Source organism: Dethiosulfatarculus sandiegensis, assembly GCF_000931935.2.
GTDB lineage: Bacteria > Desulfobacterota > Desulfarculia > Desulfarculales > Desulfarculaceae > Dethiosulfatarculus > Dethiosulfatarculus sandiegensis.
Genome location: NZ_AZAC01000078.1, coordinates 115,343 through 173,013, shown reverse-complemented (window position 1 = coordinate 173,013; position 57,671 = coordinate 115,343). Strand labels below are relative to the sequence as shown.

At 52.7% G+C, this 57,671-nt stretch carries 47 protein-coding genes and 1 pseudogene (2 of these 48 running past the window's edge); 26 read left to right on the top strand and 22 right to left on the bottom strand.

The genetic code is table 11. From position 1 onward, the window contains the following. The 4 genes from tkt to X474_RS24520 all read right to left on the bottom strand — a co-directional run. Positions 1 to 1,942 carry the 5' portion of a transketolase gene (gene tkt / locus X474_RS24535; RefSeq protein WP_044352721.1) on the bottom strand. It extends 53 nt beyond the left edge of the window, so 1,942 of the gene's 1,995 nt are visible here — the first part of the coding sequence; it begins with the start codon at positions 1,940 to 1,942; its stop codon lies off the left edge, out of view. 367 nt (positions 1,943 to 2,309) lie between these two features. Then, a complete protein-coding gene (locus X474_RS24530; protein ID WP_044352720.1) occupies positions 2,310 to 3,353 on the bottom strand; it encodes a glycosyltransferase family 2 protein in 1,044 nt (347 codons plus the stop codon). A gap of 116 nt (positions 3,354 to 3,469) precedes the next feature. Next, positions 3,470 to 4,522 (bottom strand): lysylphosphatidylglycerol synthase transmembrane domain-containing protein, encoded by a 1,053-nt coding sequence (locus X474_RS24525; RefSeq protein WP_044352718.1) that lies wholly within the window; start codon positions 4,520 to 4,522, stop codon positions 3,470 to 3,472. Further along, complete coding sequence (locus X474_RS24520; protein WP_044352716.1) at positions 4,519 to 8,010, bottom strand: glycosyltransferase family 39 protein; 3,492 nt, start codon at positions 8,008 to 8,010, stop codon at positions 4,519 to 4,521. The genes X474_RS24525 and X474_RS24520 overlap by 4 nt, the downstream gene beginning before the upstream one ends. Positions 8,011 to 8,313: 303 nt before the next feature. Here X474_RS24520 and X474_RS24515 point away from each other — a divergent pair, with 303 nt between their 5' ends. The 10 genes and pseudogenes from X474_RS24515 (at position 8,314) to X474_RS24465 (ending at position 19,676) form a co-directional block, all read left to right on the top strand. Continuing rightward, positions 8,314 to 9,687: a hypothetical protein gene (locus tag X474_RS24515; protein WP_044352714.1), complete on the top strand. Its 1,374-nt coding sequence runs from the start codon at positions 8,314 to 8,316 to the stop codon at positions 9,685 to 9,687. 320 nt (positions 9,688 to 10,007) lie between these two features. After that, positions 10,008 to 10,184 carry a hypothetical protein gene (locus tag X474_RS24510; protein ID WP_156360924.1) on the top strand — a complete coding sequence of 59 codons (177 nt, stop codon included), beginning with the start codon at positions 10,008 to 10,010 and terminating at the stop codon, positions 10,182 to 10,184. Between the two features lie 12 nt (positions 10,185 to 10,196). Continuing rightward, positions 10,197 to 10,811 (top strand): annotated as a pseudogene (locus X474_RS24505) (peptide-methionine (S)-S-oxide reductase MsrA); the annotation flags it as partial. 862 nt (positions 10,812 to 11,673) lie between these two features. Then, positions 11,674 to 12,402 carry a FadR/GntR family transcriptional regulator gene (locus tag X474_RS24495; protein WP_082464625.1) on the top strand — a complete coding sequence of 243 codons (729 nt, stop codon included), beginning with the start codon at positions 11,674 to 11,676 and terminating at the stop codon, positions 12,400 to 12,402. Positions 12,403 to 12,772: 370 nt separating this feature from the next. Then, positions 12,773 to 13,711 (top strand): alpha/beta hydrolase, encoded by a 939-nt coding sequence (locus X474_RS24490; protein WP_052515606.1) that lies wholly within the window; start codon positions 12,773 to 12,775, stop codon positions 13,709 to 13,711. A gap of 31 nt (positions 13,712 to 13,742) precedes the next feature. Beyond that, complete coding sequence (locus X474_RS24485) at positions 13,743 to 14,228, top strand: TRAP transporter small permease subunit (protein ID WP_044352711.1); 486 nt, start codon at positions 13,743 to 13,745, stop codon at positions 14,226 to 14,228. A gap of 9 nt (positions 14,229 to 14,237) precedes the next feature. Next, entirely contained in the window at positions 14,238 to 15,572 is a 1,335-nt protein-coding gene (locus X474_RS24480) for a TRAP transporter large permease (protein WP_044352710.1), read from the top strand. Positions 15,573 to 15,635: 63 nt separating this feature from the next. Next, on the top strand, positions 15,636 to 16,802 hold the full coding sequence (locus X474_RS24475) for a TRAP transporter substrate-binding protein (protein WP_044352708.1): 1,167 nt from the start codon (positions 15,636 to 15,638) through the stop codon (positions 16,800 to 16,802). Positions 16,803 to 17,211: 409 nt separating this feature from the next. Then, on the top strand, positions 17,212 to 18,315 hold the full coding sequence (locus X474_RS24470) for a hypothetical protein (RefSeq protein ID WP_044352707.1): 1,104 nt from the start codon (positions 17,212 to 17,214) through the stop codon (positions 18,313 to 18,315). Next, positions 18,312 to 19,676 carry a KAP family P-loop NTPase fold protein gene (locus tag X474_RS24465; protein WP_044352705.1) on the top strand — a complete coding sequence of 455 codons (1,365 nt, stop codon included), beginning with the start codon at positions 18,312 to 18,314 and terminating at the stop codon, positions 19,674 to 19,676. Before X474_RS24470 ends, X474_RS24465 begins: the two co-directional genes overlap by 4 nt. A gap of 4 nt (positions 19,677 to 19,680) precedes the next feature. Here the strand turns inward: X474_RS24465 and X474_RS24460 are convergent, their stop codons facing one another. From X474_RS24460 to X474_RS24425, 8 genes are all read right to left on the bottom strand, one after another. After that, positions 19,681 to 20,442, bottom strand: coding sequence for a ZIP family transporter (locus X474_RS24460; protein ID WP_044352704.1), 762 nt, complete (start codon positions 20,440 to 20,442; stop codon positions 19,681 to 19,683). A 69-nt stretch (positions 20,443 to 20,511) separates the two neighbouring features. Beyond that, a complete protein-coding gene (locus X474_RS24455; RefSeq protein WP_044352703.1) occupies positions 20,512 to 21,222 on the bottom strand; it encodes a glycosyltransferase in 711 nt (236 codons plus the stop codon). Beyond that, on the bottom strand, positions 21,209 to 22,234 hold the full coding sequence (locus X474_RS24450; protein ID WP_044352701.1) for an NAD-dependent epimerase/dehydratase family protein: 1,026 nt from the start codon (positions 22,232 to 22,234) through the stop codon (positions 21,209 to 21,211). Before X474_RS24450 ends, X474_RS24455 begins: the two co-directional genes overlap by 14 nt. Positions 22,235 to 22,244: 10 nt before the next feature. Further along, positions 22,245 to 23,579: a lipopolysaccharide biosynthesis protein RfbH gene (gene rfbH, locus X474_RS24445; RefSeq protein WP_044352699.1), complete on the bottom strand. Its 1,335-nt coding sequence runs from the start codon at positions 23,577 to 23,579 to the stop codon at positions 22,245 to 22,247. An 11-nt stretch (positions 23,580 to 23,590) separates the two neighbouring features. Next, a complete protein-coding gene (locus tag X474_RS24440) occupies positions 23,591 to 24,466 on the bottom strand; it encodes an NAD-dependent epimerase/dehydratase family protein (protein ID WP_044352698.1) in 876 nt (291 codons plus the stop codon). Then, the gene (gene rfbG / locus X474_RS24435) at positions 24,466 to 25,554 is read right to left on the bottom strand and encodes a CDP-glucose 4,6-dehydratase (RefSeq protein ID WP_156360923.1); all 1,089 of its coding nucleotides are present in this window, start codon (positions 25,552 to 25,554) and stop codon (positions 24,466 to 24,468) included. Before rfbG ends, X474_RS24440 begins: the two co-directional genes overlap by 1 nt. Further along, complete coding sequence (gene rfbF / locus X474_RS24430) at positions 25,554 to 26,324, bottom strand: glucose-1-phosphate cytidylyltransferase (RefSeq protein WP_044352696.1); 771 nt, start codon at positions 26,322 to 26,324, stop codon at positions 25,554 to 25,556. Before rfbF ends, rfbG begins: the two co-directional genes overlap by 1 nt. Before the next feature lie 259 nt (positions 26,325 to 26,583). Then, on the bottom strand, positions 26,584 to 26,763 hold the full coding sequence (locus X474_RS24425; protein WP_044352695.1) for a hypothetical protein: 180 nt from the start codon (positions 26,761 to 26,763) through the stop codon (positions 26,584 to 26,586). Between the two features lie 194 nt (positions 26,764 to 26,957). Between X474_RS24425 and X474_RS24420 the strand changes: the two genes are divergently transcribed. Further along, positions 26,958 to 28,316 (top strand): DUF1015 domain-containing protein, encoded by a 1,359-nt coding sequence (locus tag X474_RS24420; RefSeq protein ID WP_044352693.1) that lies wholly within the window; start codon positions 26,958 to 26,960, stop codon positions 28,314 to 28,316. A 7-nt stretch (positions 28,317 to 28,323) separates the two neighbouring features. Continuing rightward, positions 28,324 to 29,055, top strand: a complete 732-nt coding sequence (locus tag X474_RS24415) for a tRNA1(Val) (adenine(37)-N6)-methyltransferase (protein ID WP_044352691.1) — start codon at positions 28,324 to 28,326, stop codon at positions 29,053 to 29,055. On the opposite strand, the gene X474_RS24410 is transcribed toward X474_RS24415, so the two are convergent. Further along, positions 29,033 to 29,491, bottom strand: coding sequence for a DciA family protein (locus X474_RS24410; RefSeq protein ID WP_197282265.1), 459 nt, complete (start codon positions 29,489 to 29,491; stop codon positions 29,033 to 29,035). The two genes, X474_RS24415 and X474_RS24410, sit on opposite strands and share 23 nt — an antisense overlap. 187 nt (positions 29,492 to 29,678) lie before the next feature. Between X474_RS24410 and X474_RS24405 the strand changes: the two genes are divergently transcribed. Both X474_RS24405 and trmB read left to right on the top strand, forming a co-directional pair. Further along, positions 29,679 to 30,365, top strand: coding sequence for a hypothetical protein (locus X474_RS24405; protein WP_044352689.1), 687 nt, complete (start codon positions 29,679 to 29,681; stop codon positions 30,363 to 30,365). Positions 30,366 to 30,533: 168 nt separating this feature from the next. Continuing rightward, positions 30,534 to 31,472, top strand: a complete 939-nt coding sequence (gene trmB / locus X474_RS24400; protein ID WP_052515604.1) for a tRNA (guanosine(46)-N7)-methyltransferase TrmB — start codon at positions 30,534 to 30,536, stop codon at positions 31,470 to 31,472. 14 nt (positions 31,473 to 31,486) lie between these two features. Here trmB and X474_RS24395 read toward each other — a convergent pair whose 3' ends face one another. From X474_RS24395 to X474_RS24385, 3 genes are all read right to left on the bottom strand, one after another. Next, on the bottom strand, positions 31,487 to 32,392 hold the full coding sequence (locus tag X474_RS24395; RefSeq protein ID WP_044352688.1) for a TIGR01777 family oxidoreductase: 906 nt from the start codon (positions 32,390 to 32,392) through the stop codon (positions 31,487 to 31,489). Positions 32,393 to 32,478: 86 nt separating this feature from the next. Next, positions 32,479 to 34,488 carry an FAD-dependent oxidoreductase gene (locus tag X474_RS24390; RefSeq protein WP_044352830.1) on the bottom strand — a complete coding sequence of 670 codons (2,010 nt, stop codon included), beginning with the start codon at positions 34,486 to 34,488 and terminating at the stop codon, positions 32,479 to 32,481. Positions 34,489 to 34,544: 56 nt separating this feature from the next. Further along, positions 34,545 to 35,981, bottom strand: a complete 1,437-nt coding sequence (locus X474_RS24385; protein WP_197282263.1) for an SPOR domain-containing protein — start codon at positions 35,979 to 35,981, stop codon at positions 34,545 to 34,547. Between the two features lie 762 nt (positions 35,982 to 36,743). Here X474_RS24385 and X474_RS24380 point away from each other — a divergent pair. The 4 genes from X474_RS24380 to X474_RS24365 all read left to right on the top strand — a co-directional run bounded on the left by X474_RS24380 (position 36,744) and on the right by X474_RS24365 (position 42,623). Then, the gene (locus X474_RS24380; RefSeq protein ID WP_052515602.1) at positions 36,744 to 37,958 is read left to right on the top strand and encodes an aryl-sulfate sulfotransferase; all 1,215 of its coding nucleotides are present in this window, start codon (positions 36,744 to 36,746) and stop codon (positions 37,956 to 37,958) included. A 43-nt stretch (positions 37,959 to 38,001) separates the two neighbouring features. After that, a complete protein-coding gene (locus X474_RS24375) occupies positions 38,002 to 39,054 on the top strand; it encodes a TRAP transporter substrate-binding protein (RefSeq protein WP_044352685.1) in 1,053 nt (350 codons plus the stop codon). Positions 39,055 to 39,114: 60 nt separating this feature from the next. Beyond that, a complete protein-coding gene (locus X474_RS24370) occupies positions 39,115 to 41,100 on the top strand; it encodes a TRAP transporter large permease (protein WP_156360922.1) in 1,986 nt (661 codons plus the stop codon). A gap of 71 nt (positions 41,101 to 41,171) precedes the next feature. Beyond that, a complete protein-coding gene (locus X474_RS24365; protein WP_197282262.1) occupies positions 41,172 to 42,623 on the top strand; it encodes a sigma-54 interaction domain-containing protein in 1,452 nt (483 codons plus the stop codon). 336 nt (positions 42,624 to 42,959) lie between these two features. Here X474_RS24365 and X474_RS24355 read toward each other — a convergent pair whose 3' ends face one another. The 4 genes from X474_RS24355 to X474_RS24340 all read right to left on the bottom strand — a co-directional run bounded on the left by X474_RS24355 (position 42,960) and on the right by X474_RS24340 (position 48,926). Then, positions 42,960 to 44,234, bottom strand: coding sequence for an MFS transporter (locus X474_RS24355; RefSeq protein WP_044352682.1), 1,275 nt, complete (start codon positions 44,232 to 44,234; stop codon positions 42,960 to 42,962). 136 nt (positions 44,235 to 44,370) lie between these two features. Further along, positions 44,371 to 45,324, bottom strand: coding sequence for a PA14 domain-containing protein (locus X474_RS24350; RefSeq protein ID WP_044352681.1), 954 nt, complete (start codon positions 45,322 to 45,324; stop codon positions 44,371 to 44,373). Beyond that, positions 45,321 to 47,546: a glycosyltransferase family 39 protein gene (locus X474_RS24345; RefSeq protein ID WP_044352679.1), complete on the bottom strand. Its 2,226-nt coding sequence runs from the start codon at positions 47,544 to 47,546 to the stop codon at positions 45,321 to 45,323. Before X474_RS24345 ends, X474_RS24350 begins: the two co-directional genes overlap by 4 nt. 285 nt (positions 47,547 to 47,831) lie before the next feature. After that, entirely contained in the window at positions 47,832 to 48,926 is a 1,095-nt protein-coding gene (locus tag X474_RS24340) for a radical SAM/SPASM domain-containing protein (RefSeq protein ID WP_044352678.1), read from the bottom strand. A gap of 249 nt (positions 48,927 to 49,175) precedes the next feature. Here X474_RS24340 and X474_RS24335 point away from each other — a divergent pair, with 249 nt between their 5' ends. Continuing rightward, positions 49,176 to 49,547: a hypothetical protein gene (locus X474_RS24335; RefSeq protein ID WP_044352677.1), complete on the top strand. Its 372-nt coding sequence runs from the start codon at positions 49,176 to 49,178 to the stop codon at positions 49,545 to 49,547. Positions 49,548 to 49,606: 59 nt separating this feature from the next. Here X474_RS24335 and truD read toward each other — a convergent pair whose 3' ends face one another. Then, positions 49,607 to 50,656, bottom strand: a complete 1,050-nt coding sequence (gene truD / locus X474_RS24330; protein ID WP_082464621.1) for a tRNA pseudouridine(13) synthase TruD — start codon at positions 50,654 to 50,656, stop codon at positions 49,607 to 49,609. A 19-nt stretch (positions 50,657 to 50,675) separates the two neighbouring features. Next, positions 50,676 to 51,416 (bottom strand): DNA/RNA nuclease SfsA, encoded by a 741-nt coding sequence (gene sfsA / locus X474_RS24325; RefSeq protein WP_052515599.1) that lies wholly within the window; start codon positions 51,414 to 51,416, stop codon positions 50,676 to 50,678. Between the two features lie 230 nt (positions 51,417 to 51,646). Here sfsA and X474_RS24315 point away from each other — a divergent pair, with 230 nt between their 5' ends. The 7 genes from X474_RS24315 to X474_RS24290 form a co-directional block, all read left to right on the top strand. Next, positions 51,647 to 52,204 (top strand): TetR/AcrR family transcriptional regulator, encoded by a 558-nt coding sequence (locus X474_RS24315; RefSeq protein ID WP_197282261.1) that lies wholly within the window; start codon positions 51,647 to 51,649, stop codon positions 52,202 to 52,204. Between the two features lie 54 nt (positions 52,205 to 52,258). Next, on the top strand, positions 52,259 to 52,426 hold the full coding sequence (locus X474_RS26390; RefSeq protein ID WP_156360921.1) for a hypothetical protein: 168 nt from the start codon (positions 52,259 to 52,261) through the stop codon (positions 52,424 to 52,426). Between the two features lie 313 nt (positions 52,427 to 52,739). Then, entirely contained in the window at positions 52,740 to 55,043 is a 2,304-nt protein-coding gene (locus X474_RS24310; RefSeq protein ID WP_044352676.1) for a xanthine dehydrogenase family protein molybdopterin-binding subunit, read from the top strand. Beyond that, a complete protein-coding gene (locus X474_RS24305) occupies positions 55,040 to 55,516 on the top strand; it encodes a (2Fe-2S)-binding protein (protein ID WP_044352674.1) in 477 nt (158 codons plus the stop codon). The genes X474_RS24310 and X474_RS24305 overlap by 4 nt, the downstream gene beginning before the upstream one ends. Then, complete coding sequence (locus X474_RS24300) at positions 55,513 to 56,361, top strand: FAD binding domain-containing protein (protein ID WP_044352673.1); 849 nt, start codon at positions 55,513 to 55,515, stop codon at positions 56,359 to 56,361. Before X474_RS24305 ends, X474_RS24300 begins: the two co-directional genes overlap by 4 nt. Before the next feature lie 58 nt (positions 56,362 to 56,419). Next, positions 56,420 to 57,589: an MFS transporter gene (locus tag X474_RS24295; protein ID WP_044352671.1), complete on the top strand. Its 1,170-nt coding sequence runs from the start codon at positions 56,420 to 56,422 to the stop codon at positions 57,587 to 57,589. After that, positions 57,589 to 57,671, top strand: the start of a protein-coding gene (locus X474_RS24290; RefSeq protein WP_044352670.1) for an SGNH/GDSL hydrolase family protein. Its footprint extends 1,015 nt past the window's final position; the window shows 83 of its 1,098 coding nt (coding positions 1-83); its start codon is at positions 57,589 to 57,591; its stop codon lies off the right edge, out of view. Before X474_RS24295 ends, X474_RS24290 begins: the two co-directional genes overlap by 1 nt.

Here is a 57,671-nt window from a genome sequence, read left to right as displayed (position 1 = left end):
GCTCTTTAAAGACAACCGAGCCCGGTGCAGAAGCGCCAAAGCGGTCCACACCGATTATGCGGCCTTCCCGGCCTACATAGCGTTCCCAGCCCAGAGTGACGCCGGCCTCAATGGCCACCTTTGCCTTGACCTGGGGCAGCAGGACCTGATCTTGGTATTCTTGGCTCTGCTCGCTGAATACCTCCCAACAGGGCATGGAGACCACCCGGCAGGCCTTGCCCCGGCTCTCCAGCTCTTTTGCCGCTTCCAGGGCAAGATGCACTTCAGAACCAGAGGCCATGAGGACGATTTCAGGCGTTTCCAGACTGTCTTTCAATACATAAGCGCCTTTTGCCAGATTTTCAGCCCCGGTGTCGAGCACCGGAAGTTTCTGGCGGGTCAGGCACATAGCCACCGGGCCCTCTTTTTCCAAGGCCAGTTTCCAGGCGGCCGCGGTCTCATTGGCATCGGCAGGTCTCACCACAGAGAGGCCGGGCATGAGGCGCAAGGACATAAGGTGCTCCACCGGCTGGTGGGTGGGGCCGTCCTCGCCCACGCCAAGGCTGTCATGGGTGAAGATAAAGGTGGAGTTGGTCTGCATCAGGGCGGCTAAGCGTAGTGAGGGGCGCATAAAGTCGCTGAACACAAAGAAGGTGCCCGCATAAGGCAATACGCCTTTGTGCAGGGCCATGCCGTTTATAATTGCGCCCATGGCGTGTTCACGCACGCCAAAGTGGATATTCCTGCCGCATTCAGCCTCTTTGCCCCGCATATCGCCGGAACCGGCGATCATGGTCTTGTTGGAAGGGGCCAGGTCGGCGGAACCTCCAACCAGGTTCGGCAGCACCGGCGCTAAAGAGTTTATAACCTTGCCGCTGGAAGCGCGGGTGGCCATGGGGCCGTCATCTGCGGTAAAGACAGGCAATGCTTTTTGCCAACCGGTCGGCATTTCACCAGCTAGTTCACTGATCAGGGTCTCGGCCGCCTGGGGATCGACTGCTTTGAAATCCGCCAGTTTCTGGTTCCATTGCTCTTCCCAGAGCTGACCGTTTTTCAGGGCTAGCCGCATCTGTTCCAGGGCGTCTTCGGGAATATAAAAAGGCTGGTCAGTGGGCCAGCCAAAGTATTCCTTGGTTGCGGGCATGGCGTCTTTGCCCAGGGGCTCTCCATGGGAGGAGGCGCTGTCCACCTTGGGGCTGCCATAGCCTATGTGGGTGTTGACCATCACCAGGGAGGGGCGGTCCTTGTCCGAACGGGCCAGACACACCGCCGCCTCAATGGCCTCCAGGTCGTTTCCGTCGGCCACCTTGAGCACCTGCCAGCCATAGGCCTTGAAGCGGCCTTCCACATCTTCGGTAAAGGCCAGGTCTGTGCCGCCTTCAATGGAGATATGGTTGTCGTCATAAAGGTAGATCAGTTTGCCCAGGCCCAGGGTCCCGGCCAGGGAGGCCGCTTCCGAGGCTACGCCTTCCATGAGGTCTCCGTCCGAGACTATGGCGTAGGTGTAATGTTCCATCAAGTCACTACCGGCGGCCTGATGACGAGCCTCTAAGAACCTTTGGGCCAAGGCCATGCCCACACCCATGGCAAACCCCTGTCCCAGGGGTCCGGTGGTGGCTTCCACGCCAGGGGCCAGGCCGTATTCAGGATGGCCTGCGGTCTTGCTGCCCCACTGACGGAAATTTTTAAGCTCATCAAGGCTAAGGTCATAGCCTGTGAGATGCAGCATGGCATACAAAAGCGCGGAACCGTGTCCGGCCGAAAGAATAAAGCGGTCCCGGCCGGACCAATCGGGATTGGCCGGGTTGTGACGCATGAACTTGCTGAAAAGGACATAGGCCATGCCCGCGGCGCCTAAAGGCATGCCGGGGTGGCCCGAGTTCGCCTTTTCGACCATGTCCACAGCCAGCATGCGAATTGTGTTAACGCAAAGCTGATCCAGTTTTTTGCCGGATTCGGGCATGACGATTTCTCCGATTATGATTCATGACAAAAATATATCCCCCGGAATAAGCACCATCATATTGGGCGAGGCGTTCCGGGGAGGCTTGTTTGCTCAATTTTTATAGGAACCTTGATCAATTGTTAGTATCAGGGTGATGTTTGCTTTTGACAAGAGGCAATTGGGGTGCTTTGTTTCAACTTAACGACAATGGGGATTAATAATTTTCTTATTGAGCCCAGTTGGTTGCTCGGCCTTTTAAGGGGTCAAATTACCAAGCTTTTTTAATTTTGGCAAACCAGGGCTCGACCAAATGGTGAAAAAAATGGTCCGCTTTTAGTAATTTTTGTGTATTAATAGTAAAATTAAACAGTTGGGTGACGGATAATTATCTCCACCAAGTCTTGAAAATGCTTCTGGCGAAACCCAGGCCATAGTGTAGGGTTTTGCCTTTTTTGCTTTTTCCGCTGGCTCGCACCTTGACCGTGACCGGAGCCTCTTTAATGCGCAGACCATGACGCACTGACTGGATAATCACCTCGGGCGTATGATACTGATTTTGGCGCAGTTTGAGCAGGGCCAGGCTTTCCACCCCAATGGCTCGCATGCCGTTGCTGCAGTCGGTTAACTTGACCGGGGTGAGCAGCCTGATGAGCCAGTTGAAAATGTGGATGCCCAGGAGCCTTACGCGGCTGTCTTTTTGATATTGCCCCAACAACCTGGAGCCGATGACAAAATCAGCCTGGTCCTTGACTATGGGTTCCACCAGGCCTTGAATTTCCGAAGGTAGATGCTGGCCGTCCGCATCCATGGTTACCACGATTTTCGCCTGGTAGCGTTTGGCAGCCTCAAACCCAACCCGCAAGGCGGCTCCGCCTCCCCGGTTAATCGGCAGCTTGATAAAGGGATATCCCGCTTCTTTGACTAGTTCGGTTGTGTTGTCCGAACTGCCGTCATCCACCACTAATGTGGTTACCGCCAGGCCGCAAACTTCTTTGGGCATTTGCTCCAGTACAGATCCTATGTTTTTGGATTCGTTGTATGAAGGGATTATCACTGTAACCGGTGCAAAGGATTTGACCTCTGGGTTTTTTATTTCAAAACCGGTTAAGGCCAGTGTGCAGACCAGGGACTCAAAGTCATCGGCCTGCCTGGTCCAGCGGTTGCGGGAATGAAATAAAAAGGCCCATAAAAGGATATTTGAAAAAATCGCCAGGGCTATGAGCCGGCTGAACTGGTCTTTTTCCAAAGCGAGAATATCCCGTAAAATTCCGGCCAATCCAGGCTCAAGGGAGATGGCTATCAGACCCAGGGAGCCGAGCATTCCAAAGAAAATGTCCGCACCACGGGTGTGACCCCGGTAGTTCATATAAAGCAAACTCCCGAAAGAGAGTATCCCCACTGTCAGGCCGATCAACTGCAAGCTTGTCATCGTCTTATCCAGATATGATTCCCCTGGGCCGTAAAAAGGTCCGCCTTCGGATGTTAATCTAGCATATGGAAAGAGGTTTATACAACTAAAACACAGAGTTGCCAGTTGCATTTTCGTCAGGCGGAAGTAACCTTTCCTCTTGGCTTGAGGCCAAAGGAGGGCAGCAAAAGACTGCCAATTATTACCGGCAGATATACTCCCGCCATCCGATCCAGGAGCATGGTCATGAGCCCCGCCTCAAAGGAGACTCCCAGGGAATTTAAAAAAAGCACACCCGCACCTTCGGCCAGCCCGATTCCGGAAAGGCTGATCGGAAGTACGCTCACCGAATAGGCCAGAGAAGGCAATACTATATACACCCACCAGGGCAATTCAACCGGTTGCAGACTCAGCAAAAGCCAAATCTGCAATGCCTGGGGCAAGAGGTTTTTCAATATCAGACCCAGGGCGCACAGCAAAAACCTCTTCCTGTCCCGAGCCAGGGCCTTGGCGCCGGTTTGCGCCTTTTGCATGATATCCAAGATTTTTAGGCTAAGTTTTTTAACCGGGCCGATGCGGGCAAGCCGGAAAAGAGCCAGGGTCTTTTCCATTAGCCGGGAAGTCAGGACTTGGCTGTTTTTACTTAAGGCAGCCAGGACAACCAGAATACAAAAAGCCCAATAGGAAGCTATGGAGGTCCAGATCAGCGCCTCTAATTCCAGGGGCAACACAGGCGACAAAAGCAAAAGCCCGATCAGGCCCACCAGGGCGAACCGCAGGCATTCCGGCAGAAGTTCAAGCAGCATCACCCCGCCTGCCTGGGCCAAGCCCGGGCGGGGTGTCAGACTTTCTCTCAACAAAAGGGGCCTTCCCGCCAGCACCCCAAGCCGGGCGGGCAGCATATAACCCATGGCCAGGGTGCCCAGGTTCAGTTTAAGGGCCTTTTCCCAAGAGATTTTTCCCATGGGCTTCAGGATTTGGCTGGTGAGCCAGGCATAGGCCATTTGCATGAAAGCACTGATCCCTAAAATGGCCAAACCCATCCAAAGGGGCAGGTTTTTGACCTGCTCGAAGAGAGCCTTCAGATCCAGTTTAAAGAGCACCAGCCCCAAAAGGCCCAGACCCAAAAACAGACGCAGCAAAAAGCCCCAGCTGATGCCGTTGGTTTTATCGGAAGTGGGCAGGTTCATGGGGCGACTTCCAGTGAACCTGCCACAAAGTAATCTTTACCTTGGCCCGCGCCTTCCATGATCTCAAGCCTTTTCTCAGGCACCAGCTTGATGCGTCTTTCTTCGGCGCCTTGGCGCATAAGCCCCACCCTGACCTGATAAGTTCCCTGGGGGGCGTTTTTCGGCATAAGCAGGGGGTGCTTATCAACCACCACCTGACCCTTGGCTAGCCGGTTAAAGGCCCGCATTTTAAGGGGCAGGTGATGGTCAAACACATAGAACCCCTTTGGGCCCTTTACATGCACCACCATGCAGTAGTTGGCGGGCGGGGTTTCTTCGGCCTTCCACACCAGGGTGAGGTTGGTTGTTTCACCGGGTTTGATTTTTTTTCGGCTTAATTTTGTTTTGATCAGGGAAAGGCCCTCTTCAAACCGGGATGTCTTTAGTGCGGGGTTGATGCGTTGCCACTCTCTTTTAAGGCTGGTCAATGTCTGATTGGGCCTGAATTTGCTTGCTATGTTAATGGCCCATTTCAGTTTTTTCATGCGTGAGGCCAAAAGGGGTCTGGCCTGTTCCAGTCTGGCCAGGGCTTTTTGATTCTGCCCCAAAGCCACTAGCGCCTCAACCTGTGGTTCAAGTGCGGGAAGGAAGCCGGGGTTTATTTCCGCCAGTCGGTTCAACAATTCAGCCGCTTCGGCGGTTTTCCCCTGCTTCAGCCAGGTTGCGCCCCGGGCCAGCAAAACCCAGCGGGCGGAACGCATGAATGCATCCCTGGGGCTTGCTTCCATGCTTATTTGTTTGAGGGTGACCTGCAAATGGGCGGGCACTGTGAGCCTCACCTCCCAACGGGTTCCGAATTCCCTTGGCTCCAGGTTGAGGCTGTATTCCCCTTTGCCCCTGGCGCCCCTCATTTGTCCGGGGTCGGTTATCAGCTGAGCTTTTTCGGTAAAAATTCCTTTTTGATTATGCCTTATCAGCTCCAGAGTGATCTTATCGTCCGTCAAATCTGTCTGGGATTGATGCCAGGCAAGGGTGAGTTTGGCTTTAAGCGGTAAAGCCGGGAAAACGTCAGCCAGCCACACCTTGAGTACATGCTTGTTTTTTTCTTTGTTCAGCTGGGAAGAGGCAGTGTAACCTTCTCCTTTAAAATGGATTTTATCCGGCTCATCCAGGACATAGGGGCTGATACGGTATTGTCTGGTGAGGCCGTTCAACAAAAGGGAGGGGTAATGGCCGGTCCAGGCGGTTAGGTTTTTCAGCCACTCGGAGCCCCGGTCTGGTGAAAATGCCAATTTTTCTATCTGCATGAGGTCTTTGTCAAGTCGTCCCAATATTTCAGCGGCCTGGTCCACCTTGCCCATGGCAAAAAGAGCGCTTGCCTTAAGGGCCTCCGGGAAGACGGTTTTTTTATGCCTTTGGGCTGCTTTGGTCAAAATGGCCTCGGCTTTGGCATAGCTCCCCATTTCCAAGGCCTTGAGCCCCAGGAAAAGGGGATCTGAGACAAGGTTCATCATCACGGGCTGAACCATGCCGAGTTGGATTGCAAAGGGATACACCCTTTCCATCTGAGGTGGCCAGCACATGGGATTTATGAATTCTCGCCTTACCTGGCCGGGATGGAGGAGAAAGCTTGCTCCTGTTAAGGGCCCCTGGTCAAAATGGACCTCAACCGGATGCTCACCCAGATGGGTAAGCTCGACCAGGACTTCTTCCAATGGCTCCGAAGGCCTCAGCACCCTTTCGGCCTTTTTAGTTTGGCCGGTTATGACTAAAGAGTTGTTCTGGCTGTAGTCGGGGTTATTGGTCTCGGCAAAAAGGTATTTGTCATTGGTTAGTTGTGACGGATGTCCAATGGGAAAGGGATGGGTTATCTGTTTGGGCGGCAAAGTGGAATAGACCCGTATAAGAGGGCTTACAAAAATGGGAAAGGGCCTTTTGCCGGGCAGTTTGCGCCAGTCATCCGGAGTCTTTAGATCAAATTCCTTGATCAACTCCATGTCGCGGGGGATCATCTTGGCCACCTCACCCCTTGGCGTGTAGGTGTTGCCGGTGAACCAGTGGAAATGAGCCGCTTCGCCCAAAGATGAGTAAACTGCGTAGTTCTTTTGGCTTATGTATTGGCCGGGTTTTAAGTTTCGTATGTTTCCCAGGTTGCCCCGTTTGCGGGTAAGATCTTCCGGGCCGTATCTGCCCACAAAGACTGTTGCATCCAAGGGCAGGGTGTGGTTGATCCATTGGGTGGCCTGCACCCTGGTGTCGTCCTGCCAATAAATGTAACTCACCTCGGCCGCCTTGAGGCCTGAGACCAGGGCCAGGGCTCCGCCGGTCAGGCAAATCGCCATTGCCCTTAAACCCGGCCTGGGCAGCCATTTTTGAGCCAGATAATAAAGGCACCAGCCTGCCAGGCAGGCCAGGGGCGGGACCAGGGAGGTGTGATCCCTTTCTCCCAACCGGTTGGCTATTAAAAGATAGGCCAGATAGAAAATCATCGGGTAGGAGCCTAACACCAGTATGGTTTTCTTCTTTTTCCAGACGGCCAGGGCCAGACCGATAAGGGCCAGGGCAATCATGACCAGGCCAATGGCCTGATCCATGGTTCCCAAAGACCAGCCCAGACGGTCGGCCAGGGGGCTGTCCAGCCAGGAATCATATTCGGAAAACCTTGGTTTCGTATATTTGGTGAACAAATACAGGTACCTGTTAATGATATCCGTGCCGTTCACCAAAAAGCCGGGGTAGCCCATGATAAGGCCAAGGATGCTTCCGCTTAAGAAACAGGCTGGTTGGCCCAGGCCCCACCTGGTCCAGCCGGGCCGGTTTTCCCTGGCGGCAAAAAAGTGGGCCAGGAGGAATGTAGGCAAAATAATCAGTGCGTTTGATTTGGTGGTTACAGCCAGGCCAAAGGTCAGACCAGCCAGGATGTATTGGCCAAGGCTTGCCCCTTTACAGATTTTTACGGCGCACCAAAGCGCCAGGGTAATGATCAGGGGGAGGGAGGCATCGACTGTAAGGTAATGGCTTTGCCCCACCAAAAGGGGGGAAAAGGCGATCAGGGCAGCTACAACCAGGGCCGTGGGCTTTGAATCGCTTACCGATTTGGCCAGGCCATATCCTGCCAGCACGTTTACCGAGCTCAAAATGCCGGAGAAGACCCTGCCGAATAAAAGTACGTTTAGCTGGACTCCCAGGGCATCCGGAGGCCCAAGTAGTTTGAGGAAAAAGGTGTAGCACCAGTTGGTGGCTGAATAACACAAAGCGGCGAGCCCAAAAAAGGCCTGGTGCCAAATTTCTTCATGGGGAAAAAACCAATGTCCTTTGTCCAGGTAGTGAATTATATAAGCGGTCCACTCGTCCGGGTGAAAACGTTCCCAGTTGACCCCCCACCAGCGCAGGCCAAGCCCGGCCATCATTAAAAGGAGAAGTAATGGAAAAGCCGGATCAATGGGCTTTTTAAAGGCCGCTTTCAGCTTGGTTTTCACTTCTCCCAGAGCCAGAGGTAAAGAGCTCATGGTTCTGTCCTCCCCTTAGAACGAATCAATAACTCACGGTTAACCGCTGTAACAGTCTTTGGGCCCGTTCAGCTTCTTTAAGATTTTGAATAATAGTCATATCAGAATGCTCACCGGATTTGCGCATTGCAAATCGTGCCCTGTTTACGGGAAATAATTACCGCTTTGGATTTGAACCTACGAGGAAGTTCTTTATAACATATTGAAGCAAAAGCCGAAAATAGAAATTATATAAATGGCAAGGTATTTGCTTGTTAATAACTCGAATTGTCGGCGAAGTAAGAATTTTCCCAGGAGAGACTAGTGTTTACCCCCTTAAGTAATGATTTGACCTCTAACGTTTACTCTTCCACCACTAAAACCGGGCGGAGGAGCAGCGGTCTTTCCTTTCAGGATTATTTGCGGGCCAAGACCATGACCTCAGACTCCCCCTTGCTACAGAGGGGCAGCCTTAAGAATATGAGCGGTTCCAGTTACCTGGGCGCTTCTCCTTATGGCTATGTCAAGAGTCCTTTTTTGAGTGATCACTATAACTCCCCTCTGCTTTCGCAGGGAAGTTCCTACAGCTCCAGGACCCGCCAGTCTGATGAGGCCGGCGGAACCGGTCAGGTGAGCAGGGTGAATTCCGCCCAACCCGGTGAGTATGATTACAATGTGGTTAAAGTTGGCGAGGTGGACCGCGCGCCCATGGCCATGTTTGAGCACAACGGCGAGCTGATAATCAGCGCCATCACCAGAAACGGCATAGATGAGACTCCAATATGGTCCTACAGCCAGGATCAAGGGGTGGAAAAACGCTCCCAGCTTCCCGAGCAGGCGGAAAGCGGTCATTACGGCTTCAGTTTTGGCGACGGATTCCACCTGGTGCCCGAATCCAACGGCGGCATGATCGACTATACTGCCGATTCTCCGGACGGACCCTGGGTCAAGCACGATTACAGCCATCTGAATCCCCATTCTTATAAGCAACTGAACTGGGGTTATGCCTACAAGAGCCCTGAAACCGGCGAGCAGTTCATGGGATTCGGTAACCGTGACCATCCCGGTGTGGTGATCAAATACAATGAACAGGCCGGAGACTGGGAGACCTTTGCCGCGCCCGAGGATATGCGCTTCCCCACTGGAATGGGCGTTATATCAGAGGGAGAAAACAAGGGAACCACCCTCATCTCAAGCGCCACTTACGGCCGGAGCATGATCCATAAAGTAAACCCGGACGGGTCCACTGAAAAGGTGGCTGATTTCGATGATTGGGGGCTTTTGCGCTTGGACCCCAACGAAGAGGTCGCCTATATGACCGTGGGCAATGGCCGGGTTTATTGGGCTGATTTTGATAATCTGAACCAATGGAAAGAATGTAAATATGAGAAGCCTTCCGGATCGGTCGACCATGTGGAGACCGGTTTGGGCGAACCGGGCATTCACCCGGACACTGGCTGCATGATCTTTAACGCCCTGGATATGGAAAAGGGCAATACCGCGTTTTACGAGGCCCAGAGGCAAGGCGATGACATTGTCCTAAAGCAGGTTCTGTTCCTGGAGGGAGTGGGGCAATGGGCCGGGAAGACAGCCACTGCCGGTGGGGATATGTATTTTGGCTCAGGCGTGACCACCGGTAAAAGAGCTGATGCCACCCATGGCGCAATTTATCGCCTCACAGCAAGCAAGACCGCCTGAGTAAGCGTGATTTGGATCAGGGGGGTGGGGGGGGAAATCCCATAAGGCCCCCTAAACCAGGGGACGCAAAGGCTTTTGCCTTAAAGGCAAAGGCCTTTGTTCATTTAGAGCGCCTTAACCGTATATCTCGTTAAGGTATGTCCTGATTTGCACTCTAATTTCAAACCTGTCCGAACAACATCCTTTTTGAATAAGCCTTTCAAATTAAACACTACTCTCCAACTTGTTCTTTTTGATAACAGGACTTATTATTTTTAAGAGGGAGAGTGGAGACAGCAACTCTGATGAGAGTTTTTTTTGTAAAGGCAGGCCCTTTTTTGATGGCGACTTTGCTTGCGGTCTTAATTGGCCCGGCTGTTTTTTCCAACAGTCCGGAGAAGGTTGCCGTACAGGGAGACAAGATTATGCCCGCCAAGCTGGATAGAATGAAACACCCCGCCCCACTGGATCAAATGGCGTCCAAGGAATTCGAAACCGCCACCTTTGCCTTGGGTTGATTCTGGGGGCCGGACTCCCGGTTCGGGAGTATGCAGGGCGTGATCAGAACCAGGGTGGGATACACTGGTGGTGAAAAAGAAGACCCCACCTATTACAGCCTGGGCGATCACATGGAGGCTATCCAAATAGACTATGATCCCGAAAAGATAAGCTATGAGGATCTGCTTAAGGTCTTTTGGCAGGAACACAATCCCAGATCCCGCCCTTGGAAAAGGCAATATGCCTCTGCGGTTTTTTATCATGACCAAAAGCAGATGCATAAGGCCCGGGACTTTATGGCCCGACGCGCCGCCGAAGACCCGGCCGGGATATACACCGAGCTGTTGCCCTTGGAAACCTTTTACCGGGCCGAGGATTATCACCAAAAATATGTCCTGCGCCAGATAAGGGACATCATGGAACTTTATCCATTGGAATACCTTAACAGCAAGGCATTTACAGATTCAACTGTCCATGCCCGCTTAAATGGTTATCTGGCTGGCCAGGGCAAGGCTGAAGACCTTGAGCGTGAGCTTCCCTTGATGGCTTTTCCCGAAGACCTCACCGGAAAGTTAAAACGGCACGTTGTGCCAAAGCTGACTCAAAAGCAGGGTGCACAGGCCGCCTGCCCGCTACCGGGCAGTTAGGTGTATAAATATTAAGACAGGTTGCTTTGCCGACCAAACCGCCTGTGCTAAGGGTTTGCCTGTGCATGGTCAAGACAGGCCGCTATTTTATTTGCTGGTCAGTGTGGTGTTGCCGGAAGATTATGAACCGGGCTCCTTGGCCGAACTGGACCGTCTGGGATCCAGGTTTTTAAAGGACTCAGAGATAAATATAAGAACCTGGTGCTGGAGGTTGTTTTTACCTCCCGTGAGGAGTGGTCCCTGGGTTTGGATTCCCTGGTTCTTCTTCCCCAAAACTCAGGTTGATGCGTGAGTTTTTTATAATTTGGGGGGTGGATTTAATAAGGCCTGTAAAATACTAAAATCCTACGGTAATTGTTTGGCCTTTAAAAACCGAAATGTCAAGCGGTTTGAAATACCGCTTCAGCTTACCGGTAACAGCCCGCACCAGTCTTTTTGAGCACAGTCTGAATGCAGGTCATGAACATACACCCAAGAGCTTCGCACTTTGGGTATCTCGAATGGACCCCCATAAAAATGTAGTTTTGCCAAGTGCCCTCTGGCAAAGTCAATGAGGGCTTACTCTGCAAGCTAAAGGGGTTTAAAAGTCCATTGAGGTCTGCCTGTCAGGTTAAATGGTTTTTACTGATATTTTTTAAATTTTGTAAGATAGTATGACTATGTTTGTCTGTTGGGTTTATCGGTTGCGTTTTAGCTGAAAAAGTGCAATATCTGCGGATAACTCAATGCAGGGAGGAAAGCACATTTGTGGTGTAATTGCAGCTGTTGTCTGATATAAAGAACTAATGATTATATGTTTTACCAGATTGTTAAAGAAAGAAATCTGAAATGTTTCTTAACGTGTAAATATTTGGAATGATAAATGGAATCGGTCGAACATACTACTGCTTCAGATAAAGTGTATCAGATTATATATGGTTGGATAGCATCGGGAAAATACAAACCCGGCGATACTTTGCCTTCGCAGGATGAGCTGGCCAAACAATTCAAGGTTAGCCGGGTCACCTTGCGCGAAGCGCTGTTCAGGCTTTCGGCCTTGGGCTTTGTCAGCCTTAAACAGGGGGTGGGTACGGAAATTTTGCCGGTTGACGCCAGTAACTTCATGTCCAGCCTGCCCGGCAGGTTTTTAAAAGACCCCATAATACTGTCGGAATTTTTAGAAGCGAGGCTTATCACGGAAAAGTCTTCCATCCGTTTGGCCGTGAAAAAAGCTACGGATGAGGATTTACAAAGAATAGAAGAAGCCCTGAATATGCAAAAACAGGCCATGGATAACCTTGACTTTGAAGAATTTGTTAAAAATGACCTGGCTTTTCATCAACAATTGGTAAGGGCTGCTCACAATAGTGTGCTTTTTAAGATCCTTCAGACAATTTGGGATCTTCTGGATAAATTTACCCGCAGAGCCATTTCCGTACCCGGGAATATGGAAAAAGGATTTGCGTTCCATTCCTCTATTTTGCAGGCCATCAAGGAACGAGATGCCAATAAGGCGGCCCGGATCATGCACGAGCATATTAAAATGGCCGCTGAAACCACATTGGAGTTTCGGGATAAAGAAGTAGACTTGCAAGTTATATTTAGTGATTAAGGTATGTTGCCGCCTGGGATCTCCCCTGGCGGCTTTGTGTTTCCGCCCCGTCATAATCTGATTGCCCCTTCTTATATTCTTAAAAAACCACCATGGCGCAACCGACACCTCCAGAAAACAACATAAACTCAGTGGCTTATTTGTTTTTTGCCCGATTATTCTCGTTTAGGGGGTAACCAGCAAATTTAACGTCATTTTCTCTTCTTGATTGTTTTTGCACTTTTTACCGCACTATTTTTCTTTTTATTCTTGACACCATCTAATGATTAGCTTATCTAATCATCAGATGACTTAATGTTTAGATTATTCCACACATAATCCAAGCCTTTTTGTCGGAGTTGTGTCATATGGAAAGGAACGCAGGCCAGCCATGTCAGACGATGTCTTTCTTCCTCAAATAGAAAATTTAATCAATACCGCCAAGCAGGGCGGAGGAGCCCCCCTGGAAAACCTCGCGCCAAACGAGGCCCGGGAGCTGCGACAGGCTTTTTTTAAGGAACTACTTGGTAATACAAAAGAAATCTCCTATACCAACGATTTTTACATCCCTGTTGACGGCCGGGAAGTTTTTTGCCGCCATTACAGACACCGGGAGGATGAAAACCGCGGTTGCCTGGTTTACTACCACGGAGGCGGCTGGTTGGTGGGAAGTGTGGAAAGCCATGACAACCTTTGCCGGAAGTTATGCCTGAAGGCGGGTTGTGACATAATTTCGGTTGATTATTCGTTGTCACCGGAAAATAAGTTTCCCCGGGCGGTACATGACTGTTTTGAAGCCTTGAAGTGGGTTGCCGCGAATTCCGGAACCTTAGGTTTTGATCCCCAAAAAATAGCGGTCGCAGGCGACAGCTCGGGCGGCAACCTGGCGGCTTCGGTCTGTTTAATGTCAAGAGACAGAAGCGGGCCTGAGATCCAACTTCAGATACTGGTTTATCCGGTAACCAATTTGAAAAACCTTGCCACTGCCTCTTACCTGAAATATAACGACGATCTTTTACTGACCAAAAGCGCCATGGCCTATTTTATCGACCAGTATCTGGAAAATCCGGACCAGGCCGAGGATCCTTATGCCTCACCCCTTTTGGCCAAAGACCACCAAAACCTGCCTCCTGCTTTAATTCTTTTGGCTGAACACGACGTTCTCACCAGTGATGGTGAACTTTATGGCCAAGTTCTTGAGCAGGCGGGAAATGCTGTGAATACGGTTATTTTGCCAGGGACTATTCATTTGTTTTTTGGCATGGAAATACTTTCTGACATGGAAAACGGCCTCGAACTTGCCGCAAAAGCCCTTAGGGAAGCCCTTTAGGAATACACCAAACAGGAGTTTGCTTAAGACTATGGATAAATTCATCCGTCTGATAGACCAGTTGAACAGATTGGTTAGCAAATCATTTTGCTATTTGATTTATGCCCTTATAGGTGTGGTTATTTATGAGGTGGTGGCCCGGAAGGTCTTCGCCTCTCCAACCACCTGGGCCTTTGACATGACAGGCTACCTGGGCAGCGCCTTTTTTATCTCCGGCCTGGGTTATTGCATGCTGCATAACGCCCACGTCAAGATCGATGTAATCGCCAATATGCTCCCCAAAAACATAAGAGACGTCTTAAACATCCTCACAATGCTGGTTTTTTTCTTCCCCTTTGTGTTGGGCGTTTTTTACGCAGGGTTTGATTACGCCGCCAAATCCTGGATCACCGGGGAGTTGGGAACCTCATCCTGGAAACCACCCGTTTATATACCCAAAACTCTGATTCCATTCGGTTTTGGTTTACTCTTGCTTCAGGGTGTTTCCAATTTCATCAAGCTGTTCAAAAAGAAGTGAGGCCCGGTCATGCAACCTGAATTCATAGCTGCTTTTATGTTCGCCGCCCTTTTCCTGGGCATCTTTTCAGGTCATCCCCTGGGGTTTGTCTTGGGTGGAGTTGGAGTCCTGTTCCAATTCATCTTCAGCACCTTGGTGGATGGCATGGCCTTATCGGCTTCCATGGGACTGTTCGCCACTACAACCTGGCGGGTTATGAACGATTTTGTCCTTATGGCCGTTCCGCTGTTTATTTTTATGGCGCAGCTTCTAAATGCCTCCGGGGTGGCTGAAGGACTCTTCGACGCAGTCCATATGGTCTTGGGCCCTGTGCGGGGCGGCCTGGGGCTGGCGGTTATTTTGGTCTGCACTGTTTTCGCCGCCTCGGCCGGAGTTGTGGGGGCAACGGAAGTGGCGGTGGGCATGATGGCCATCCCCGCTCTTCTCAAGAGGAAATACGATATTCCCCTGACTGCGGGCGCTATCTGCGCCGGCGGAACCTTGGGAATCATCATCCCCCCCAGCATTATGCTGGTTTTCTATGCTTCTTTGGCCAACCTTTCGGCCGGTCAGCTTTTTGTGGCCGCATTTTCTCCGGGATTGCTCCTGGCCTTTGCCTATATGGCCTATATAGCCATCAGATGCTATATCACGCCTGAATTAGGCCCGCCCATGCCTGTAGAGGAACGTAATCATTCTCTTAACGAGATAATCGTGACTTTAAGCAAGAATCTTTTACCCCCCGTATTTTTAGTCTTGATGGTTTTGGGAAGCATTATTGCGGGTGTGGCTACTCCCACTGAAGCGGCGGGCTTGGGATGCTTGGGATCTTTCATCCTGGCTGTAGTTTATAAAAAGGTCAATTTGGAACTGATAAAAAGCGCGGCCATCAACACCCTTAAAACAACTTCCATGATTTATTGCCTGGCCATCGGCGGGGCCTGTTTCCAATCCACTTTCCTGATGCTTGAATGCGGTGACGCAATCACCGGATTTTTGACCTGCATTGAAAACCCCTATCTGGTGCTGGTTCTGATGATGGGAACGGTTTTCTTGTTGGGCATGTTCATAGATTGGGTGGGTATTCTTCTGATAACAGTTCCCATATTTGCGCCGGTGGTTGAGGAACTGGGTTTTGATCCTGTCTGGTTTGCCATTTTGGTTGCTATTAACCTCCAGATGGCTTTCTTAACGCCTCCTTTTGGCTATTCCATGTTTTACCTCAAGGGAATATCACCGGATGAAATTACCATGCCTCTGATTTATAAAGGCGTGGTTCCGTTTATCTGCCTGCAATGGGCAGTGCTTATAACTTGCATGGTATTCCCGGACGTTATCATGTGGCTGCCTAGAATGATCTTCTGATTTTTTCAGAATAAACCGTAACTTCTTATGCTTTAAACTGGCTGTTATCCTAAGGAGAAAGAGATGGTAAAGAAGATGAAGAAGTATTTGATTCTAGCAATAGCGATCTGCTTTGCATTGGGACTGGCGCAAAATGGTTTGGCAGCTTCGAAGGAGTATAAACTGGTTGCCAAAGATGCCAGACATAAGGAATACAAAAAGACAAAGTGGACCACCAGCGATAAAAAATTCAAATGGAAAATGAGCGATATGTGGGGTGGGTTTTTCACCCACAAAGCAGTCCAGCACTTTTGCGACAGCGTGAAGGCCGCTTCCGGCGGACGGCTTACCATCAAGGCCTTTACAACCGGTGAAGTTTGCGGTGCGGGCGAGCTGTTCGACACCGTTTCCAACGGAACCCTTGACGCCGGTCATGGCTGGATTGGCGCCTGGAGGGGTAAAGACGAGGCCTTCACCGCCTTTGCCTCTGTTCCTTTTGGCATGGATTCATATAGCTACTCCATCTGGTATTATGGAGGAGATGGAGCCAAGCTTCTGGATGAACTGTTTGCGAAATTCGGCATGAAAGCCTTTTTCGCGGGCAACGCCGGACAGGAGCTCGGCATGTTTACCAAAAAGCCGGTGACAAACATGCTTGACTTTGCGGGTCTTAAGGTTCGCACCGTCGGCTGGTGGCAGGATATCCTCACCCAAAAGGGAATCTCCGTTACTCCGCTGCCCGGCTCAGAGGTCTATCTGGCCCTGGAGCGCGGCGTGATCGACGCGGCCGAGTTTTCTTCTCCTGCCTTCACTTATCCCATGGGTTTCCATGAAATTGCCAAAAACGTTCTTTTGCCCGGTATGCACCAACCCTCTGCCCAGCATGTCATTTTCATCAACAAAAAAAGTTGGGACAAACTGCCTGATGACTTAAAGGCGGTGGTGCAGATTTGCGCCCGTGAAACCCAGGCCTGGAGCACGGCCTGGCATGAATACGCCAACGCCCAGGCCCTGCAGGAGCTGAAAAAAGAAGGCGTTAAGTTCAATTACATGGATAAAGAAACATTGAACGAAATGCGTAAACTCACTAAGACTTACATTGACAGTCTTAAGGATAAGAACGCCTTCTTAAAGAAAGTCATTGACTCTCAGGAAGACTTCCTGAAATATTACGCTCCTTGGCGTGATGCCCAAAAGGGTGTGGCCCCCTGGCCTTACGAGGAGTATGTCTCCGGTAAGCACTTCCAATAAAACCCGACCTTATGCCTAAAGGAGCCCGGCCATTATTTCGGCCGGGCTCCTTATTTTTTAAGGATTGTAGATAAAAATAGGAAAATTTAATCTGTCTTAATGAAATGAACTAAAGGTTACTTTATTGAAATATGCACTTTGTTCCATAGCCGGGAGAATGATTTTTTAGAAGTGGATTCTTGACAACCTGGTCAAAGAATCGCAGGCTCATTATTCTATAATTTTTTTCATTTTCAAACCATTGCCGGTCAGTGTGTTAAGCCCTCCATTTCTTTTTACGCAAGCTATCTTCCTTGTTCTGTCCTTAAGAAATAATATAGAATACCTGTAGTCTTTAGGGTAATGGCACTCAAATCTAAAACTTTGAGACACTAAACCAAAGCCGGGGCGCACTGGAGAGGAGATAAGCATGCCTGAGCGTAGCCAGCAGTTGTGGCGGGTCTTAAAGGTGGCTGTGGGCATGGAATACACCAATCCGTCCAGGGCGCTTAAGATTGTCGATATGGTGATGAACCAGGTTGATTCCTATTATGGCTCGCCCTCCACCTGGCATGACATGTCTGTACTGGCAGGCAGGGTGGGGCATCGCCAGGGCAGACTTGCGCTGGTGCAAGCGGGAATAAGGCAGTGGCCCCTGGATGTAAGGCTTTTGTGTGAAGAAGCCCGCATGCTTGTTTCTTTTGAAGAAGGGTGTGACCATGAACTGGGCCGGGAAAAATGGCAACGTCTTTTGGCCATGGAGCAGAGCCTAACCGGTTTTGAGTGGCGGTTTTGGGTTTATGGTGCTGAATACAAAGCTACTTTTTTGGGGCGAACCAGAGAGGGACTCAAGATGCTGGACCAGGGGGTGCTGAAGGTCAAGCGTAAGTATTTAATGAATGTTTTTCGGGCCTACAGAACTATTTTATTGGACAGCATCCCCGGCAGAGAACTAAAGACCAAGGCTGAGATGCGAAATTATCAAAAATGGGCTGGCCGGGTTTTAGAGGAGCGCTTCAAGGTGGGGCTGGATTTGGGGGTGGAATACGGCTATGTTCTGGCCCTTGATTTGGCCAAGCTGTACCAGAAAAAGGCGGCCTCGGCCGATGAAAAGGAACAGGAAAAGCTGAATAAGGCGCTTTATTTTCTGGACTTGGCTGAGTCTCTCTTTAGCGGTAACCGTAATTATCAGATTTGGGAGATCTATGTGACCAAGGCCCGGGTGCTTATGGCTTTGCGGCGCTACGGTGATGCGCTCAAGATATTTAAGAGCCTGCCCTCATCTGAAAGATTCCGTCCCTCCAACGCCAACATGTTGCGTTTGGCAGCGCTTATGACTGGCGAAGATTTCGGCGATAAGAAGAAATATGAAGAATTTTCCGACGAACCGGCCTGGCCCGAAGCGGGTGAAGGCCTTTTCGATAACAACGGGGCAGGGCTCCTGCAATTGGCCAGGGGCTCAAAAGACATGGAAAATATATTGCTTAAGGTGGCCGCTGAACTGGTTTCCGCTGAAAAGGGTGGAGAATCATGATCTATTCCCATCCAATCACAGACCATGAAAACGCCCGTGACGCCCTGGGGAGGGAGCGTCTGGCCCAGTCCATCGCTTCGCAGGTGCGCAAGGAAAAACCATCTGTGATCGGGGTTTATGGCAGTTGGGGGGCTGGCAAGTCCCATCTTTTAAGCCAGGTGCTGAATAAAATTTTTCAAGATAACCAACAGGCGGAAAACAAACTGGTTGCCTGTGTCTTTGAGGCTTGGCGCTATGAGATGGAGGGTGATCTGGCCGCAGGCATGATCAAGTCCCTGGCCAACATAGAAAAGGATCTTGTCGGCTACAACCCCAGGTTAAGGGGGGCATATTATAAAAAAGCCGGTTTGGCGCTCTTGGGTTTTATCTCTAAATTGGCCCCCTATGCCGGACCGGGCGGCAAACTGGTGGCAGATGGGGCGGAGCTTTTACAGAGTATTTTGGGTATGGCTGAAAAGGCCTCCCAAAAGCCTGATATTGGCGATCTGCTCCCAAATGTGGACAAGATAAAGAAACAGATGTCCGAGCTGGTTTTGGCGATCATACGTGCGGCCAAGGATGCCGATTCCGCCCATGAATACAGGCTGGTTATTTTTATAGACGATCTGGACCGCTGCTCGCCCGAAAATATGGTGCGCATGTTTGAGTGGCTCAAGGTGCATCTTCTGGTGGACAAGGTCACCTATGTAATGGCCCTGGACAATCATGCCGCGGCCAGGGCCATTGTTGGGCAATACAAAAAATACCTGAGCCAAGATGAGGACCTGGCCTATGGCCTGCGTTACCTGGAGAAGCTGGTGGACCTGGAGTATGACCTTTCGGCTCCCAAGGGAGTTGAGGCCATGGCCCTGGACCAGCTTGGCCGGGAGTTGTGCCAAAAATGGGAATACCAGCGGGTCAGCCAATATCTTACCGGCCCTCAGGGTACAGGCGGAGATTTTCCAGGGTGCAAGGGGGTGGATGAACTCTTGGGCATGCACTCGGTGAGCGCTCCCAGAACCATGCTCAAGATTGTAAAAAAACTCAGTCTATGCCTGGATGTTCTGGCCTCTGAACCGGCCAGGGAGCTGCGCCAGTCCCTGCCCGCTTCTTTTCCTTTTTGGCTGGTTTTCTTAATTGCCGTTTATTACCGCCTGGAGCCTGAGGTTCTGCGTGAGTTTATCCGCAAAAGGGGTGTTTTAATAGAGCTCATCGCCGGTGGGGCAAAGGCCCCTGGACCTGAGGCATGGGGTAGCGGACCCATGTACGAATTTTGCGTGTTTGCCCAGAGATTCGGCAAGTTCACCGGCCAAAGTGTCAAGACGCCCACCAGAGAGCAACTCGCCAGGTTAACCAGGATAATGCGGGAAAATGTGATCTGAAAGGCTAGAGCCAAAGGGCCACCAGGGCCATGATTCCCAGGCCCACCGCTGTGAGCAAAAAGGCCGGTCCCCTCTTGGGGGCGTTCATGAACTCGTCTGCCAGCACATCGCTTAGGGCGATATAGAAAAAGGTGCCTGCGGCCAGGGCGTCGAAGATCATCTCGAAAATCCTGGCCGATCCCTGATTCAGGGCAAGGCCGCCCAAAATCCCGGCAGTCACTCCCAGGGGGGTGGAAACAGAGAATAAAACCAGCATGCCCCAGGTCTTGGGTCTGGGCAGCCTGGCCCGGACCAGGGCCACAGTCAGGGCAAAGGCGGCTGAGCCCTTGTGGGCCAGGATGGCCAAAAGCAGGGCCAGGGAACTGACCGCCCCGCTCTCCACCCCCAGGGCGGCTCCGGCCACAAAGGAGTGGATGGAAAGGACCAGCATAAGCGTATAGGCGCTCATGCCCTTGGCTGTTTCCTGTTTGTCCTGGTTTACCACCACCTTTTCCAAAAGCAGCACCAAAAGAACACTGCATCCGGCCAAAAGAGCGGGCAGGGGATAGCCCAGATCCGGGTTGATTTCCCGCATGGCCTCAAAGGAGTCGGGCAGAAGGTGAATCAGGCCCGCCCCCAGAAAAACACCTGCTCCCAGACAGGCCCCCAGGTTGAAAAAGGCCTGGGATGACTTTTGGCCGTGGGCCTTCAAGGCGGTCCACCCCCCGGCTATACCGGTCAAGAAGATCAGGGCTATGGCAGCTAACTTGATCTCCAGGGGCAGCATGATCTCACCTCGCGGCTGGGGGATGGGGCTTTTAAGGAGCCGGTGTTGGCCTAACCGGCCCCTGTTTTATCAGCGACTGAAGCGGAGCTTTAACAGGGAAAATACATATGTGATCATGAATACGATCAGGTTTCGTTTGGTTTGGCCAAAGATCCGCTCCTTGAAAACACTGGGAACTTCTATGATCTCAAAGGACCTGTCCTGTCGTATTGCCTTGTAGAGGATCTCCTCCACCACGTCGAAATTGTTGCTCTTCAGGGTGAGACCGCGCAGGATTTTTCCCGGATACAGCTTGAAGCTGTTGCTCACATCCTTGCATTTGATACGCAGCACAAAGGAGTAGACCAGGTTGACAATTGCGGACATGAATATCAGGAGCTTGGGGTTTTCGGTCTGGCCGCCTTCCACGTAGCGGGAGGCCACGATAACTTTTTTGGGGCCGCGCAGGGAAAAGAGTTGGGGAATGACCTCTGTCTGGTGGGAGCCGTCGGCATCCATAAAGAGGATGTACCTGCCTTTGGTGTGACTTATGCCGGTGCGCACCGCATCGCCGAAATGGTTGCCGTCGGTGCGGTTTAAATAAACCACTCCCGGGTGGTTTTGGCATACCTCCCTGGTCTGGTCCATGGGCTCCATGGTATCCACCACAAGCACCTCCCAGGAGACGTCCAGGGAGTTCAGTACCTCGGTCAGTTCGGGTAGAATTTGTCGCAGGTTGTCGGCCTCCTGATAGGCCGGAAGCACCATGCTTAGCTCTATTTCCGGTTCATTTGCTTGCATCACTTATCCACTCAATCATGTCTTTTAGTCCCTCTTCCTTACCCACTTTAGGCTCCCAGCCAAGCAGGTCGCGGGCCTTTTTAACATCGGCCACAAATACTTTCTGGTCGCTTTTTCTGGCTGCCAGGCGGCGGTAATCAAGTATTACCCCCAACTCCTTTTCCAGAAAAGTAAACAGCTCCAGTAAAGAAAGGCTGTTTTTCATGCCTCCGCCTATATTAAAGACCTGGCCTTTGGCTTGTTCAATTTTTTCAACCGCACTGAAGTAAAGATCCACCATATCATCTGCGTGCAGAACATCCCGCACCTGTTTGCCGTCGCCTGAGATGGTGAAAGGCTCTACCTCGGGATTTTTCTTCTTGGCCACAGCCTGTTCACAGAACCAGCCGATCCAGCCCTGGCCAAAGGTGGCGTACTGGCGCGGGCCATACATGGAGGAATGGCGGAAAACCACGGTGTTTAAGTCAAACATGCGGTGATAATCCAGAAGATACTGTTCTGCCGCCCCCTTGGAACAGCCGTAGGGCGAGCGAAAATCCAAGGGGAGGTCTTCTTTGAAACCATCTTCATAGGCCGGAGTAATCCAGCGGGTTTCTGTTGCCCGGTATTTCAGCCGTTCCAGATCTCCATAAACCTTGTTGGTGGAAGAGTAACAGCATATTGCGCCGGGTGAATGCCTTCTAAGGGCCTCCAGAAGGTTGATGGTGCCAAGGGTGTTTATCTCAAAGTCCAGCCTGGGAGCTTCCAGGGAGGTGAGCATGGCCACTTGTCCGGCCACATGAAAAACAACCTCCGGCCTGTGGGTCGCTATTGCCCTTTCCACATCTTCTGTGTTCCTTATGTCGCCGTGCACGTAGTTGAAATCGCCGAGGCTTTTGAGCCAGGTCAGGTTAAGTTCCGAACCGGCCCTGAACAGGTTGTCGAAAACCGTCAGCTCATATCCCTTTTCCAGGGCTGCGCGGGCCAGGTTGGACCCCAAAAAGCCGCATCCGCCGGTAATAAATATCTTCATTAAAATCCCCTTATGTGTTTGAGCCCACAAAGTCGCGGATGGACTGGGCCATGTAATCAAGCATTTTGGGGGTCATGCCCGGATAAACCCCGATCCAGAAACTGTCGTTCATGATTTTGTCCGTGTTGGCAAGGGCCACGGGCGTGCGATAGTCCCTGTCCAATTCCAAATTCTCAAAAAGCGGCTGGCGAACAATGTTCCCGCAGAAAAGGTTTCTGGTCTGGATCAGTCGGGATTCCAAGAACTCCACCAGGGCCTGTTTGGCAAAGGGGGCTTCATCCCGCACTGTGAGCAGAAAACCAAACCAGGAAGGAATGCTTTTAGAAGTGGGTTCGGGTAGATGAAAATAATCGCCCAGGTCTTGCAGGGCCTTTTTCAAGTGGTCGAAATTCTCTCTTCTCTTTTGCACAAAACCGGGAAGTTTTTCCAGTTGGGCGCAGCCTATGGCCGCTTGCATATCGCTCATCTTGAGGTTCAGGCCAAAGTGGCTGTAAACATATTTGTGATCATAGCCAAAGGGCAGGGTGCCGAACTGTTGGCTGAAACGTTTGCCGCAGGAGTTGTCCTGCCCGCTCTGGCAAAAACAGTCCCTTCCCCAGTCCCTGATGGAGAGCAATGCTTTTTTCAGCAACGGATCGCTGGTAAAGACGGCCCCTCCCTCGCCGGTGGTCATGTGGTGGGCCGGATAAAAGCTGGCCGTGCTCATGATCCCGAAACTGCCGGTCAGTCTACCGTCATATAGGGAGCCCATGGCGTCGCAGTTGTCTTCAATCAACCACAGCCCGTGTTTTTTGCAGAATTCGCTCACCTGTTCAAGGTCAAAGGGATTGCCCAGGGTGTGAGCCAGGAAAACCGCCTTGGTTTTGGGAGAAAGCGCCTTTTCCAACTGATCGGCCAAGGCGTTGGCCGTTTTTAGGCTCACATCCACGAAAACCGGAACCGCCCCGAACTGCACCACCGGCGCCACGGTGGTGGGAAAGCCGCAGGCAGTGGTGATGACTTCATCACCCCGTTTAACGGCTTTTTCCTTTAAAAGGGGGCTGGTAAGGGCGAAAAAGGCCAAGAGGTTGGCTGAAGATCCCGAGTTGACCAAAAAACAGTGTTTAGCACCGATATATTGGGCCAGTTCTTTTTCCAACTGCTTGGAATAACGGCCATAGGTGAGCCAGAACTCCAATGAGGAATCCAGCAGATTTTCCATTTCCCGGTGATCAAAGACCCTGCCCCCGTAGTTGATTCTGTCTTGGCCGGGCCTGAAGCCGGAGCGGTCGTCTTTGTGGGCCAGTTCGTAGTATTCGCGGGTCTTGGCGAGAATTTCTTTTTTCAGTTCATCCAGCTTGGACATGAGTCTCCTGGTTATTTGGGGGCGTTTTGCGCACGCAGATGCTCTATGGTGAGGCAAAGCCCCTGTTCCAGACTGGTCCGGGGCTGCCACCCCAGCCGGTTAAGCGCCGTGGTGTCTGCCACAGAGCACATGTTCTCCTGGTCCCGGTAGGCAAGGGCGCCTAAATTAAGCCTGGTTTTACTTTTGCTCAGGATCTTGGCGGTTTTTAAAAACTGCTTCAAGGTGGTTTTACACCCGGTGCCCACCTGGAACTCGTTTATTCCCTTGGCAAGGGTCGGCAGGGCTTCCGTTACTTTGGAGAGCGCATCCACCGCATCGTCAATAAAAATAAAATCACGCACCTGTTCCCCTGGAGTGAAGTCCATTTCCGGTTTGTTTGCCATAAAGGCGTCCAGGCTTGTGGTGATCAGGTTTTGGTTGTGGTCACCAGGCCCATAGAGCATCTCAAGTTTTAAATTGGCTATGGTCAGTTGTGATTCAAAGAGATTAAGCCAATCCAGAAACTGTTTTTTGGAAAGGGAATAGGGATTGACCATGCGGTTTAAGGTGGTGTCGGTGTTGATAAAGGCCTTGACTTTGTGATTGAGCGCCTGTTCCAGAAGCAGCATGGGGAAGATGAGGTTGGCCTCAAGCACGCGGGTGGGTGCGGCATTTCCCCGGCCATAGTCGGTGGCTGTGTGGATCACCGCCTCCACCGGCTGCTCAAAGGGGGATTTGTTTCCCAGCTCTTCCTTGTCGAACCAAGTGAGGCCGGGATGGTTAAGGCCCCAGGCGGGGATGGGGGTCTGTTTTCTTTTTACCAGGGCCAGTTCGTGAGACCGGGCCAGCCTTTGGGCCAGTTTGCCGCCCAAGAAGCCGGTGGCGCCGGTGATCACAAACCGGCTCATCACATAACCCAGGGCAGCTTCTGTTCCCTGGCTGCCTCTACATAGGTTTTAAGCTGTTCGGCTGAGATGACCTTGCCCTCTTCCAGATAGGATTGGTACCATCTGCAGGTTTGGCTGATGGCCTGGGCCTGGGTCCAGACGCTCTGCCAGCCCAAAAGATGATGGGCCTTGGTGCAGTCCAGCTTCAGGAAGGTCACCTCATGGGGGGCGTTGGGATCTTGGTCCACCTTGAATTTAACCGCCTGCCACAGCTCGTTCATGCGTTGAACCAGGCTCAGCACGGTTATGGCCTCCGGGTTGGTGGGGCCGAAATTCCAGGCTTCGGCGGTTTTTCGCTCACCGGTGAGGAGCCGCCACCCCAGCATGAGGTAGCCGCTCAAAGGGTCCAGCACATGCTGCCAGGGCCGGATGGCCCGGGGGCTTCTAATGTGGGTGGTTTCATTTTTACTCACCGCCCGGATCACATCCGGTATGAGCCTGTCTCCGCCCCAGTCGCCGCCGCCTATGACATTGCCCGAGCGGGCGCTGGCCAAAAGGGCTCGGCTCGCTCCCTCGCCATGGAAAAACGAACGCTGGTAGCTTTGGGTCACCAGTTCGGCGCAGCCCTTGGAGCAGGAATAGGGGTCATGGCCGCCCATGGGATCGTTTTCCCGGTAGCCCCAGACCCATTCCTTGTTGTCATAGCATTTATCGCTGGTTACGTTGACTACGGCCTTGACCGAAGCGGTGTTGCGGACCGCTTCCAATAGGTTAACCGTGCCCATGACATTGGTGTCAAAGGTCTCGGCCGGATTCCGGTAGGATCTGCGGACCAAAGGCTGGGCCGCCAAATGAAACACCATCTCCGGTTTTGCCTGGTCAAAGACCTTTTGTAAATCTTCCTCATGACGCAGATCCCCTATCACATGGTTCATTTCGAGCTTTAACAGGTCGAAATGATAGGGGTCTGAGGGCGGGTCCAGGGAAAAGCCGGTAAGCTCGGCTCCCAGGGCCTTGAGCCACAAACAGAGCCAGGAGCCCTTGAAACCGGTGTGCCCGGTTACCAGCACCTTTGTCCCCTGATATACGCCCTGAAACAGATTTTTCATTACCAGATCTTCCATTGGGCCTGGCCCTGGTTCCACATATCGCACAGATCGTTTTTATCCCTTAATGTGTCCATGCACTTCCAGAAGCCTTTGTGCTTAAAGGAATAGAGCTCACCGTCTCTGGCCAGGTTTTCCAAAGGCGCGGCCTCAAATGAGGTTGCGTCGCCTTCAATGTAATCAAACACCTTGGGTTCGCAGACAAAGAATCCGCCGTTTACCCAGGCTCCATCGCCTTCCGGTTTTTCCTGAAAATCGGTGATCCGGTGGTCGTCTTCAATGGTGAGTGCGCCGAAACGGCCGGTGGGTTGGACCGAGGTGAGGGTCATAGCCCCGTTATGACTTTTGTGGTGGGCCAAAAGCGCGTTTAAATCAATATTGCTGACCCCGTCACCATAGGTGAGCATAAAGGTTTCGTCTTCAAGATAGGGCTTGGCCTTTTTGATGCGCCCGCCGGTCATGGTGGAGAGACCTGTGTCCACCAGGGTTATGCGCCAGGGCTCGGCCTCGGTTTTATGCACTTCCAGGCTGTTGCTGACCAGGTCGATGGTTATATCGCTTTGGTGCAGAAAATAATTGGAGAAATATTCCTTGATGTAATAGCCCTTGTAGCCCAGCAGGATCAGGAAGTCGTTGAAACCCTGGGCCGAATATATCTTCATGATATGCCATAAAATAGGACGTGTGCCGATCTGCACCATGGGTTTAGGTTTGATATCGGTTTCTTCACCGAGTCTGCTTCCCATGCCGCCGGCCAGAATTACCACTTTCATTTTTATATGCTTGCCTTTTCGCCCTTTTGAAGAGAGGCGGAAATGAATACTCTTAATATGATGAGACAAGGTATCAAACACCCGGAGGAATCAATACCACAATTGCCTTTCAATGCCAAGTTTCACGAGTCCGGACAGTTGGTTAAATAAGATAATTTCTTTTTAGCACAAAGGAAGGCTTGTGATGGGGCTGCTTATGGGGCAGGGGGGAAGGAGATCCCCCCTTTTTTTGTCTGCTTGAGTTATTTGGTATGTAATCTCAGGTCTCTATGGTGCACTTGCTGAAATCGATTTTTTCACCGCATTTGGGGCAAGTGTGCTCCCGGTCGAACTCGTCTGAAAAAATTTCTTTTTCGGTTTTGCAATTGGGGCACTTGCAGACAAAGGCTTTTAGATTTTTATTGGCCTCGAATCCCGGACAGTGCTTGGGCGTGCTCATGACCTGCTCCTTATTGAGGATAAATCTGTTCTGAATCTCTTAATAGTAGTATTGAATTTTATCCCCTCCGGTTGCAAGGGATATCCCCGACTGTTTAGCAAGGGATCTGTGGCTCCTTGCAATATCTTTAGGGTTGGTGTACCAATGACCACGTTATTCATCCTGTTTTTATGAGCTTTATATTGGAGGAGAATATGGCCGTCGTTGCGCCTTTTCGCGCTCTGCGCTACGACTCTCGTAATATCGCCGGCATGGCTGAAGTGGTTGCTCCGCCCTACGACGTAGTTAACGATGAACAGCAACAGGCCCTTTACGACGCTGAACCCCACAACATTATCCGCCTGGAACTGAACAAGTCCCGTGACAACGACCTGCCGGGTCAGGACGGATACACCCGGGCCGCCTCCCACCTTTTGAACTGGGTGGAAGAGGGGGTTTTGGCCAGGGACCAGAAACCGGCCTTTTATATTAATGAAACCACCTACAGGGGGGTCAACGGCGAGACTCTGGTGAGGAAGGGCTTTATGACCCTACTGCGCCTGGAAGACTTTGCCAACGGCGTGGTTCTGCCCCACGAACGCACCTTCACCGGTCACAAGGAAGACCGGTTGAGGTTGTTGAAGGCCACCTCCACCAATATCTCTCCCATCTTCGCCCTTTATCCGGATGAGGAAAACCAGGTCCACACCACCCTGGAGAACGCCAGGGTGAAAGAATCTTTGGCCGATTTCACCGATTCCGCCGGGTTGAAGCAGAGCCTTTACAGGGTGGAGGAGACAGAAGCCCTTAAACAGGTGCAGAAACTAATGGCCGACAAGGTGATCTTTATCGCAGACGGTCACCACCGCTATGAGACGGCCCTTAACTACCGCAACTACATGAGGGAACAGAATCCCAAGGCGCCGGGACACGCTTCTTTCAACTATGTGATGGTGTATCTCTGCTCCATGAGCGATCCCGGGCTCACGGTTTTCCCCTGTCACCGGGTTTTGACTCATCTGCACGGTTTTGCGGCCAGGGATTTCCTGCTCCACGCCCAAAGGTATTTCGACTACCGGGAGATGGACTTGAGCGGCGATTCGGCCAAGGATAAACAGGCTGTTACGGAAGCTTTGGCCCGCACCGGTGAAAAGGGCAGGGGCTTTGGCATGGTCAGCGCGGAGAGCGACAAGGCCTATATCCTGGAGCTTAAGCCAGGTGCGGTTGATGATCCGGCCTGGAAGGAACTGCCCAGGGAGCTCAGGGACCTGGATGTAGTGGTGCTTACCGAGGTTATCCTGGACAGGGTGCTTGGCCTGGATGCAAACGCCCGCGACAAGGAACACACCATTGAATATGTGGCCGATATGGCCCAGGTATTGGACCAGACCCGTTCAGGTAAATCCAGGGTGGGCTTTTTGGTGAATCCCACCAGGGTGGAGCAGGTTCAGGCAGTGGCCAAATCCGGTTTGGTTATGCCGAGGAAAACCACCTTCTTCTATCCAAAGGTGATAACCGGGCTCACTATGAACTGTGTTGACGCAAGCGAGACCATTCCCACTTTGCGGGAGTGATCCGGCTGTGGAGAAAAAGGAAATGGCGGGAGAAGTTATCAGCCACATTTTAGGCAGACATCTTCTCCTGCAACCCAGCCAGGGGTATCACTTTTCCATAGACAGTGTGCTCCTGGCTGATTTTGCCCCCCTGGTCAAAGGCCCGGTGGCGGACCTCGGCGCAGGCAGCGGCATCCTCTGCGTGCTGCTTGCGGCCAAGGGGGTTGAAGGCCCCTACACCGCTCTGGAGCTGGACTCCGTGGCCGCCTATTGTTGCCGGGAAAACCTGGCCCGCACAGGGGCCGAGGCCAGGGTGTTTCAGCAGGACCTGACCCAAAAAAATCCGGAAGTTCCGGGAAACAGCTATTCCCTTGTGATCTCCAATCCGCCCTTCACCCCCAAGGGTGCGGGCAGGGTTCCGCCGGACCCGGCCAGGGCCAGGGCCAGGCATGAACTCAATCTGGAGCCCAAAGACCTGTGGCGGGCTGCGGCCAGGCTCCTGAAACCCAAAGGCAGGTTTGTTTTTTGTTGGCCGGCCGCAAGGCTGGTGCAGGCCTTTGGCGATCTGCCCCGGGCAGGCCTAATGCCCAAGCGCCTGCGTCTAAGTCATGGCAGGGAGGGTAAACCGGCCAGTCTGGCCATGGTGGAAGCGGTGAAAGGCGGCAAAGAAGAGCTGACAGTGGAGCCGCCCTTGATTGTTTATGCCGAGGGCCAGGAGCAGAGCAAAGAAGTGCAGGCTATTTACCGGCGGCTTTCCTAGCCTTGAGCTCGGCGCGCATGGCGTTTTTAATGACCCGGGCCAACTCAGGGTCCGATACCTCGGCCACCCTTTCTTCCAGCTCTTCTTCTTCTTCCGAACTGAGTTCGGGCAGGGGAGGTTCAGGAGGCGGGTTAAAGGGGGTGAGCGCCTTTACAAAGCGCAGCTTGGTAAAAGGAAAACCCTCCTGGGCCAGTTTTTCCAGAAAGGCCGGGGCCATCATGGTCAGTTCCTGACGCCAGACCGATCCCCTCACCGCCACCACCAGCTCACCATCGGGCCTTAGCTGGACGGGAAAGGCCCTTTCGGCCACAGCGTCACCGGCCACCTGGCGCCATACCTTCAACAGCCCGGCTTTGGGGAGGCCTGCGGAGACGTGTCCGGGCATGGAACCGGATAAAAAGTCTCTAAGGGTGTTTATGTTTTTTATTTTGCGCATAACCGGCCTTTTAAATTTTTCCCGAATCATAACATCTTTTTGCCCCTTGGTCAGGGCTCGGGAGCCGGTTAATGTTTTGCCCTTTTGGCTCGGTTAAGAACTTAACTTTTTTACCGTGGGGCTCCATAATGGCATAAAGGTCCGGAAGAGGCGGTTTGTTTTCGGGAGCATCAATAGGAGGGGAGAATTGAACATTAGGGAGATAATTCGGGAAGCCCAGGCCCTGGCGGCAGCCTTTGCGGAAAAAGGCAAAAAAGAGATTCGTTTGCCTGTTTTTTCCTATGCGGATTGGTTGGGCGTATACAAAAGAGAGGATGACCAGAAGGCTGCAGAAGCCTATAGGGAGCTTACCCGCAAGAACTGGTATCTGATTGAGTTTCTAAAGGCCAAGGGCATGATTCCTCAACCGGTCAGGGTTGAGGCCCTGGAATTCAGCGCCTGGGCCAAGGGCTCCGGGCACAAGACGGGAAATCCCCATGATCTGGCCCATGCTGTGGGTGACTATGTCAACAAAGAAGATGCCCAGATCTCTCCCTGCACCCACATGGAGTTTCCCTTGGGGCTTCCGGAGGGCATGCCCTGCCTGGCCACCATAACCGTGTTTGGCGAACGTCCGGAAGAGCCGGAGGTGATGAGTGTTGTGCTGCACCGGTCAGACGGCAGTGTACTGAAGAGCCTTGAGATCCTGGCCAATGATTACAGCCCCCAGCAGGCCTGGCAGATGGCCATGACCTTTTTGGATGATCATCAGCCCTTGGGGGTGCTTCATGACAAGACCATTCGCAAGCCCCAGTTCTGTTCAGACTGCAATTCGCTTCTGGTGCATGTAGCCGCCAGGGAAGATATAGAGGCGGTAATGAACGGCCAGACTTAAAGGCGCAAGTTATTAGACAACCTTCGTCTCCAGCCCTTCTGCTTGAGTTTTCCTTGTTTTGGGTCACAATTTGGACTTTCGCCCGAAACACCTGACCCCGCCGCCCTGGGCGGAACCGGGGTCAGGTCGCGGGTTTGTTTAGGATTTTGTTTTTTTGGAGCCGCGCTTTTGAAGACATATGTTTCCTTGAAACCCCTTATCCCCTGGCGTCAGGCCAAAGGACCCTTGGATTGGGATCTGCTTTATGGCCGCAAAGCCCCCCTGGAAGTGGAGATAGGCTTTGGCAATGGTGAGCGTCTGGTGCGTCAGGCCCAAAGAAAGCCTGAATTCAACTACCTGGGGATTGATATATCCTGGCCTTCGGTGCGAAGGGCCTTGCGCAAGGTGGGGGTTTTGGGGCTTAAAAACGTGCTGATTGTCCAGGCTGGAGCCGAACCGGCCTTGAAAAGGCTGTTTGAACCGGAATCCATCACTAAAATCACAGCCCTTTTCCCCAGGCCCTGGCCTGCCAGGCAGCACGAAAAATACCGTCTTTTCAGTACGTCATGCCTTGAGGTGGTAAATAACCGGCTGGCCTCAAAGGGTGAGGTTGAGATAGTCACTGATTTTAAGCCCTACGCCGACTGGGTTGAAAAACAGGTCCCGGGAAAAAGATTTGACTTGGCCTGCCAGGTTATCCCGGCCGGACAGCAGACCAAATATGAGCGCAAATGGCTCAATGAAGGGTGCATGGATTTTTACCGCCTGTTTTTAACCAAGACCGGGCATGCCCCTTCACCGGTTTGGGAGGATTTTGACTTGAAACTGCATCTTTTGGATGATTTTGATCCGGACGGCTTTCCCTTGGGAGAATATAACGGCAAGTTCTTTGTCTCTTTTAAGGAGATGTTCTTTGATCCTGCCAAGCAAAAAGCCCTTTTGCGCACCATAAGCGTGGAGGATGACCTCAGACAATCCTATTGGCTTGAGTTTTCGCGTAAGGATGGTAAATGGCGGCTGCGCCTGACTCCTGGATGCGGAGTGTTGCCTGTGGCTTCGGTGCAGTGGTCCCTGGACCTGGCCCGGGACCTGGCCCTGGGCTCACCTGCGGCAGATAAAAAATCCTGATTAGAGACAGCCGGTCAGATCACGGTTTTCAAGGCTTCAGCCACTTCCGGATAAAGAAACTCAAAACCCGCATCCAAAAGCAGCCTGGGCATCACCCGTTGGCCGTTTAAAAGAACCTGGGCAAACTCACCCATGGCCAGTTTGGCTGCCAAAGCCGGTACAGGGGTGATGGCCGGACGGTGCAACGCCTGTCCCAGAGCCTTGGCAAAGGACCGATTGGTAACCGGATTCGGCGAAGTTAAGTTTACCGAGTCTTTTATATGCCTGTTTTTGGCCACAAACAAAAGGCCCCGCACCAGGTCTTCCAAATGAATCCAGCTGAACCATTGCTTGCCCGAGCCCAGGGGGCCGCCCAGTCCCTTTTTGAATATGGGCAGCATTTGCTTTAAAGCCCCGCCTTGTGGCCCCAAAACCACTCCGAACCTGGTGGCCACCACCCTGGCTCCGCATGACTCGGCTTCTTTTGCCTCTTTTTCCCAGTCCACGCAAACCCGGGCCAGAAAGTCGTCACCTGGGGGGTCTTCTTCCGAGAGCAGACGGTCGTCAGAAAAACCGTAAAAACCTACTGCGGAAGCGGATATCAGAACCGTTTCAGAGGGATTGGGGCCGGATTCTATGGCCTGAACCAGGTTTCGGGTGGTCAAAACCCTGCTTTGGTGGATCTGTTCTTTATAATCGGAGTTCCAGCGCCCGAAAATAGAAGCTCCGGCCAGGTTAATTATCAGTTTGTGCCTGGCGGCTTCCTGTTGCCAAGGGCCTGGTTCGGTTGGGTCTCCCAGACATTGACCCAGGCTTTTGGGCATCTCTTCCGTTTTTTTGCCGGAACGGGAGAGAACTGTCACCTGGTATTCAGACTCCACCAGGGCTTGGCACAAGGCCTGACCCACAAATCCGCTGCCACCGGTTACAAAGACTTCCACTTTTCTCCCCTTTAGCCCTTTTCTGTCGGGTTTTGGCGAATCTTTTCACCCCCGGGCGGCTTTGAGCCTGCCCGGAGAAGGTGGTGTTAAATATCCTGGCCCAGTCTGTTTCCGTCCTTTATGGCGTTGAGCACTGTCCGGGGTTCTTTGGAATCGCCTGCCAGGTGAACCTTTATGCCTTTTTCCCTGAGAGGTTCAAAGAGTTCCAGGCATGGCTCCACGCCCACAGCTATGACCACCGTGGCCGCGGGCAACACCTGGTTGCCCTTTTCCGATTCAACCAGCACACCCTCCGGCAAGATTTCGTTCACCCGGGTTTTGGTGTGCACCTCTATTTTGAATTTTTTCAATAAACCCAGATGTATCCACTTGGTGGATCGGCCCATGCCCCGGCCGATCTTGGGAAGCATCTCAACCAGGCACACCTTGTAGCTGCCCTGGCTCATCAGGGCGGCTAAGGCTTCGGGTCTTTCCGCCTCAAAAAGGGTCAGAAAATGGAGTTGCTCCGGGGTGAGAGCGCCTTGCCTGGCCAGGAAAAGGGCGGTTTCCAGACCCACTGCGCCGCCGCCCACCACCACTACGGGCCCCTTGGCCTTGGCTTTTCCCTTGAGCAGGTCCCAGGCACTCACCACATGATCCCGGTCACTGCCCGGTATGTTCAGGTTAAGGTTTGCCCCCCCGGTGGTCAAGACAACATGATCCGGTTTAAGCTCCGTGATTTTTTTAAGGTCTGCTTCCTGCCCCAGCCTTATATCCACGCCCATCTCCTCCAGGTTGGCCAGATGCCAGTCGCCGATCTCTCCAAAACCGTCTTTTTGAAGGGGTTTGTGGTACCACTTGGTCTGTCCGCCAAGGCAAGCGGCTTTTTCAAAGAGCACAACCTGGTGCCCCCTTTGGGCCAGGGTCAGGGCCGCTTCAGAGCCTGCCGGGCCGCCGCCGACCACCACCACCTTTTGGGGCTTGTCAGTGGGTCCTGCCATGGGTTCGTATTCATGACCCGCCCTGGGGTTAACCATGCATCCCACCGGCTTCAGGGAAAGCACCGAATCAAAACAGCCTTGGTTGCAGTTGGTGCACCGGCGGATCAGATCATCTCTGCCTTTCTGGGCCTTGATAGGAAACATGGGGTCTGCGATGAGGGGGCGGGACATGCAGATCAGATCAGCATCCCCCCTGGCCAGGATTTCCTCGGCCTCGGCCGGGGTGTGTATGCGGTTGCTGGCGCAGACCGGGATATCAACGGCCTGTTTTACACCCCTGGCCAGATAGGCGAAGCCCCCCGGCGGAACCTCGGAAGTGAGCTGGGGCACCTTGGTCTCGTGCCAGCCGCCGGTGACATTTATCAGATCCACTCCCTTTTCCCGGCAGGCCGCGGCAAAGGCCTGGCATTCTTTGTTTCCGTGGGAGGCGGGTACAAAGTCGTGACCGGCCAGGCGGATGCCCACGCAAAAATCAGGCCCCACCGCCTGCCTTACCTTTTCCACGGTTTCCAGGCCAAAGCGCATGCGGTTTGGCAAAGACCCGCCATATTCGTCTTCGCGCTGGTTGATGCGCGGCGAAAGGAACTGACAGATCAGATAGCCTGCCGAACCCAGGATTTCAACCATGTCAAAACCAGCCTTTTGCGCCCTGGCCGCGGCTTGGGCAAACTGCTCCTGCACCTGGGGAATTTCTTCTTTATTCAATCCCCTGGCCTGTTCCCTGGTAAAGGCCGAGGTGTGGTCGCTTGAGCTTATGGCCTGGTCCGGGATCAGCATTCGGAAAGAATAGGCGCCTGCGTGGTAAAGCTGGGCCCCAATAAGGCCTCCCTGCTCGTGTACAGCCTGAGCCAGCCTGGTCAGGCCCGGTATATCCTTGTCATCCATGATGGAGACCATCATGGGGCCGCCTGCCACCTCGCTGACAACACAGCCGCCCACAATCACCAAGCCGGCTCCGCCCCTGGCCCTGGCTGCGTAAAATGCAGCCAACTGGTCCGAGACCTGACCGCCGGGAGTGTAGTTCAGGTGGGTGGCCGGCATGACGATTCGGTTTTTGAGCCTGAGTTTGTTTAGGGAGAGGCTTGTGAATAAAAGCGGGTAGTTATTTGTTTCCATCTTCACTTTGCCGGAGCTCCTTTCCAAGCGGAAGGTGACTTGCATATGACGGCGGCTTAGGCCGGGGAATGGGGCCTCCATCCCCTGGGGCGGGAAAAGATGCGAAAACTTTTAGTGCGGTGGTCCTTTTTAAAGCGTCTGCCCATTTTCCTGGCCTTATCAAGGCTGGGATAAGGCCCCAGCACCACAGTGATCCAGGTTGAACCATCCTTGGCCGTAAAGGTGTCGAGCCAGGCCCCCACCTTGAGCCTTCTCCATTTGCGGACATCTCTTTGGGCCAGATCCAGCCTGCGGAAGGAAGAGACCTGTAGAAAATAGTCTCTTTTCCCCTTTGCCGAAGTGGGCTTTTTATCTTTGGAAGGCTTTTTAACTTTTTGGGTTACAGGCTTTTCCGGCTTGGGGACGCTTGCCTTGGTTTTTTTCTCGGGTTTAACGGGACTGGCCTTGACCTTTGCTCTGGGTTTTTGAGCCAAAGTCTTACTTAAAGAAGGTTTTTCGTCATGGGTCAGACCCTTTAAGGAATCCGGCCCCAGGGCCATGAGGCTGTTTAATATCCTTTGCTGGTTGGTGGAATCAGCGGGGTTTAGCCTTGCCGCCTGGTGCAGGCTCAAAAGAGCTGCGCCGTGGTCTCCCTGCTTTTGTTGTACCAGACCGAGAGTTGACCAGAACCTGGCCCGATTGGGGTTTCTTTCCACTGCCCTCATGGCCAGATCTTCGGCCCGGTCCAGGTTTTGGTTGGCCAGGGCCAGGGCCCAGGCCAGGTTGGAGGTGATCAGGACATTTTGGGGCGAAATGTCTAAGGCCCTTTCAAATATAGGCACTGCCTTTTCAGGTTCGCCCAGATATACCAGGGTGGTGGCCAGATCCTGGAGAATGCCCGCATCCCGGGGCGCATAACGCACCGCCTTTTCCAGGGCCTTGAGCGCACCTTCCTGATCTCCCCTTGCTGCTTTGGACATGCCCATGATCTGCCACATGGGCGCGCTGTCCGGGTGAAGGGCCAAGTCCTTTGTAAACATGGCTTCCGCGGCCAGATATTTACCCTGATCATAGAGCATGCGCCCTTGGCGGCGATAAATATCAGTGGTGCGCATTATAAAGGCTGTTCCCTGGTCCCAGGTAAAGGGGCTGCTGACCTCTCCTATCCCAAGGCCTTGGGCGATTTTTAGCAGCCAGGGTTCCAGATCCCGGGCTGCCATGCAATCCAGGCTTGAGAGGTTGTTCCGGCTGGATTTTGCCAACATCTCCCGCACCACAAGGGCAAAGGGCGTTTTTTGGGCCAGTTTGTTTTTGACCTCGGCCAGGTCCTTATTGTCTTTCACCACCAAAAGCCAAAGGCAATAACGGGGGCCTCTATCCAAAGCAGGCCTTTCCACCTTGGATTCCAAGGGAGGTGTCTGTTCTTTTTTTGCCGCGCATCCTGCGGTTAACAAGGCCAGGCTTAAAAGAAGGATCAGGGCCAGAGTGTTTTTTAATATTTGCTTTGCTTCCATGGCAGGGATTATAGGAGCAAAACATGGGTCGTGGCAATGGTTCAAAGCGGGTGGGGTGAAAAATAACTTACAGGAAGGGTCAACCACTAACTGTTTGTTGAAAAAGGGGAGGGCGTTGCATGATTGGGCGGTTTGCATCTGGTTTGAATAGCTTTTTGGCTTCTGTATTAGGGGGTTTTGCCGAAAATGAAAGGCAGAGGGTTATTTTTAATTTTTGCAACCTGTTCAGGGGAAAGGCCAGGCCGTGAGGGGTGAAGGCCATGGCGGTGATTGTGAATTTTTATATCTGCAGGCGAGCTCAAAATTCTTGGAATGAGCGCTATGGCAGGATCTGCTGTAAAGGGCGATGGATTCAACCCGTACTCTAATCTTTAGCTTAATAATCCAAGATAAAGAGTAATGGTCAAAAATGACCCGTCTTCAATGAGACATTTCAAGGGTCCTTTTTGCCTTTACTAAACCATGTGGGACATAAACGCCATTGGGTCATTAACGCCCTAATTGTAACCTGTTTAATATTAAGGCAAATTTTACGTGATCTTGAAACCGGGTCTTTTTTGCCCCATTAATTTTATTGTAATCGGGGTCATTTAAGTCGATACAACTATCTGATTTTGTGCAGATTTGTCCCTATTGTGTGAAAATAGGCACATTCTTTGCTACTGATAAGTCCGAAATTATGTCCCGCCCTATGGCAAGGCTTTGATTAGGTTCGAATACTTTCCCCGGGCACTCTGCTAGCAAAGATAGGGAGTTATTTACATGGCATGGCCTTTTAAGTTTGAAACAGGTGTCACTTGCTGGAATAAACGCAAGGCTTATCCCGGTTACACCTTGGTGGTTCCCTTTCCCTCCCGTGCAGCCACTGAACCATGGGAGATTCCTGGTAAGTGCTATCTTATTGATATGATGGGTAATCCTGTTCATGCTTGGACTACCCCCTATCCTATCTGGTATGCACGTCTGCATTCAGACGGCCACCTGGTGGCGGTTTGCCGCAATGCCAAGCCCAGTGAAGGCCGTCCCGGTTTTGGGGATTACCACATGGGCGGAGCCCATGGCCAGATGTATGACCTGGATTGGGACAGCAACATCCAGTTTGAGCATTTCGACCCCGCCATGCACCATGATTTCCGTAGGCTGGATAACGGCAACTATCTTTACGTGGCCTGGGAGCCGGTTCCGGCCGATCTGGCCAAAAAGGTCCGTGGGGGGCAGAGAGGCACGGAACATAAAGACGGCACCATGTTCGGTGACCTATACCGTGAAATCAATTCTTCCGGCCAGGTGGTCTGGGAGTGGCACGGCATAGAACACTTTGATCCCGACATTGATATTATCGGCCCTATTCACCCCCGTGAAGAGTGGACCCATGTCAATGATGTGGATTTAATGCCTGACGGTAATATCCTTTCCGACAGCCGTCATACCGACGGCGCATTCATAATCGATCGCAGCTCCGGCGAGATTACCTGGCGCTGGGGAAATGTGGCCTACCTGGATAAGGAAACCGGCTTGGTCGAATTTGAGGACGTGCGCAAGCCCACCAATATGGGCGGCCCCCATGACGGCCATCGCATTCCGGACGGACTGCCCGGCGAAGGCCACATGCTGATTTATGACAATGGAATGTACAATTATATGAGCCGCGCCCTGGAAGTGGATATTGAGACCAACGAGGTGGTCTGGCAGAGCGAAGCCGATTTCGGCCTGGAAGGTTACGTCAATGGGCGGGTGCACTTCTCTCCTTTCATCAGCGGCGCCCAGCGTCAGCCAAACGGCAATACCTTGATCTGTTGCGGCGGCAATGGCGTGATCTTTGAAATGACAAATGAAAAAGAAATCGTCTGGCACTATGTGCGCTCCACTCCCGGGCAGGGCGACGTCTGCTGGGGGATTTTCCGCTCCTATAAGTACGGTGTTGATTTTTGTCCGCAGTTCAGGAACCTGCCCCCTGCGGTAGGTGAGCTTATCTAATTGAAAATATATATTTTTGCATAAAGTAAGGAGTTGTTCGCCCATGTCTTTCTTGCGTAAAATCGTTATTATGATGATAGCCGGGGCTTTGCTGGCCGGGCTGGCCGGTCCTTCCATGGCCAAAATGGAATTGCCCATGAGCACAGTGTACATGAACACCCATCCCACGGTGGTCAATGCCTGGACACCCTGGTTCGCCGAGATGAAGAAACTCACCGATGGTGAGATCGAAATTTCTTATTTCAACCCCAACACCTTGACTCCCCTTAACGATCATTTCGAATCCACCATCTCGGGTATGCTGGGCGTGGGTGGAAATGACATGAACCGCACCCCGGGCAAGTTCCCCTTGTGTGGTGTGCTTGACCTGCCCGGCCTTGCCCCCAGTGCGGAGTGCGGGTCCATGATCATCAACGAACTGGTTCAAACCCACCCGGAGATGAAAAAGGAATTCAGCGAAATCAAACTCCTGTGGAACTGGGCCAGCGCCACCTTCCAGCTTCACACGACCAAAAAACCCGTCAAAACTCTGGAAGACCTGAAGGGCATGAAAATTATCTGCTGGAGCCGCCCCACTTCGGACATCATTACCACATTGGGCGCCAGCACTGTGTTGATTCCGCCCACCGATACCTATCTGGCTCTGGAGCGCGGCATGGCCGACGGCGTGTTCTGCCCTCTGGCGCCCGTGGTTTCCTTTAAAATCAACGAGGCTGCTAAATACAGCACGATTTGCGACATGATGGTAACCGGTTTTTGGGCCGGTGTAAGCAATGACCTGTGGAATTCCCTGCCCGATAATATCAAGGCCGCCTTTACCAAAACCACCGGCGAAGCCATGGCCAAAGCCTCTGGCAAGACCCTGGATGAGGGTGCGGCCGGCGATTCCGTAAAACTTAAAAAGAAAGGCCACACTTTTATCGTTTTAAGTGATGCCGAACGTTCCAAATGGCTGAAAGCAACCAAGAGCCTCAATGAAAAGTGGATCAAGTCCATGGAAGACAAGGGGTACAAAAACGTGCGTGCGCTGGTGGATGACGCCTATAAGCTGAGCGCCAAATACTCCCCCATCACTGGCCGGGGCTTCAAGGAATAACAACTGAAACCCAACTAATACGGTCCATCCGCCAAAGGTCTTTACCCCTGGCGGGTGGACTTGCTCAATGTAGTGAAACATGGTGATGACATGACCGAACATGCCGCCCCTGGAATGCCTGAAAACTGCGAATTGGTGGTAGAGCCCGATACCGACAGCCGCCTGGGCCTGCTTGCGGATAAATTGGATAAGCTTGTCCTGCCTTTGGGCAAATGGATGTTTCTGATCTCTCTTGCCGCAGTTGGCTTTATGTCTCTGCCGATCATGCTTGATGTGATCAACCGCTTTTTTATCGGTGCTTCTTTACAAGGTGTGGTGGAGCTGGAAGAATTCTTTATGGTGGTGATCGTTTTTCTGTCTCTGGGCTATGTGCAGAGGCAGGAGGGACACATCCATATCGACCTTTTAACCTGCAAATTGCCTGATTGGCTGACAAGGTGCCTGAACACATTTAATCTGGCCGCATCCTCGGTCTTTTTCATGATTATGTGCTGGCGCACCTTGATCACCATGATGAAAAAAAGTTCTGAATACTCACCCATGTTGAGCATTCCCCTCTGGTTCGGGCTGGGCTTGGCTGTAATCGGCGTGGCTATTCTGGCCCTGGTCCTTTTGCAGCAACTTTTCAGAAGCATGGCCGCCAACCTTAAAGATCATTCCGCCATGGGAATGATCATTGCCTTACTTGGCGCGGTGCTGTTGATAACCATGCCCATGTGGCTCAAGGCTCTTGGTTTAGGTGTCAGTCGTTTTGAGTATGGCGTCTATGGCATGATGTTTCTTATGGTGCTTTTACTAGTGGGAATGCCGATCGGCTTCGCCATGGGATTGGTGGGATATATCGGACTGGGGGTTCTGGGCTTCAACATGATCCCCGCCCTTAATATGTTGGGGATCGCCCCCTACACCACCTCGGCCAGCTTCATCCTTGCGGTTGCACCGCTGTTTATTCTGATGGGGCTTATGGCCTCGGAGGCGGGGATCAGCCAGGAACTTTTTGAGACGGCTCAAAAATGGCTGGGCAGACTGCCCGGCGGTTTGGCCATGGCTTCGGTGGCGGGTTGCTCCGGGTTTGCCGCGGTCTGTGGTGACAGTATGGCCACCGCTGTAACCATGGGGTCGGTTGCGCTCCCCGAAATGAAGCGGGCTAAATACAGCTTGGGCCTGGCCTGCGGTTCTCTGGCTGCCGGAGGAACCTTAGGGATCCTGATCCCCCCCAGCATAGGGTTCATTTTCTATGCGCTGGTCACCGAGCAGTCTGTTGGCAAGCTTTTTATAGCGGGCATCATACCCGGTCTACTCTTGGCCGTGATGTTTATCTTCGCGATCTGGTTGATCGCTGTGCGTAATCCAGAGAAAGCCCCCAGAGGGGAAAAAAGCACCTTACAGGAAAAGTTGCTCTCCTTAAAAGGCGTTGTCGGCATGCTGGCCTTGTTCGTATTGATCTTGGGCGGCATCCTGGGAGGTTTATTCAGCCCCACCGAAGGTGGCGCCATCGGCGTACTGGGCGCTTTGACCATTGCCTTGATGCGACGTAAACTGAGCTGGGCCGGAATCGTCAAATCATGCGAACACACTGTATATATAACCAGCAAACTTTTGATGATCCTTATCGGAGTCGGCATCCTGGGTTATTTCATGGCCGCCAGCCGCCTGCCCTTTCATCTTGCCAGCGTGGTGACCGAAAGCGGCCTCAACAAGTATGTCATCCTGGCCGGTGTAATGGGCCTGTACGTTCTCCTGGGATGCCTGATGAATGTTATCCCCATGATACTCTTGACCCTGCCGGCGATATTCCCTTCCATCACAGCCCTGGGCTTTGACCCCATCTGGTTCGGAGTGCTGACGGTTATCATTATGGAGATGGGCCAGATAACCCCCCCCATCGGGGTGAATGTCTTCGCCTTGTCCAGTGTGGCCGAGGGTGTGAGCATGGGCACCATCTTCTTGGGTATATTACCCTTTTTCATCTGCATGGTGCTCATGCTGGCTTTGATTATCGTTTTCCCCTCCCTTGCGACTTGGCTGGTTGGGGTGTTCTTCTAGGTAATTTTTTACGGTTTTTTATAGGTAACAGGTTGCAAATGTCAGTGATTGATTACATATTTGGCCCTAACATGCCAGATTTAAATGAGAAATCACCTGATGCCGATATCCGGGAAGATCTGAGGCAAGAGGTCACCCCTGTCGAGGACTGCGAGCTGGAAGGCTTGCGCATCCTGGCCGAGCATGTCCCGGCCGGGGTGAGCCTCATGCAAGACGGCTGCTTGCAGTTTGTAAACCATACCTTCTGCAACATGTTTGGTTATTCCGATCCCGGCGAAATAATCGGTCGCCCGGCAAGCGCAATGCTGGTTCAGGAACAGCAGCATCATCATATAAAGATGATAAGTCGTTTGGAAAAAGACCGGGTGGCCAAGGACCGCTATCAATGGACCGGTGTGGACAAAAACGGCCGCAAATTCTGGTTTGAAGGCCACCCCATACCCATTACATTGGGGGGGCGGTCCGCAGTTCTGTCCTTTGTCATTGATATAACCGAGTTCAAACAGCGCGAAGAGCTGATCGAACGAAGCCACGATCAGTTAAAAGCCGAGAATAAGAGGCTTAAAAGTTCACTCGACTATAGAATGCGGCTGGTCAATATTATTGGGCGCAGCGTGTCCATGCAGGAGGTTTTTAACAGTATATTGCGGGCGGCTTCATCTAAGTTCGGCATTGTCATCTATGGCGAGACCGGCACAGGCAAGGAACTGGTGGCCCAGGCAGTGCACGAACTTAGCGATACCAGGGATTCTCCTTTTGTGCCGGTCAATTGCGGCGCCATACCTGATGAATTATTTGAACGGGAATTCTTTGGTCATACCAAGGGGTCCTTCACCGGGGCGGTTGATGATAAAACGGGCTATATGGCTCAGGCCAAAGGCGGCACTCTTTTTTTGGATGAAGTAGGCGAGCTGGGCCCCAGCGGCCAGGTGAAGCTTCTCCGGGCACTGGGTTCTGGAGAGTACACCCCCATTGGCAGCGCCAAGCCGGTGAAAGCGGATTTCCGAGTGATCGCCGCAACCAACCGGGACTTGCAAAGAATGGTTGATAGAGGCGAGTTCCGTCTGGATCTTTTTTATAGAATTCATGTTATCCCGATTCATTTGCCGCCTTTGCGTGAACGTAAAGAAGATATCCCCTTTCTGGCCCAGCATATTCTTGACCAGCGCCTGAAATCCGGGAAAAGGCTGCCCAGTAAAGACCTTGCCCTTTTGTTGCAACATGACTGGCCCGGCAATGTCCGGGAGCTGCAGAATGTGCTGGAACGCTATCTGGCTTTCGGGAATCTGGACTTTATGAATTACGGGGCCTCGATCATGGTTATGGATGAATCTGCCGAGACGGCCCTGGCCGGAGACCTCCGCAAGGCCATGGCCCAGCTTGAACGTCGCCTGATTCTGCAGGCCCTTGAAAAGCATAACTGGAACCGTTCCCGCACAGCCACGGCCCTGGGGCTGCCGAGGAAGACTTTGTTCCGTAAAATGCAAAAATTAAACATAAAGACACAACAGGAGCATGGATAAAAAGGCTGTTTTTAGTGTGAAAATATTACAATTCCAAGCGGGGAAGACCGAATCCATAGGCCGTGCCGGTACCCAAGGCCGGCTTCGGTCTGACCTGCTGTTCTCGAGTGAATCCGCCTTTTCCTCGGTTATGAACACAGCTAACGTCCGGATGCCGTGCCCCGCCCGTCCTTTCCTGAAGAGCCTCCATCTACAGATTTCCAGCACCCGTCAGGCAGTTTCAAACCGGGCCTTTACCCCCGGCTTTCTCCACATGATTAAAAAACAGCCTTGCCGGAACAGGACAAATCGGTTTTCTCCACCCCTAAAAATTGTTGAATACCCAGGCGTCAGGTTTTAATAGGTCTCCTTCATCAAAAATGAGCAGCCCAGGGCGGCCAGGCAGGAGATGAGGAGCACCAAAAGCAGGCTGGAATAGGCCTCTGGAGAGTATACGCCCTGACTGACCTGGGGGTGGGCATCTAAGATTTTGCCCAAAAGGGGCATGAAAACCGCTCCGCCGAGAAAGGGAAAAAGATTGACCGTACCGACCGAGGTCCCTGCCATTTCAACAGGAAACAGTTCCTTGCCGCTGGTGAAGCCGATCACCACTATGGAAGAAGAACAGACCGAAAAGACAAAGAATATGAGATAGAGCAGGGGGATCGGTATGTCTTTTGCCCCAAGGTACAAGGCCAGGATATCGAGCACTAAAATGGCTGTACAGAGTTGGATAACCTTTTTACGGCTTTTTAGGATTTTGTCGGACAAAAATCCTAAAAGCGGGCTTCCGATGATCATGCCCCAGGCGGTCATGCTGAGGATAGCCCCGGATTCGGCGCGGGAAAAGCCGTGCAGATGCATCAGGTAAGGACCGCTCCAAAGGGCCCCAAAACCAAAGAAAACCCCGCAGTCAAAAAAGAACCATATGGCCAATGGCCAGAAATAACGGTTTTTTACAACCCGTTTGACCCCCTGGCCCAGGGGAATCGTTGCCGGCGGCTCTGTCTGATCCAGCTCCTGGATGGAGGGCCAACCCTTTGACTGGGGGCGATCTCTGACAATGAGCCAGACCAGGATCACTATAACCACGGTCAGAACGCCGATCAACTCAAAGGAATAACGCCACCCCCAGGCCTCCGCCATGAGGGCCAGAATCCAGGTTGCCGCCAATACACCCATGCCGCCAACCGCGTTTAACAGCCCGGCCATAAAAGCGAACTCGGTTTTTCGGTACCATTGGGAGAGGATCTTCATGGTGGGGATAAAGACCATGGAGACCCCAAACCCCACCAGCACCCTGGCTCCAAATGCCATCCCCAGGCTGGAGGCCAGGCCAAAGAGGACACTTCCGCCGGCGGCCAAAAGCAGGAAAAAGGTAACTGTTTTTCTGGGGCCGATTGAGTCGGATAAAAGCCCGGCCGGAAGCTGCATGGCTGCGTAGCAGTAGAAATAAATAGACCCTAAAAGGCCTATCACACTGGCTGTGCTGTTAAAGTCCTTCACCAGGTCCTCTGCCACCACGGAAAGGCTTGTGCGGTGAAAATACACAAATAAATAGGCCAGGGCGAGGATTACGAATATAAGCCACCTGTAACTGAAGGCCTTTTGCAACTCGTCGGTGCGGTCCATGTCTGCCCCCTTTTTTTGGGGTTTTAGGTCAGAGCTAGATTAAGAATTTTGGACTGGAAGGGTGATCAATTCTGTCATAGTAGTGGGTTTTAGGTCAAGTAGGCCGGATTTTTTCGGGCAAAGACCTGGGGGCAAGCTACCACCATAGGAGGCGCCAGCGCCTGCCTTCGCCAAAGGGGGGATAAATGGAGCGATCTTCCGGGATGATTCTGTAATCAAGCTCCAGGCGGTCCAGCTCAGCCAAGGGGGTGTGGCAGGTGAGCGCTGTGAGTGGGGCCAGGCCCAAGGGTTCTTTGGCTTGGCCCGGCGCTTGCCAGTAAAGCATCAGCCTGGCCAGGCCCCTGGCCTGGAAGTAGTGCACTTCAAAGGCGTAACTGCCTGGTTCAAGGGGGATTGTGACCCATTTTTCATGGGCCGGGGCTTGTTGCCAGTCTTCTAAAACCGGCTTGCCGTCAAGCAGGATTCTGAAACCGTCATCCACCTGGCCGCCAAAAGTGTATTTGCCCTTTTGGGATATGCTGAGCACTCCCAAAAGCCTCATCTCAAAGCCCTCCCGCCGATTGCCCGGGAAGCTCTCCGCATTGGGCCAGGAAAGCTTGGTTGTCGGGCCCTGGCAGTTCGGCGGCATTGCCCGGTCCGGGCCGTTGAAATTAAAAGCCGTAAGCCCCTTTTCATCCTTGTCCTGATGTTCCAGGAAAAAATTTTTCACCAGGCCCTGCCCGATCTGGGGGATAACCCTTAGGTAAACCCCTGCCAGGCCAAGGCAGACAAGTAACACAAGCAGAGTGATCGGCCAGGCCCGCCTGCCCAAACGGGTGTTTGAGCCTGTAAGCTTGGATGAGAGATCAGCCAGCCATTCACCCAGGGCGTTTATCCTGCTTTTCAGTTTAAAAAGCCCCAGTTTTTTGGCCAGGTAGTCCAGACCCCAGGCCAGGGCCCCAAAAATGACCGCCCCGGCCACAGGCACCAGGGTGAGGCGTACGAATGCTCCGTCCCAGCGGTGCTCCTTGAGCCAGGCTACTTGAGAGGCCAGGGCCAGAAAAGCGCCCAAGAGCCAGATAAACCACCAGTCCTTGACCCAGCGTTTCATCTGATCTCCTCCATGGCCCGGGAATAGGGCACCGGCGGGGCCTTGCGTTCAAGCAGGATGTATTTCGAGGCCAGGTAATCAGGCAGTTTCACCCTCTTAAAGGTCTTTTTGGGGTTGCCCCTTAAATAACGCTTCATGGTGGCTATGCCCTCCGGGCTGTTGTAAAAAACCGCAGCCCTTTCCGTGGCCGAGCGGGATTCGATCGGTGTGGCCATGAATTTAAGGGGCTTTTTTTGATATAGGTTCAGGGCCAGGTTCAGGGTATGGTGCCAACGGTCTGCCGTGGCCACTACGGGGTAGCCTTTTTTCTCCAGGAAATCGGCCATCAGCCCATGATTCATCCAGGCGTCGGACACATGGTCCAAAAGGCGGTTTTTCCAGGGCAGGGTGTGTCCGCCGCTCTTCAAATGAGTATAAAAATAGTTCACTCCCAGGCTGGCGAGGCAGAAGACCGTGAAAAGGGCTAACCCGGACTTGACGGCCTTTTGGGAGTTGCCTTGGGTCCAGCAAAGGGAGCGGCTCCACCCCCTGGCCATAACCAGCCCGGCCAGTATAACGCAATAGGCAAAATAGCGCGGGTTGGCTGTGGGCGCGCCGATAGGGGCCATCAGGATAAAGATGATTATGGCAAGGCAAAGCACTGCGTCAATCCAGGACTCATTGTCTCTTTTTTTGAAATATCCCCAACCGAGCACAAGGTAGGCCGCCAAAAGGGCCAGGGGGATTATGCCAAAGACAGCCCAGGCATATTCGCCGGTATAGAGCTGGTAGATTATCTGGCCGTCTATGGTGCGCAAAAGAATATCCGTGAATCCGCCGAGTTCTTTCAGGCGGCCAAGGTCAAAAAAGCTCATCGGCGTTCTGTGGTTGTTGACCATGCGTTCTATGAGCCTGGGAAGAATGCCGATGAGCATGCCCAGGCCGCCGCCCCAGTAAAGGGGATGCTTAAGCACCTTGAAACGGCTGACCAGCAATCCCGCCAGGCCCAGAGTGGCGGGAAAGACCACAAAAATGGAGTGGTTGAATACACCGATTCCCCAGAGAACGCCGCCTAATATGCATAGCGGCGGTTTTTTGCGGGAAAGAGAGAAGAGATCCAGCCCGACAAAAAACAAAAGCGGCCCCAGGGAGGTGTAGTCCACCGGGTTTCTGGAAAAGATCACCACCCCCGGCAATACGGCCAGCAAGAGGCAGGCTGTAAGTGCGCTGGTTTTATTTGTTTCCCTTAAAAACACCCGGTAGCAAAACAGTATGGCCAGGGTGTTTAATAAACCGGAGGTGATCCGTAAAAGCCAGGGCGAGGGGCCAAAGGCCATTACCGGCAAGGCCAGAAGATAATCCAGAAAGGGGCCTGTGCGGGCGATCATACCCTGAAAAGGAAGCGCTCCCTGACTGATCAATTCGGCCCTGTAAAGAAAGTAGGCGCTCTCTCCGGAGACGCCCGGCACAATATCGCCCCAGACAAGACGCAGAAATCCGGCCAGCAAAAGAATAAGGCTGACTGCCCAATGCTTTTTCAGGGATTGGTAAATCGCCCCGGGATTTTTCAGGAAAACAAACCAAAGCAAAATCCAGCCCAGGGGTAAAAGCCAGGCCAGGGCAAGCCAGCGGCGTTGGGCCTGGTTGATCTCATAAAGGGCCTGAGTTGTGGCCTTTTGATTGTCCAGGGGAGTGAAGGCTGAATCCGGTATCAGCCTGGAAGCGGGAGCTCCCGGCGGGGCCCAACTTTGGCTCAAGACCAGGTGGTGGGGAGACTGTACGTTTCTCAAGTCCCACAGGTGCCCGCCCTTTTCGAGCCACACCAAGGTCCTCAGGTGCCTTGGCGCCCGGGCCGCCCAATGGTCTATCACCGGCTTGCCGTCAATAAAAAGGCGTATTGCCTCGGCGGCAAAGATATCTATTAAGTATTCACCACTCTTGGGGGCCTTTAGATTGGCCAGCCAGCGCCAGGAGGCATGCAGGGGCTGGGCTGGCTTGTCTTCCTGGCTGAGGATTAGGTAACGGCAGCTGGGCCTTGTTGAGACTTTGGCCGGACCGGTTAAAAAAGGATTGTCATAAAGCCTTACCAAAAGGCCCTTTCCCCCTTTTTGAGCCCAGGAATCCGCTTTTTCCCTGGCCAGTTCAGTGGTGTATTGCCCCATGAACTGGGCCAGGCCGACCAGAAGCAGGATACCAGCCACCAGGACAAGGTGCTGCTTTAGGCTTGTGCGACCCTGGAACATGGCTTTTCCTCTTGAGAAGTAGTGCAGATATGATTTAGTCACCCATTGGAAGCCGATTTTATTGTCTTGTCCGGCCAGGGTCAAGCTAAGCTTTTATCTTGTTTTTTAAAGGCCGTACATATTTGTTATAAAATACTCGGTTTAAGTAAAGCCATGCAAATTGTTTGGTTTGAATTGACTGAAATTTTAACATGGCTGTTGATCTGTTTCAGTCGGCATAAAAAAGCACATCCCGGCTTTGTGGGGGCCGGGATGTGCTTTTTATTTTGGGCTTAATAAAACAGGCTATTGGGGCAGGATGCCGGCCTTGCCTGCATAATGTTTGACAATGCGTCCCTTGTTGGGGCTTTTCAACAACCAGCGCAGTACATGGCTGGGGCAGACCGAGGCGGAGTTCTTGACTTCGCATTGGGACCAGCAGGTGCAGTTGGCGAGTTTTTCCCGGGCCTGCCAGGCCGACTCACTGTCAGCCAGGGTGCGGAAGCTCTGTTCCCTCAAATTGCCCAGGGAGTTTCCGATTATATTGCAGATGGCCACATCGCCGTAGGGCTGCAGAAAATAGCTGGTAAAACCCGAGAAGCAGGGCAGGGTGCGTTTGGCGCCGCCGAGCTGCTCCCTGACATGGTCCATGTAATAGTGGTGCCCAAATTGTTCCAGGTCCCTGGCCACCACCCGGGCCTGTTCCGGAGGCAGGGGAGGGGCCTGGCCGCCGGTGTTGAAGTTCACTCCGGCTTCCATGAGATTGCAGGAAAAATCAACCCCCAAAGAGGAGAGCATCTCGGAAACGGGCTTAATCTGGTCGTAGTTCAGTTCGCTTATGGTCATGCCGCTGGTTACTGTGAAACCGGCCTCCAAGGCGGCCTTTATGGTGCCAAGCGCCTTGTCGAAAGCGCCGGGTATGCCGCGCACCTTGTCATGCACCCCTTCCATGCCGTCCAAGGAAACGCTGAAGACCAGATCCGGGCAGACCCTTCTTAGATCCGGCAGTTTTTTAACTATGCGTTTGTGTAAAAGCCCGTTGCAGACCAAAGAGATGCGGGCCTTGGGAAAGTGCCTTACCAAGACCTCAACCAGGTCAACCAGGTCTTCCCGCAGAAAGGGCTCCCCGCCGGTGAGGCCTATTTTGCGTATCTCGGAGAGAAATTCGGCATCCCTGGTCAGGATGCCGTCCAGCTCGGCCGGGGTCATTTCATCTTTACCCGCCTTGGGATCTTCCTGGCAGAGTTTCCAGGTGTCGCACATAACACACCGGGCATTGCACAGCCAGGTGACCGCATAGTCTATAAAGGAAGGGCGAACCAGTTGCCTTTGCCGCCTCTTGGAGGCCAACAGCGGTTCTTTGACTCCGGCCTTGAGGCCGCCCATCAAGGTGCGAATCACTTTTAAAACTCCTTTGCCTGGTGAATTTGTCCAAGCTCAAGGACTACACGCACTGAGCCTTTACGTCAAGTTGAGACCTTGGCCCATAGGGCCGGAGATTTAAAAAAAGAACCAGTCAGGGCAATATTGGGGAGTATGGGGCCTTTGGCGGGTCACCAAGGAACCCTTTGCCGCTTGACCGGGTTTCTTAAAAAGTTCATTATGAATTAATTACATGGGTTATTGCATGATTTGATAAAGGAGGGGACCATGAACAGAGGGCTGCTGGTCTTAACCGGTCTTTTGCTTTTACTCTCCCTGGCGGCAGGTTGTTCTTCGCCTGCCAAAATGCAGCGCCAGGCAACCGAGGAATATATCCTGAGCTCAAACGCGCTGGAGTTTGAAAAGCTCTGCACCAATGCGGTGAAAACGGGCATGACCCGGCAGGAAGTGCTTTTCCAGTGGGGTTCTCCCGTTTCCACCAAACAAAAAGAGATAGACGGTAAAAAAGCCGTCATCATGACCTTTGAGATCGGCAAGATCATGTACTTCAGGGGATGGAACCGTTCCGAGGGAGTGTCCAAGGGACATATGTCGGCAACCCTGATCGACGGCCAGGTTACGGAAATCACGCGTAAGTAGGATAAATCAATCAGTTTGCCGACATGGTCTTCATGGATTTTGCCAAGTGGCTTATTTTTTTACTCTTCCAAATACAGACTCTGGTCCTTGGTGAACTCGCGCATGACAGAGGTGGCGTAAGCTCCCTTTGGCAAGGCGAACTTAAACCAGATGCCCTGTTCAGTGAGTTCCAGGTTCAAACCCGCAAGATCCAGGCGGGCCGGTCGGCGGCTGCCGGTAAGGCGGGCGCGGCCAAAGGCCTGGGGATCTAAACCCTGCTCCTCCAGGATTGCGTCTTCCAGCTCCCCGGCCCGATCCCGGGCCATGCGCATTTTGGAACCGTAAATGGGGCCGGTGTAAGTTATTTCACCCCGGTCAAAGCGTTGCTGGTCTTCTTGGGCGTCTTCCACAATAAAGATGCCGCCTGTGTCTGTTTTTTTGGCCACATCGCCTGGGATAATGGTCAGAAATTCATCCCTTTGCATACGCTCAGTCAGCCATTGGTTGAAAAGCCGGGACTGAAAGGCCGAAAGCACCAGGGTGCGCAGCCACTTCTGTCTGGGCCCCCTGCCCAAAAGGGCCTGCCGCCCCAGTTCGGCATTGTCTCCCTTTTTACCGAAACGCTGCTCGCCGTAAAAATTGGGCGCCCCTATTTGGGAAAGCACTTGGGCAGTGGCCTTGGCCTGCTCAAGGTCTTCTTCCCCGGCTCCAGCCAACAATATGTTGAAACTGTTACCCAGAAGGTGACCTCTTTTTAACTTGTTTTTGTGTCTGCCCGTGGAAAGCACCTCCACATCCAGGTTTTCGGTCACCCTTTGCCCGGCTTCATCCGGGTCCAGGTCAAAGACATGCAGGGAAAAGGTCTGGGTGGTCAGGGCCTGTTTGTCCTTGAGACCGGCATAGCCCACTGAGCCTTCTTTTATTTTGAACAATCCGGCCAGATCCTTTTGCAGGTTCCTGGTGGTGATTCCCTTTCTGCGCAGGGTCAGATAGACATGCTCACCCTGGCCCTCGGGCAGGTAAAGGGGAATCTCCTGGACCACAAAATGCTCGGGCTCCTGTTTTATTCGGCCGTTTATGCCGGGGGCTCCCTGGCTGGCAAAGGGAAGGTCCATGGATGGATTGCTCATGTTTTTTCCTTTTTTCTTTCTAATCTTCCAGGGTGATCAGACGATGAAGCCGCACCTCCTGGGGGCTTACCCTGGCTTCTACTGCTACTATTTCAACCCCTTGGGAGCGGGCCTGATGATAAAGCTCCGCATATTCAGGGTCCTTGTCCACAGCCGGGCCAAAAGAATTCGTATCCGGCCTTTGAATAATATAAAGCATGGCTGTCCGGGCCCCGTTTTTGTGAAGCTCCATGAGTTCCTTAAGATGCTTGGCCCCGCGGGTGGTCTTGGCATCCGGGAATAGGGCCCGGCCGTTAACCATCATGGTGACGTTTTTGACCTCTACATACAAGGGCCCGTCGGGCTTTTCAACCAAAAGATCAAGCCTGGTGTGTTCTGATATCTTATGTTCGGGCTTGACCGCAACCGCTCCCTCAAAAAGGGGCAGTGCCTGGCTCCTGGCCGCCTCGGCGGCCAGATAGTTGGGGATTATGGTGTTAACTCCGATCCAGCCCTGGTTTATATAGATCATCTCCCAGGTAAAGGCGGTGCGGCGTTTGGGATTGTTGCTGGGGCTCAGGTAAACCGGGGCGTTTTCTTCAATACAGGTGGCCATGGAGCCTGAGTTGGGACAATGGGCCACCACCTGGCTGCCGTTTTCCAGGGTCACATCAGCCAAAAAACGCTTGTAACGCCGCACAAGCCTGCCGGGAGTCAATTTGTCGGCAAAGGTGTAGCAAACCCGGCTGAGTTTTTTTTCCTGGTTCTTATCTTTACTCATGGAAGTCCCTTGTTGGCTCCCCAAAAGGGGCGGCTGTTGCAGGTTCTTTTTTATGTGTTGTGATTTTATCCCATAATTTCCGACTTGCCCCCTTTCCGGGCTGGGAGAGCTTTTTTTCGGCCGTTTGAAAGTTGACAGGGCTGTTTGCTATGTTATTATCGGAATGAACGTTCATTCCGTCGGTGGGCGGATGATCTGAAAGCCAGTTAACCGAAGCACGGGATTTGGATTTGAGTAAAAGGGACGACATACTCGAGGCAGCCTTGGAGCTCTTCGCCCAGTATGGTTATTACGGAACTCCGGTTCCCATGATTGCCAAAAAGGCCAAGGTGGGGGCGGGCACCATATATCGCTATTTCAAGGGTAAGGAAGAGTTGATAAATCAACTCTATACTTACTGGAAGTGCGAACTCTACCTGAAGCCACTTCAGAGTGTGGACTCGAGCCAGGCCCTGCGCTCCAGGTTCAGGAGTCTTTGGTTGGCCATGGCTGATGCGGCCATGAATAATCCAACCGCTTTTATTTTTATCGAGTCCCATCATCATGGGGCTTATCTTGATTCAGCCAGTATGGCTTTGATTGAAAATGTCCAGGATAGATTACTTGAAATTTTTGAAGAAGGCATAAAAAACGAGATATTTCGCGATACTACACCCAAGCTTATAGCTGCGGTTGCCTATGGTTCCTTTAGTTCAATGATAGATTGTTTTATTGGCGGTTTTTTGGAGTACAACCAGGAAAACATGTCTCAGGTGGAGGAGATGTGTTGGCAGGCGGTAAGACGGTGAATATTTTCGGAATGAATATTCATTCCGATCAGTTGAAAACAAGTGAGGGGAGAAATGGATCTTTGCTTAAAACTTACAATCGGTTGCTTTGTGGGTATGGCCTTGGCCGCAGCCTTGCTTGGCATTGATATCTTATACAGTGGAAGGGGAGGGGTTTGGGTGCTTGATTTTTTTGCCTATGACCTTTTCCCTTGCGATCTGTTGGCGCTTTTGAAACTTTAGCAAGTCATTACAATTTTTCTTGTCAGGTTTATTTAAGCCTGATAGCCCTGGCCGCGATAAGGTTCGCCTTATGGCGGCCTTGTGGTTTCGTCGATCTGCTGAGCCGTTGTGCTAACAGGTTGTTTTATTTCAATCCTTGGATGAACAGACAATCTCAGGTAACTTTTTAAATTGATTTCTTTGGGGTTTAAGACCTCTACTGATTTGGCAAGATGTGTTATAACAATTTGATAATGTAGATATTTTTCATAAAAAACATGTTTTTATCCTGGGCGGCGATTTAATTAAACTCAATTGATAAAGGAATGCGGCTATGGAGATAGGCGACCCCCTGGTAAGGGCGGATGCCCTGGCCAAGGTCTTGGGCAAGGAAAAATACTCAGCCGATCTTTACACGCCCGGAATGCTTTGGTCCGGAGTCAAACGGGCCGGAGTGAGCCATGCCGAGCTTGTTTCCGTAAATATTGAGCGCGCCAAGGCCCTGGAGGGAGTGGAGGCGGTGCTCACAGCCGCCGATGTCCCGGGCCCAAACCGTCAGGGAGTGATCCATAAGGATCAGCCGGTATTGGCGCAGGACCGTATTCATTATGCAGGCGACCCTGTGGCCTTGGTGCTGGCCAAAGACCAATCCACCCTTAAAAAAGCCCTGGAGCTCATCAGCCTTGAGCTTCGTGAATTGCCCGGGGTTTATGACCCGGCCTCGGCCCTTGAGGCAAAAGCCCCCCTGGTGCACCCACAAAATGAATCCGGCAACCTTATCATCCATGCCACTCAGATTCTGGGTCGAGGTGCGGCTGCCCTGGATGATTGTCAGACGGTGGTTGAGGGTGATTTTGAGGTGCCGCGTCAGGAACACGCCTTTATGGAGACCGAGTGCGGGGTGGCCAGGCTGGATGAAAACGGCCGCCTTGAGATGAGTGTCTCCACCCAGGCTCCTTTTCGGGATCGCCTGGAGATAGGCCAGGCCCTGGGGCTGGATCCGTTTTCCATTCGGGTGAAGGCCCCTGCCATGGGCGGTGGTTTCGGGGGCAAGGACGGGGCCACGGTGCAATGCCTCCTGGCCCTGGCAGCGCTCAAGGCCTCCAACCGGCCGGTTATCATGGTTTGGGACCGGCGGGAAAGTTTTCTGGCCGGCACCAAACGCCTGGCCGGGAGGCTTAAATATCGACTCGGCGCTGACGCCGACGGCAGCTTAAAGGCCTTGGTCTGCGAAATAATTATGGATAACGGGGCCTATGCCAATCTGGGCCCCGAGGTCCTGGGGCAGTGCATGGAATGCGCCGCCGGTCCTTACCGGGTTTTAAACACCAGCATATCCGGCAAAGCGGTCTATACCAATAATCCGGTCGGCGGACCTTTTCGTGGTTTTGGCGCGCCTCAGGCCGCCTTTGCCATGGAACAGATGATGGATATGCTCGCCGCCCGCCTGGGCCTGGAGCCTCTGGAAATCCGCAGGCGAAACGCCCTTAAAAGGGGCGATAAAAACTCCCTGGGCATCACCTTAACCACCTCTACCGGCATAGCCCAATGCTTGCACACCCTGGCCGATCATCCTTTGTATTTGCAGGCTGAGGACTGGAAGAAAAAGTCCCCGCCTTTCAGGGCCAGGGGCAAGGGCCTGGCCTGTGTGCTCCATTCAGTGGGGTTTGGGGCCAAGGTGCCGGATTATGCCACAGCCAAGATAGAATTGACGGGAGAGGGAAAGTTCAAGATCTATTCAGGCATTGTGGATATGGGGCAGGGCAATGCCTCCACCTATCTGCAGATGGCGGGCGATATTCTTAATCAGGATGCGGCTGATCTGGAGCTGGTGTTGCCCGATACGGAGCTTTGTTTGCCTTCCGGTTCAGCCTCGGCCAGCCGCACCACCTATATATTCGGCAATGCCCTTATAAAAGCCGCCGAAAGGTTGAAAAAGCTGATCCAGCAAAAGGCGGCCATGGTTTTCGCAAGCCAGGACCGGGAAGATGACTTTGCCCTTTTGCCCCGAACCGTGCGGCACCTGCCCTCGGGCTGGGAGGTTTCCCTGGCCGACCTGGCCCGCATGCCGAATAAATCCGAACTTACCGCCACAGGCTATTTCAAGGCCCCGGTCGCCCCAGAGGCAAAAGAAGGCGGCAGCCTTGAAATCAAGGGATTTGGCATGGGGCACAGGCTGTTTTCCTATGGGGCGCACCTGGCCCTGATTGAGGTGGATCAGATAACCGGCCATATTGAGGTGGCCTCTTATCTGGCAGTCACAGACAGCGGCCGGGTGATTAACCCCCAGATCTTTGAACAGCAGATCCAGGGCGGAATTGCCCAGGGATTGGGATACGGGCTTTGCGAGGACTTTCTGCTGCACAAGGGGCAGGTGCTTTCCAGGGATTTTTCCACTTATATTCTGCCGACCAGCCTTGATGTGCCCGTGATTTATTCCAAAGCTGTCGAGACCCATGAAGATTCCGGGCCCTACGGCATGAAGGGGATGGGTGAACTCCCCATATGCGGACCTTTGCCCGCGGTGGCCAACGGCCTGGCCGATGCCTGCGGAGTGCGGGTGATGCAGGCGCCGCTCACCGGTGAAAGGGTGTTGAATGCCTTGTCCACGGCCGGTGCAGCAGGGGAGGAAAAGTGAAGCTTGAATTCGTTTTAAACGGCAGACCCCTGACCTTGGAGGCGGACCCCGGAACCAGGGTGATCGACCTTTTGCGCCGTGAACTGGAATTGACCGGTGTCAAGGAGGCCTGCGGCTCCGGCGAGTGTGGGGCTTGCAGCATCCTGGTTGACGGCAGGCAGCTTGTTTCCTGCCTCATGCTGGCCGGCCAGTTGCAGGGGAGAGAAGTCACCACCATAGAGGGGCTGGCTCCTCCAAACGGACTGCATCCCCTGCAGGAAGAGTTTGTGGCCAGGGGAGCTGTACAATGCGGCTTCTGCACCCCGGGAATGCTTATGGCCGGGGCCGCCCTTTTAAAAAACAGGCCGGATGCGGATGAGAACGAGATTAAAAAAGGCATCAGCGGCAATATCTGTCGTTGCACAGGCTATATCAAGATTGTGGAGGCCATAGAGGCGGCTCAAAAGCGGCTTAAGAAAGGGGCTGTTTTATGAGTGCTTTTTATCTTCCCGAAAATATGGAGCAGGTGTGGAGCGCCCGGCGAAAAAGCCCCCGGGCCGGGATATATGCCGGAGGAACGGATTTTCTGATTGCGGATGACCGCAAAAGAGACCTGATTTGCCTTGAGAGGGTGGCTGAATTAAAAGAGGTGCTCAATCAAGACGGCTGGATTGGACTCGGCGGGGCATGCACGCCCAGTGAACTGTTGGCCAACCCTGTGGTGATGGGAAAGCTCCCTCTTTTGGCCCGGGCTTTGGCCTTGCTGGGTTCACCGCCCATACGCAATATGGCAACCATCGGCGGCAATATCATAACCGCCTCACCGGCGGCAGACACTCTGCCTCCGCTTTATGTGCTGGATGCAGAGCTGGAGCTGGTTGGTCCGGAACAGGGCCGCCGCCTGAAACTCATCGATTTCATCAAAGGGCCGGGCGCAACCGGGCTGGGTGAGCTTGAGGTTTTAAAGACCGTGTGGGTCAAGGCTCCAACAGGGTTTGATTTGGAACATTTTGAAAAGGTGGGGCAAAGAAAGGCCTTGGCCATCTCTTTAGTCAGCCTGGCGGCCGGGTTTAAACTCGGTTCCGACGGAATTATTCAAAAAGCCCGTCTGGCCTGGGGTAGCGTAGGTCCTACTGTGGTCACCTCTCCTAAGGTGGAGCGCTTTTTACAGGGCAAGCCCTTTGGACAAGAGATCTTATCCGAGGCCGCCGAGTTGGCTGCGGGCGAGGTCAGTCCCATAAGCGATCTCAGGGCGTCTGCCGAGTATCGCCGCCTGTTGGCTGGCAGGCTTTTGTTGCGGCTTCTGGAGTTACCCTCCCATAAGCAGGCTTTTGTTTGAAAAGGGGCTGGTGATTTTTCCTTGAATATGTAATTTTGAACCACAGGAAAGGAATCGAATGCCTCGCGTGCCTTCATACTTCACCAGGGAGTTTCTGGCCTTAAACGGCATTTTCTTTTTAGCCTTTTGTAATATGGCCGTCTTTTTCGGGCTCTACACCTATCTCTCCACCTTGGGGATCGATCAAAAATGGTTTGGCTTGATTATCGGGGCGTTTTCATTTGTCTCCCTGTTGGTGCGGCCATTTATAACTCCTTTTCTGCATCCGGACAATGCCAGGAGATACATGACCGTGGGCTGCGGAATGCTCATCGCAGCCCTCCTCTCTTATGGTTTCGCCCATACTTTTCCGGGGCTGTTGCTGGTAAGAGTGATCCACGGGCTGGGACATGTGCTCTTGGTAACCTCCTTCACCGCCCTGATTATGGTCTTCATTCCCCAAGGCCAGTCCCAGAACGCATTTGGCTTCATGATGAATATCAACCTCCTGCCCTATGCTGTGGTTCCTCCCCTTTTGGGGGTTGTCATGCAAAGCCCCAGCGACTTCCCCAAGGTGTTGAATTGGGTTGCCCTGGTGATGGTTTTAGGCTTTCCCCTGCTTTGGCTTGCCAGGCCCAAGAAAAGTCAATCGCCCGAAAAAGTCACTCCCCAAAGGCCTGGGGCAAAGGCGGTGTGGCGGAATTTAAAATCAAGGCCGGTTTTGATTCTGCTCAGTATTCAATTTTACATCTTTCTTGGCTATGCCCCTGTTTTTTATTTCATAAAGGCATTTGCCGAGCAAAAGGGCCTGACCAGGGCCGGACTGTTTTTCAGCTTTGTGGCGCTGAGTATGGTGGCTTCCCGCATTTTGATTTTGCCGTTTTGCGACAAAGTGGGAAGAAAAAAGGTTTTTGCCGCAGCCCTGGGACTTTTAAGCATATGTTTGCCTCTTTTGGGCAGGGTGGAGGGGCAGGTTATGTTTTTCGGACTGGCGGTATTTCTCGGCTCCGGTTGGGGACTGGCTTCTCCCTTGATAAATTCCATTATGTTCGAGCTGAGCGCCCCTGAATTCAAGGGCATCAATACCAATTTCCTGATGGAGATGCAGCAGGCTGGATTTTTTGTCGGGCCTTTTTTGGGAGGCCTGGTGGCCGCATCGTGGGGACTTTCGCTTCTATTCCATCTTTGCGGCGTTCTCACTCTGGTTGGATTTGTTTCTTTGTTATTCATGCCTAAAGAGGATATCTGATGAATATTGGCCCCTGGCTTGGTTATGGCGCATTGGCCGCTCTGCCTGTTTTGGAAGCGGGATCAAGGCTGTGGCATAGGCT

Excerpts from the sequence above, each read along its gene's own strand:
- X474_RS24530 (WP_044352720.1), bottom strand. The coding sequence starts at position 3,353 with ATGACAAGCTTGCAGTTGATCGGCCTGACAGTGGGGATACTCTCTTTC.
- X474_RS24525 (WP_044352718.1), bottom strand. The coding sequence starts at position 4,522 with ATGAACCTGCCCACTTCCGATAAAACCAACGGCATCAGCTGGGGCTTT.
- X474_RS24520 (WP_044352716.1), bottom strand. The coding sequence starts at position 8,010 with ATGAGCTCTTTACCTCTGGCTCTGGGAGAAGTGAAAACCAAGCTGAAA.
- X474_RS24510 (WP_156360924.1), top strand. The coding sequence starts at position 10,008 with ATGGCGACTTTGCTTGCGGTCTTAATTGGCCCGGCTGTTTTTTCCAAC.
- X474_RS24495 (WP_082464625.1), top strand. The coding sequence starts at position 11,674 with ATGGAATCGGTCGAACATACTACTGCTTCAGATAAAGTGTATCAGATT.
- X474_RS24490 (WP_052515606.1), top strand. The coding sequence starts at position 12,773 with ATGTCAGACGATGTCTTTCTTCCTCAAATAGAAAATTTAATCAATACC.
- X474_RS24485 (WP_044352711.1), top strand. The coding sequence starts at position 13,743 with ATGGATAAATTCATCCGTCTGATAGACCAGTTGAACAGATTGGTTAGC.
- X474_RS24480 (WP_044352710.1), top strand. The coding sequence starts at position 14,238 with ATGCAACCTGAATTCATAGCTGCTTTTATGTTCGCCGCCCTTTTCCTG.
- X474_RS24475 (WP_044352708.1), top strand. The coding sequence starts at position 15,636 with ATGGTAAAGAAGATGAAGAAGTATTTGATTCTAGCAATAGCGATCTGC.
- X474_RS24470 (WP_044352707.1), top strand. The coding sequence starts at position 17,212 with ATGCCTGAGCGTAGCCAGCAGTTGTGGCGGGTCTTAAAGGTGGCTGTG.
- X474_RS24465 (WP_044352705.1), top strand. The coding sequence starts at position 18,312 with ATGATCTATTCCCATCCAATCACAGACCATGAAAACGCCCGTGACGCC.
- X474_RS24460 (WP_044352704.1), bottom strand. The coding sequence starts at position 20,442 with ATGCTGCCCCTGGAGATCAAGTTAGCTGCCATAGCCCTGATCTTCTTG.
- X474_RS24455 (WP_044352703.1), bottom strand. The coding sequence starts at position 21,222 with ATGCAAGCAAATGAACCGGAAATAGAGCTAAGCATGGTGCTTCCGGCC.
- X474_RS24450 (WP_044352701.1), bottom strand. The coding sequence starts at position 22,234 with ATGAAGATATTTATTACCGGCGGATGCGGCTTTTTGGGGTCCAACCTG.
- rfbH (WP_044352699.1), bottom strand. The coding sequence starts at position 23,579 with ATGTCCAAGCTGGATGAACTGAAAAAAGAAATTCTCGCCAAGACCCGC.
- X474_RS24440 (WP_044352698.1), bottom strand. The coding sequence starts at position 24,466 with ATGAGCCGGTTTGTGATCACCGGCGCCACCGGCTTCTTGGGCGGCAAA.
- rfbG (WP_156360923.1), bottom strand. The coding sequence starts at position 25,554 with ATGAAAAATCTGTTTCAGGGCGTATATCAGGGGACAAAGGTGCTGGTA.
- rfbF (WP_044352696.1), bottom strand. The coding sequence starts at position 26,324 with ATGAAAGTGGTAATTCTGGCCGGCGGCATGGGAAGCAGACTCGGTGAA.
- X474_RS24425 (WP_044352695.1), bottom strand. The coding sequence starts at position 26,763 with ATGAGCACGCCCAAGCACTGTCCGGGATTCGAGGCCAATAAAAATCTA.
- X474_RS24420 (WP_044352693.1), top strand. The coding sequence starts at position 26,958 with ATGGCCGTCGTTGCGCCTTTTCGCGCTCTGCGCTACGACTCTCGTAAT.
- X474_RS24410 (WP_197282265.1), bottom strand. The coding sequence starts at position 29,491 with ATGCGCAAAATAAAAAACATAAACACCCTTAGAGACTTTTTATCCGGT.
- X474_RS24390 (WP_044352830.1), bottom strand. The coding sequence starts at position 34,488 with ATGGAAACAAATAACTACCCGCTTTTATTCACAAGCCTCTCCCTAAAC.
- X474_RS24385 (WP_197282263.1), bottom strand. The coding sequence starts at position 35,981 with ATGGAAGCAAAGCAAATATTAAAAAACACTCTGGCCCTGATCCTTCTT.
- X474_RS24380 (WP_052515602.1), top strand. The coding sequence starts at position 36,744 with ATGGCATGGCCTTTTAAGTTTGAAACAGGTGTCACTTGCTGGAATAAA.
- X474_RS24375 (WP_044352685.1), top strand. The coding sequence starts at position 38,002 with ATGTCTTTCTTGCGTAAAATCGTTATTATGATGATAGCCGGGGCTTTG.
- X474_RS24365 (WP_197282262.1), top strand. The coding sequence starts at position 41,172 with ATGCCAGATTTAAATGAGAAATCACCTGATGCCGATATCCGGGAAGAT.
- X474_RS24355 (WP_044352682.1), bottom strand. The coding sequence starts at position 44,234 with ATGGACCGCACCGACGAGTTGCAAAAGGCCTTCAGTTACAGGTGGCTT.
- X474_RS24350 (WP_044352681.1), bottom strand. The coding sequence starts at position 45,324 with ATGAAACGCTGGGTCAAGGACTGGTGGTTTATCTGGCTCTTGGGCGCT.
- X474_RS24345 (WP_044352679.1), bottom strand. The coding sequence starts at position 47,546 with ATGTTCCAGGGTCGCACAAGCCTAAAGCAGCACCTTGTCCTGGTGGCT.
- X474_RS24335 (WP_044352677.1), top strand. The coding sequence starts at position 49,176 with ATGAACAGAGGGCTGCTGGTCTTAACCGGTCTTTTGCTTTTACTCTCC.
- truD (WP_082464621.1), bottom strand. The coding sequence starts at position 50,656 with ATGAGCAATCCATCCATGGACCTTCCCTTTGCCAGCCAGGGAGCCCCC.
- sfsA (WP_052515599.1), bottom strand. The coding sequence starts at position 51,416 with ATGAGTAAAGATAAGAACCAGGAAAAAAAACTCAGCCGGGTTTGCTAC.
- X474_RS26390 (WP_156360921.1), top strand. The coding sequence starts at position 52,259 with ATGGATCTTTGCTTAAAACTTACAATCGGTTGCTTTGTGGGTATGGCC.
- X474_RS24310 (WP_044352676.1), top strand. The coding sequence starts at position 52,740 with ATGGAGATAGGCGACCCCCTGGTAAGGGCGGATGCCCTGGCCAAGGTC.
- X474_RS24300 (WP_044352673.1), top strand. The coding sequence starts at position 55,513 with ATGAGTGCTTTTTATCTTCCCGAAAATATGGAGCAGGTGTGGAGCGCC.
- X474_RS24295 (WP_044352671.1), top strand. The coding sequence starts at position 56,420 with ATGCCTCGCGTGCCTTCATACTTCACCAGGGAGTTTCTGGCCTTAAAC.